The following is a 57,671-nucleotide window of genomic DNA, read 5'->3' on the forward strand; positions in this document are numbered from 1 at the left end:
CAACCATACGCCCCGAAAATGCCTCGGCTTCCAAACCCCCGCCGAAGCCTTCATCCCGTTGCACTTCGAATGTGAATCCACACCCGGGTCAAGCCCGGGGTGACGGGGAAGAGCGCCATCGCGTCTACCCCTCCCCCCGATCCTCGATCAGGTCGAGGACGTCGCCGATCAGCGCGCGCATCGCCGCGCGGGCCGCGACCGGATCATGTGCGGCGATCGCTTCGGCGACCGCCGCATGTTGTTCGACGCTGGCCGATCGACCGACGATGGTGTTGGTGAAGCGGATCGAGGTGTTGAGCGCGGTCGCCACCGTCTCGCGGAACTGCGCGTAGAAGGGGTTTTTCGTCGCGAGCAGGATCGCGACGTGGAAGTCGATGTCGGAGTCGAGCGGATCGTCCTCGCCCCGTTCCGCCGCCGCCATCCGGGCGAGACCCTCGGCGATCCGTGCCTGATCCTCCGCATCCGCCGCCACCGCCGCCAGCGCCGCCGCCTCCGGCTCGATCGCGACGCGCAGCTGGTTGAACTGGCGCAGCAGGTCGACCGAGAATTTGCGGTCGAGCAGCCAGTGCAGCACATCGGGATCGAACAGGTTCCACGCCGCCGCCGGGCGCACCACCGTCCCCTGACGCGGGCGGGCGCTGACCAGCCCCTTGGCGGTCAGCATCTTCACCGCCTCGCGCGTTACCGACCGACTGATGCCGTGCGTCTTGCCGATTTCCGCCTCGGTCGGGAACGGGCGTTCGTCATATTCGCCGGTGACGATGGCGCGGCCGAGCGTGTCGAGCGTCGCGCGGGTCAAATTGCCGCCGGGCATTCCCGTCATCCGCGCCGCCATCCCGTCTCCTTTCGGTTCGTCCATGCCGCTTGGCACTGGACACAGTGCATTCATCGTATAATTGTCCGGCATCAAAAGCTAGGCCGGGGAGGAAACCATGCGTCTGTCGACGATCGATCTGATCGTCGTGATCATCTATGCGATCGGCATCTTCGGCCTGGCGCAATGGGTGAGCCGCGACAAGGGGGGGCATCAAAAGGATAGCTCCGATTACTTCCTCGCGTCCAAGTCGCTGCCATGGTGGGCGATCGGCGCGTCGCTGATCGCGGCGAATATTTCCGCGGAGCAGATCGTCGGCATGGCCGGGTCGGGCTATGCGATCGGCCTCGCCATCGCGTCGTACGAATGGATGGCGGCGCTCACGCTGCTGATCGTCGGCAAATTCTTCCTGCCGATCTTTTTGCGCAACGAAATCTATACGATGCCGCAGTTCCTCGAACAGCGGTACGGCCCGTCGATCCGCACCTTGATGGCGGTGTTCTGGCTGGCGCTGTACGTGTTCGTGAATCTCACCAGCATCATCTGGCTGGGGTCGATCGCGGTGACGCAGGTCGCGGGCGTCGACCAGACGGTGGCGCTGATCGGGCTCGGGCTGTTCGCGCTGCTGTACCAGTTGCGCGGGGGTTTGAAGGCGGTGGCGCTGACCGATATCGTGCAGGTCACACTGCTGGTGTTCGGCGGCCTCACCATCTCCTACCTGACGCTGTCGCAGATCGGCGGCGATGCCGGGGTGATGGGCGGGTTCGCCGAACTGACGCGCCGCGTGCCCGAGAAATTCGACATGATCCTGACCGCGGACAATCCTTTCTACAAGGATTTGCCGGGCCTGTCGGTGCTGATCGGCGGCATGTGGATCGCGAACCTGAGCTATTGGGGGTTCAACCAGTATATCATCCAGCGCGCGCTGGCCGCCAAGTCGCTGCCCGAAGCGCAGAAGGGCATCGTCTTTGCCGCCTATCTCAAGCTGCTGATGCCGCTGGTGATCGTCGTGCCGGGCATCGCCGCGGTGGTGCTCGCGCCCGATCTCGCCAAGCCGGACGAAGCCTATCCCACGATGATGCGGCTGCTGCCCTCGGGGCTGCTCGGCCTCGTCTTCGCCGCGCTGATCGCCGCGATCATCGCGTCGACCGCGTCCAAGATCAATTCGATCGCGACGATCTTCACCCTCGATCTCTACGCCAAGCGCACCAGCCAGAGCGGGACGATGGACGCGGTGATGGAGCGCAAGCTGGTCCGCATCGGCCGCATCGCCGCCACGGTCGCCATCCTGATCGCGATCGTCGCCGCCAGGCCGCTGCTGGGTGGCGCGGATCAGGCGTTCCAGTTCATCCAGGAATTTTCGGGCTTCTTCACGCCGGGGATCACCGTGATCTTCCTGCTCGGCCTGTTCTGGAAGCGCGCGACCGAAGCCGGTGCGATCGGTGCGGCGGTGGCGTCGGTGGTGCTGTCCTATCTGTTCCGCACCTTCGCGCCGGGCATTCCGTTCATGGACCGGATGGGGCTGGTGTTCCTGCTCAGCCTTGCGCTGGCGGTCGTGCTGTCGCTGGCGATCAAGGGACGCGGCGACGCCAACCGCATTACGATGCAGGGCGTGTCGTTCGGCACCTCGACCGGCTTCAACATCGCCGGTCTGGGCGTCATCCTGATCCTGATCGCATTGTACGCGACATGGTGGTGAGCCCGTTCATCGCCCTCGACTGGGGCACGACCAACCGCCGCGCCTACGCCATTGAGGACGGTCGCATCGCTGCCGTGGTCAGGTCGCCCAAGGGCGTATCGGCCATGACGGCCGACGACTATCCGCAGGAACTGGCGGCGATCCGGGCCGAACTGGGCGACCTTCCCGTGCTGATGGCGGGCATGGTCGGGTCGACGATCGGCTGGCGGGTGGCACCCTATGTCACGGTCCCGGCCGACATCGCCGACATCGCCGCGCAGCTGACATGGATCGACGATCGGACCGCGATCGTGCCCGGCCTGTCCTTTACCGACGGCAGTCACGGCGACGTGATGCGCGGCGAGGAGGTGCAGCTGCTCGGCGCGGCGCTCGCCGGACAGGTGCCGCCCGACGCGCTGCTGTGTCAGCCGGGCACCCATTGCAAATGGGTCGAGCTGACCGGTGGCAAGGTCACCGCCTTCACCACCGCGATGACCGGCGAACTGTTCGCGCTGCTCAAGGGCGGCGGCGTACTGGCACCGCAGCTGACCGCGCCGGTGACCGCCAGCGATGCGTTTCGCGACGGCGTTCGGGAAGGCGCGAAGCGCGACCTCGCCGCCAGCCTGTTCGGCATCCGCGCATCGCACGTGCTGGGCCTGCGCGACCCATCGCACGCCGCTTCCTATGCCAGCGGCGTGCTGATCGGCAGCGACGTGGCGGCGCGTATCGGCGACGGCCGCGACGTCCATCTGGTCGCCGACGGCGATCTCGCCACCCTCTACGCCACCGCGATCGAGACGCTGGGCAGCCGCGCCATTGTCAGCGGCTGCGAGGATGCCTTTATCGCCGGTATCACCCACATCCGAAAGTTGTCCGCATGCGCCACCTGACCGCCTTCGACACCGCCTTTGCCCGCTGCCCGCTGGTTGCGATCCTGCGCGGCGTCCAGCCGCACGAGGTGGAGGCGATCGGCGACGCGCTGATCGATGCCGGCTTCGCCATCGTCGAAGTGCCGCTCAACTCGCCCGACCCGTATGAAAGCATCACCCGCCTGTCGAAGAAGCTGGACGGCTATGCCGCGGTCGGCGCGGGCACGGTGCTGAGCGTCGAGCAGGTCGACCGGGTCGAGGCGGCGGGCGGCACGCTGATCATCTCGCCCAACGCCAATCCCGCGGTGATTTCGGCGGCGGCAGAGCGCGGGCTGGTGGCTATGCCCGGCATCGCGACCCCGACCGAAGCCTTTGCGGCATTGGAAGCCGGTGCCGCCGCGCTGAAACTGTTCCCCGCCGAAGCCGCCAGCCCGGCGGCGATGAAGGCGATGCGCGCCGTCCTGCCGCGCGACGTGCGAATGCTGCCGGTCGGCGGCATCGTCCCGTCGGTGCTGGCCGATTGGCACAAGGCGGGTGCGGCCGGCTACGGCCTCGGTTCGGCGCTGTATGTGCCGGGCATGGATGCCGAAACCGTCGGCGAGCGCGCGCGGGCGTTCGTGGCGGCATGGAACGCGCTGGAGAAGTAAGCGACTATCCGGCGCGGACCGGTCGCCGTTCGATCAACTGCCCCATCGTTACCCCGGACTTGTCGAGACCTCTGCGAAAGTATCGATTCCTGCCCCCTAGCGTACCCCCGCGCAGGCGGGGGTCCAGGGTTCCAAGCACAAGCCGTTGTTCTGCCTGGCTCTGGACCCCCGCCTGCGCGGGGGTACGGTCCCGTGTAGTCGAGGGCGCGACGTTCGCAGAAGCCTCGACGGATGACGGGGTGGCGGGGAGGAGAACGCTACCGCACCGTTCCGCCCGGACGCGGAAACCCCTGCCCCGTCAACCGTTTGCCTCGCTCCCCCATGCCGGAGCACCGCCCATGTCGCATCCCCGTCCCGTCCTCGGCCTGTTCGCCGGGATCGCCGCCGGCCTGATCGCCGCCGCCGCGATGGCCGCGTTCCAGTCGGTCGCCGCCGGGCCGATGGGACAGGACCAGAGCGACGACGATCCCGCAACGGTGAAAGCCGCCGACAAGGTCGCGATCGCCACCACCGGCGACCGCGTCCCCGACGCCTACCGCCCGCAGGCGGGACAGGCGGTGCATTACCTGACCGGCGCGGCGCTGGGCGGGCTGTACGGCGTGCTCACCGAATATCGTCCGGGTGCGGCGCGCGGTTTCGGGAGCCTGTACGGTATCGCGACCTCGGCGCTGCTCGACGAAACGGCGGTGCCGGCGACAGGGCTGGGGTCGGCGCCATGGGAGACGCCGGCCGCGACCCACGCCTATGGCGCGCTGGCGCATCTGGTGTTCGGGGTATCGCTGGAAGGGGCGAGGTCGCTGCTGGGTGGGCGACAGGGGTAGGCTTCCCTCCCCTCCCTCAGCCATACCCGTTCGGTTCGAGCAGCTTCGAGCGAAGTCGAGAAGCGAACGGATGGGGCAGGGTGGAGGTAGGATAAGGCAGGAATAGCCTACCGCCTGACCAACTCCACCGCCCCGACCTCGATCACCGGCACTTCCCATGGATGCACCGCGACGATCGCCGCCAGCGCCGCCGCGATATCCGCGCCCTCCGCCGCATAGGTCTTCACCACCACGGTCGGCACCACCTCGGCCTCGCCGGCCCGTCCGGTCGTCGGCAGCGCGTCCTTGCCGGGCACGAAACTTTCCAGCCCGAAACCCAGTTCGAATACGCCGCGATATGGGCCGATCGCGCCCAGCACGTCGCTGGCCCGGATCACGCCGACCACCCCGGACAGCACCGGACCATCGGCCAGCGCCGCCGCCTCACCCGCCTGCAACCGCGCCAGCACATTGGCCGATACCGGGCAATGCACCCGCACCACCTGCATCGGCGTCAGCGTCACAGCAACAGCCAGTCGTTGCGGCTGCGCGGCTTGATCTCTCCCCCACCCTGACGCCGCGCCACTTCGGTCTCGGCAGTGTAGCGGACATCCTCGTCGCGATCGGTCAGGAAGCCGTCGAGCGAATCGTCGTCGATCTCGGTCCATGCCCGCCCGCGATCGGGACCATAGCGCACGCGCGGCAACAGGCCGGGCAGCCGCGACCATTCGAGCAGCTGCGCGATCGACGCCTCGTTCAGCATGTCGCGCAGGTGGAAGGCGGTGACATAGGCATCGGGAAACGCCCGGTGCGCGGGCAGTCCGCGCTCATGCGCGATGCCATAAGGCTTGCGCCAATAGCGCAGCATCTGGTTCGAAAAGCCGGGACTGTCGGGCCAGAGCCGCAGCGCGCACTTCCACGTGCAGATCCAGTCGGCACCGTGCGTCAGCTGCGCGGTACAGAATTTCTGTTCGAAATCCGCGCGATGCGCCGCCAGCGCCACGCGGCGCGGATACGGATCGAGCACGCGGCGCGCGATATCCTGCCACCACGGCGCATCGGCGACCTGTTCGTCAAGGATATGGTGCACCGCCTGCGTCACCGGCGGGATCGGGCGGCCGGGATTGACGAAATGCGCACCGCCCTCGCCATGAATTTCCCAGCGGCCGTCCTCACCCAGCGCCACGTCCTGCCAGCCGACCTCGCACACGCCATGCGCGGGGGGAGCTTGCCCGGTGGTTTCGAGGTCGACGACACGGATGATCTGCGGTTGCGCCATTGGCGACAGATGGCGCTTCGGGGGCGGAAAAGCCACCCCGGGGGCGGCGAGGGTCCAGTTTGGGACGAGCAAGGATGGTTCGCGCAAAGGCGCAAAGGACGCGAAGGGGTTGCGTTGGGGTCGGCCACGTTTCTCTCCTCCCTGACAAGGGAGGGGTCAGGGGTGGGTAGGCCCGTGGTATAGCGTAGCATTCCCTCGCAGGCCGACCCACCCCCGGCCCCTCCCTTGTCAGGGAGGGGAGAGGAAAGGCTGCCCCGAACGCAACCCCTTCGCGCCCTTCGCGCCTCCGCGCGAACCGACCAGCTACCCCCGCACCACGCCCGACGCCGCCAACTGCGCATCAACCTCCGCCAGCAACCGCGCCAACCCGTCCTCATTCCGCGCCTCCGCCCGCGCGGTCAGCACGTCCTGCGTGTTCGACGCGCGCAGCAGCCACCAGCCGTCCGCCGTGGTGACCCGCGCGCCGTCGGTGGTGTTCACGTCCGCGCCCGCCGCCGCCAGCCGTGCCAGCACCTCGTCGACCACCGCGAACTTGCGCGTCTCGTCGACCTTGAAGCGCAGTTCGGGCGTGGTCGCCATTTCCGGCATCGCATCACGCAGCTCGGTCAGCGACGACCCGCTCAGATGGATCGCGCGGATCAACCGTACCGCCGCATAGGGCGCATCGTCGAACCCGAAATCGTCGCCGCCGAAGAACACATGCCCCGACATTTCGGCGGCCAGCGGCGCGCCGGTTTCGAGCAGCTTGGTCTTCATCGGGCTGTGCCCGGTCTTCCACATCAGCGGCGTGCCGCCCAATTCGGCGATGCGATCGAACAACAGCTGGCTGGCCTTTACATCCGCAATGATCGTTGCCCCCGGCGTTTCGCGCAGTTGCGGTTCGGCCAGCAGGATCAGCAACTGGTCGCCCCACAGCGTCCGCCCCCGGCCGTCGACCGCGCCGATCCGGTCGCCATCACCATCGAACGCCAGCCCGAAATCGAGGCCCTTGTCGGCGACCAGCCGTTTCAGGTCGACCAGATTGGCTTCCTCGGTCGGGTCGGGGTGATGGTGCGGGAAGCGGCCATCGACTTCGGTGAACAACAGATGATGTTCGCCGGGTAACAGCGCGACCAGCCGCTCGATCACCGGCCCCGCCGCGCCGCTGCCCGTGTCCCAGCCGATGCGATAGCTGCCGCCGGCATAGCCCGCCATCAGCCGCCCGACATAGGCGTCGACATGGTCGTGGTCGGTGACGGTGCCCGTGCCATCGTCCCAATCGCCCGCCGCCGCCATCGCGCCCAGCCGCTGGATATCGTCGCCGAAGAACGGGCGATGCTGCAACACCATCTTGAAGCCGTTGTAATCGGCCGGATTATGGCTGCCGGTAATCTGGATACCGCCATCGACCTCCAGCATCGCTTCGGCATGATAGAGCATCGGCGTGGGGCCCAGGCCGATGCGGACCACGTCGACCCCGCTCGCGGTCAGCCCGGCGACCAGCTCCGCCTCCAGCGCCGGCGACGACAATCGCCCGTCGCGCCCGACCACGACGCGGGTGCCGCCGGCGCGGCGCACCAGCGTCGCGAACCCGCGCCCGATCGCATGCGCGTCGGCGGTGCCCAGCGTCCGCCCGACGACCCCGCGAATGTCGTATTCGCGCAGCGAACTGGGGTGGAAGTCATGCGCCATGCCGGAATCCTCGCCGTTACAAGGCGGACGAGTTTAGGTCGAAGCAGGGACGGAGAGCAGAGAAAAGAAGAGGTTCGCGCAGAGGCGCAGAGGCGCAGAGGAGTTGCGCCTGCCGCGAACCACCCGCGACCGGGAGACCGTACGCAACGGTTCAACCGGTCGGAAGGCCCGCTGGCGCGGGTGCCGTCGCGCTGCACGCAACCCCTCCGCGCCTCTGCGCCTCTGCGCGAAAACTACCTTCTTCTTGTCTTCCGACCGAATCTCAATGCCGCAGCCGCCCCAGCAGCACATCCCGCGCCGCATTGATCCGCCGCGCCAGATCGGCCGATCCGCCGCGATCGGGATGCACCGCCTGCATCAGCCGCCGGTGCGCGGCGCGAATTTCGCCCACCTTCGCATCCTTGCCGACGCCGAGGATCGCCCGCGCTTCCGCCTCGCCGCCGACCTTTTTCGGCTTGGCGCGCAGCCATAGCCAGAAGGCGAGGATCACCGCGACGATCAGGACGAGCTTGAGCATCGTTCCTGCCGTGTCAGATCGCGGTCGGCGCGCCGAGCGGTTCGGGCAGTTGCAGCCCGCCCATCATCTCGCGCAGTTCCTGCCGCGCGGCGACATGCGCCAGCCCCATCTCCCCGAATTCGTTGCGGTCGAGCATGGTCAGCCCTGACGGGAACAGCTCGCGATACACGACGCGTTCGGACAGGCCGGGCGTCACGCGAAAGCCGACACGCTTCGACAGCGAATTGATCGCCTCCGATACGCGACGCATGTTGCGCGCCTCGATATGCTGCAATCTGTTGCGCAGCACGACCCAGTCGATGGTCGACCCGTCGATCTTCGCGCGGTGCTTGCGCGTTTCCCAGATCAGTTCGGAATAGAAGCTCGGCCGCGTCACCTTGAACGTGTCGGGATCGACCTGTCCGATCAGGTCGAAGTCGACGAAGCTGTCGTTCATCGGCGTGACCAGCGTGTCGGCATTGGTCACCGCGATCCGCGCGAAGCGATCGTCGCGGCCCGGCGTATCGATCACGAGATATTCGGCATTTTCACCCAGCCGGCCGAGCGCGTCGTTGAACCGCGTCATGCTTTCGCCGTCATGCGTGTCATAGACCGGCATCGGCAGGTTGCGGCCGGTGCGCTTCATCGTCTCCGCCCGGTTGTCGAGATAGCGGCCCAGCGTCCGCTGGCGATGGTCGAGGTCGAAGCACGCGACCCGCGCACCTTTTGCCGCCAGGGCGATGGCGACATGCACTGCCGTCGTCGACTTGCCGGTGCCGCCCTTTTCATTGGCGAACACGATGACGTGCAACCGATCCGAACCTTCGTTCAAGCGCGCAACCCAACCTTGTTGATCCCGAGCGGCCTGATCCAGTAAAGCCGCCTCCCCCACCCATATCGAAGGGCCATCGGCCGTGCAAATTATACGTCGGTTGGAGGTGCTTCGCGAAGCGCTCGGCCAGTTTACCCAGGCCGGGGAGAGCGTCGCGCTGGTTCCAACCATGGGCGCGCTCCATGCCGGGCACATGGCGCTGGTCGATGCCGCCCGCCGCCGCGCGCCGCGGGTCGTCGTGTCGATCTTCGTCAATCCGAAACAGTTCGGTCCGAACGAGGATCTGGCGCGCTATCCAAGGCGGGAGGCGGCCGATGCGCAGATGCTGTCCGAGGCCGGCGTCGACATATTATGGGCGCCCGAGGTCGAGGAAATGTACCCGGCGGGCTTTGCGACCAATGTCAGCGTGGCGGGGGTCAGCGACGTGCTCGACGGGGCACACCGCCCCGGCCATTTCGACGGGGTCGCGACCGTCGTCGGCAAATTGTTCGGACAGGTCGGCCCGGCGGTCGCGCTGTTCGGCGAAAAGGATTTCCAGCAACTGGTGGTCATCCGGCGCATGACCGCCGACCTGAACCTGGCCGTAGAGATCGTCGGCGTGCCGACCCAGCGCGAGGATGACGGCCTCGCGCTGTCGTCACGCAACATCTATCTCGACGAAACCGAACGCGCCCGCGCCGTCGCCCTGCCCCGCGCACTGGGCGAGGCGAAGCGCGGCATCGAACGCGGCGACGATCCCGCGACCGCGCTGGCAGCGGCGGTGGCGATGCTGACCCGGGCGGGGTTCGACACCGATTATGTCACGCTGGTCGACGCCGAAACGCTGACCGCCCCCATCCGCGGCCGCCCCGCCCGGCTGCTGGCGGCGGCGCGGATCGGCACGACCCGGCTGATCGACAACATCGCGGTGACGTTCGACTGACGCGCAGCCGGGGGCTTGCGTCCGCCATCGCCCGCCTTCGCAAGGGTAAGGCAGATAATCGGGCCATCCGGATCTACGTCCGGCCTGACCCGCCCTTCACAACGGGACAGCGGTGTCGGTCGAAAGGCCGAGTGGATGGTGCGAGGCGATCGCGAAGCGGGCCTGCATCACGTCGCGGACCAGCACATCGTCGGCCTGCAGGAACCGGGTCGGGGTCACGCCGATGAAGCGTTTGAAGTTGCGGTTGAAATGCGCCTGATCGGCAAACTCCTCGGTCCAGACCGCGCGGCGGTTGTCCATGCCGATGGCGAGGGCGGCGGCCATGCGCATGATCTTCTGCTTGTTGGCGAGCACGCTTGGCGGCAGGCCGCAGGCCGCGGTCGTGATCCGGTCGAGATGACGCCGGGAAACCTGCAACGACGCCGCCAGCGCATCGATGTCGTGATCCTTGCCATTGGCCCATGCGGTGATCGTGGCGATGCGCGGATCGACCGGCAACGCGTCACGCAACCGGTTGCACAACAGAGCGTCGATCCGTCCGGCAAGCGTCGCATCGTCGTCCGCCGCGCTGCCGGCCAGCGGCAGGTCGGCGTCGTCGCCCCAGACATCGTGCAGCGCGGCGACGCGGTCGACCATCGTCCCGGCGGCCATCGGCAGCAGCGCCGCCCAGCCTTCCGGGAACAGCCCCAGCCCGATGACGACCATCGGCCCATGGGTTTCAAGCTGCATCGCCGCCGATGCGGGGCCGAGGATGGCGGCACGACCGATCGGCTGTGCTTCGCCGCCGCGCGCGCGCCAGGCGAACGCTCCCTGTATCTGCCAAGTCAGTTGCGGCAACAGCGCGCCGGCCCAGCGCTGCCGAAAAGGTTGATCACACCGATATACATATATTGCGTCGACCAGCCCCTGTAACGACGGGTGCTGCGGCAAGTAGGTCATGCGCGTCGTCATCGTTCGCCCCCACGATCGATTGATGTGCCCGTGTCGCGCCGATGTCCGATTCATTCAATACTTTGTCTGGGTCGATCGGCGATATCGGGTTTGCAAGCAGGGGGTTGGGGGCGCGACGGTCCGCGATGGACCGCAAGGGACAATCGGATCGATGCCGTCGCGACCACCATGGTCGCGGTGCACACCCCCGCTTGCCCGATCGCCATACTCCGCCCCGGACAGGGGAGTGATTGGCATGGCGTTGAAGGACGAAGTCAAAACCGCGATCGACGATTTCTTTGCGCAGATCGATGCGAATCTGGTGGCACAGATCGACAAGGTGTCGCTGCCGTTCGTCGGTGCGCTGAAGGATGCGCCGGGCGTTGCCGATGCCCTCGCCTTCTACACGTCGATCCACACCAAATTGCTGGCGGTCGTACAGGCCGTACCCGACGAACCCACCGAACAGGATGCCGCCGACGCGCTGGCCAAGGCGATCACCGATCAGCTGAAGGACGAGGGCGTAACCGCCGTCGCGACCGAGGATGCGGGCGTCACCCTGACCTTTGCCCGGACCGAAACATTCTCGCCGACCGGCAAGGATGCGGCGCAGGTCGGCGAAAGTCTCGGCAGCTTCCTGAAACTGGAAGCAGCGGTCGGGCTGAAGCTTGCCGCGGTGCTGGGTGCCGAGTTGACCGTCGCCAAGGACGGCAAGATGACGCTGGCCGACAATGTCGAGCCGGAGGTCAGGATCGGGCTGACCGGCGACCTGTCGATCACCAAGGGCGAGGCGGGGCTGGGGTTCATCGGCGTGACGTTCAAGGACGCGGTGCCGGTCGATCCGGCCAACCCCGACGATCCTGCCGCGCATGAATTGATCGCGACGGTGGCGGTCGATGTCACGCAGACCGACGGCACGCTGGGTGCCAAGACCGATTTCAGCGCGACGGGGCAGCTCGACCTCGACTTCGCCAGCACGACGGCGGGGGCGCTCGAATTTTTGCCGACGATCGGGGGCGAACTGGTCGCGTCGATCGACGTCGACAAGGACGGGGTGTCGACGAAGTCGTTCGGCATCCAGGACGTGACCATCGATCTCGGCACCTATTTCAAGCTGGTCGAGGATGCGGCGCAATCGGTCGCCGACGTGTTCAACGCCGCGCCGTTCGGCACGCTGGTCGATGTCGCGACGTCGCCGGTGCCGGTCATCAACGGCATCAATTCGGCGATCGGTCTCGGCCTCGACACGGTCGGCGGCACCGGTGGCAAGGGCGACGGCAAGGTGACGCTGGCCGACCTCGTCGTCTATGTGCGCGAGGATCTGCGCAGCATCGTCGAGCCGTGGTACAAGGTCGTCGCGATCATCGACGTGCTGCGCACGCTGGGCGCGATCGACACCAGCCAGACCGTCACGCTGGGCAGTATCGAAACGAAGAACGGCAGCCCGACGTTCAAGGCCAGCGACGACGACATCTTCGGCATCCTGACCAAGGCGCTGAAGGACAGCGGCAAGGTCGACGGCGCCACCCTCGCCTATCTGACCAATTTCGACACCGGCGCGATGAGCAAACAGGCGGCGCTGTCGGCGGCGAAGGTGGGCGAGAGCAAGGGTTTCAGCTTCGGCCTGCTCGAAAACCCGGCGCTGATCGCCGACCTGCTGCTGGGCACCGGCGAACCGGTCAGCTTCGTCGAATATGACGTGCCGCCGCTGACCTTCGAACAGCATTTTTCGAAATTCTTTCCGATCATCGGCCCGCTGGGCGCGGAGATCAGCGGCGCGATCCGCGCCTCGCTCGACTTCGATCTGGGCTATGACAGCTATGGATTCGACAAGGGCAATCCGTTTCTCGGCTTCTATCTGTCGACGCCCGAATATGACGCCAGCACGCGACCGCAGCAGGGCGAAGGAGCACCCCCGCCGTTCAACGACGAACAGTTCGAACCGATCGGCGCGCTCGACGTCGAGCTGCGCGGCGGGGCCGGGATCGGCTTTGGTGGCGGCAGTTTCACGGTCGGGGTGTCGTTCCTGTTCGGCCTGTATGCGTTCCTGAACGGCGATACCGCCGGCCGCTATCACCTGACCGCCAAGACGATCGACTGCATCTTCGATCCGATCGGCGGTGTGGCGACGGTCGAGGCCAATGCCCGGCTGGTCATCGATTTCGCCTTCTTCACCTATCGCAAGAACTTCCCGATCGCGAGCCAGACGCTGGGGTCGTTCACCGCGTTCGAATGCCCGCATCCCGATTTCGTCATCACCGAACCCAATGCGAAGGGCCTCGCGACATTGCTCGACAGCGGCGATGTCCGGCTGAACGTCGGTGCGGATGCGACGGAGCGCGCGGTTCCCGACGAGGAGAATGGCCAGACCGTCTACAAGCCGATCCAGATGGCCGGCGCGCCCGAACAGGAATCCTATCTGATCGCCCGCGCACGCGACGCCGGCGATGGCGGCATCGCCGGCGGCGGCGGCGGCAATCCGGTGGTGGTACCGGACAAGCTCGACATTCTCGCCTTCGGCTTCACGCAGCGGATCACGGCGGGAAGGATCGTCGCCAGTTTCGGCGCGGGTAACGATGCGCTGATCATCCAGAGCGACGTGACGCAGGATTCGCTGGTCGATGGCGGCGACGGCGACGACAATCTGGTCGGCGGCGGGGGCAGCGACACGCTGTCCGGCGGGAACGGCGAGGACGTGCTGTCGGGCGGCGACGGCAATGATTCGCTGACCGGCGGCAGCGGTCTCGACCAGCTTTCGGGCGGCCAGGGTGCCGACACGATCGATGGCGGCGCGGAGAGCGATACCGTCGATTATTCGACGGCCAACACCGCGCAGAAGATCGGGGTCCGGATCGCCATCTCGCAGGATGGATCGGCGACCTCCAGTGGCGGCGAGGCCGATGGCGACAAACTGATCAGCATCGAGAACGTCATCGGCACCGCCTTTGCCGACCGCATCGATGCGAAGGCGATGACCGAGAACGTCTATCTGGAAGGGGGCGAGGGCAATGATTCGCTGTTCGGCGGATCGGGCAACGACATATTGATGGGCGGAATGGGTGCCGACGTGCTCAACGGCGGCAGCGGTGCAAACGGCGGAGGGGTGAACGCCACCAGCTACATCACCAGCTGGGCGGGGGTCGACGTCAACCTGAACCGCATCGTCCAATATTATGGCGAGGCGGAGGGCGACTCGCTTATCAGGATCCAGGCGATCCAGGGGTCGACCTTCAACGACATGCTGGTCGGCAATGCCGAGGCGAACCAGTTCGATGCGGGCGACGGCGACGATACGATCGATGGCGGGCTGAACACGGATCTGGTGCTGGCCGGTGGTGGCGGCGATCTGGTCTTCGCGTGCGGCGATGGCGACACGCTCGATGGCGGGGCCGGCGTCGATACGCTCAGCTATGCCCGCGCGACCAAGGCGGTGTCGGTCGATCTGCTGCGGTCGTTCGGTGCCGACGGCAAGCCCGATCCCGCCGCCGCGCCGGATACGATCGTCATGGCGGCGGTCCTCGGCGCACAGGATGGCGGGTTCAGCACGTTCGAAAACCTTGTCGGCTCCCGCTTCGACGACACGCTGATCGGCGACAATGGCGACAACCGGATCGAGGGCGGTACCGGCAACGACCGGATGGCCGGGGCGGGCGGTGACGACACGCTGGTCGGCGGGGTGGGCGCGGACACGATGTACGGCGCAGCGGGCCGCGACCTTGCCGACTATGCCGGATCGGGCGGCGCGGTCGAGGTCGATCTGACCGCGATCGGCAAGGGGGCCGATGCCGAGAGTGACCGCTATTCGGGCATCGAGGATCTGCGCGGTTCGGCCTATGGCGACGTGCTGCGCGGCGATGACGGCGACAATGTCATCGATCCCCATATCGCCGGGCGCAGGGTGTCCGACGCGGTGATCGGCGGCGCGGGGACCGACACGCTGAAGGTCGATTATTCGACGGTCGACGCCGATGTCGGCGGCGGGGTGTCGGGCCGCTTCGTCTATTCCACCGAAGGGCGCCTGTCGCATGCCGACGGCGATGGCGGCACGCTCGACCGGGTCGATTTCACCGGGATCGAGCGGATCGACTTCACCGGCACCCGCTTCGCCGACAGGATGATCGCGGGCAATGGCGACGACCGGATGTACGGCGGCAGCGGCGACGATTCGCTGGCCGGCGGGATCGGCAGCGACGTGATCTACGGCGCGCAGGGCCGCGATACGGTCAGCTGGGGCTTTTCACGCTCGGGCGATTCGATCGGCGGCGGCATGATCGACGACGGGATCAGCGACGCGGGCAGCACCGCCTATAGCGGCAACAGCAACCCGGATGTCGTGTTCTTCCTGAACGGCGGCAGCGGTGTCGACACGCTGGCGATCAACCTGACCGGCATCACCGAAGACGTGACGATCCACGGCGGCGACACCCCGGCAAGCGACTACAAATACTACAATCTGCGGCTTGCGAGCGGCGCGGCGGCAACCCGGTTCGAACGCCTGTCGGTCGTGGTGACCGATCGCGGCAACGACCGCATCAGCCAGGTCGGCCGGGTCGACAATGATTTCCGCTCCGGCGACGGCAGCGACCGGATCGAAAGCGGTCTCGGCCGCGATACGATCGATGGCGGGCTGGCGGTGCGGGGCCTGTCCGACCGCTATGCCCTCGACCGCGTCGGCAGCCGCATCTACGAGATCGACAGCGTCGACGCGTTCCGCAAGGCACCGGGCGACACGCTGTTCCTCGATTATTCGATGCTGGAGGACGGACGCCGGGTCATTTCGACCGGCTTTACCCAAACCGCCTATTCGGTCGACTACACCGCTCGCGGCGGGCGGGTGCTGCGCAGCGAGGTGCAGGGCAATACCGGCCGCTATGTGACGCTGGAGGACAGCGTCTATGGCGACACCGGCATGCCGCGCCCGATCCCCGGCGATGCGCCGGACGATGTGCAGTTCACCAATATCGAACGGCTGAACGTCATCGGCAGCAGCGGCAACGACATCATCACCGGCACCGACACCGTCATCGACACGCTGTTCCTCGACCGGATCAGCGGTGACCGGTCACAGGCGTCGGGCAGCGACGAACTCCATGGTGCCGATGGCGACGACTATCTGTACGGCCGCACCGGCAACGACACGATCGACGGCGGCGACGGCAACGACGTGCTGGTCGGGACCACCCGCATCGTCGAGGATGCCAATTCCACCACCAGCAATTACGATCGGGGCGAAATCGACGCGCTGACCGGCGGTGCGGGAGCCGATCGCTTCGTACTCGGCGATTCCTTCGGTGCGTTCTACACCCGGCAGACGCCGGAGGGGGATGCCAATCACGGCGTCATCACCGACTATTCGGCGGCCGATGGCGACGTCATCCAGCTACATGGCACCGCGCGCAGCTATTTCCTGCGCGAAGTCGATGGCGATACCCAGATCTACATGCTCGGCGGTCCGGTGCCGGAGCTGATCGGTATCGTCAAAAACGTTACCGGCATGAACCTGCTCGGCAAGGCGTTCGACTATGTCGACCCGCTCACCGGCGATCCCTCCAATCCGCCGACCGCCAGGCAGGAACTGACGACCGCCCTGCCCGACACGGTCGATCCGGCAGCGACGCTGCGCACCGCGTCCCTGTCGGCCGAACAGAAAGGCGGTTTCACCGTCACGCAGAATTCGTCGCCGACCGCGCTCACCGGCACGTTCGACGCGGCGAGCGGCACGACCAAGACCAGCGTGACCCTGTCGGGCAGCGCCGAGGCGTTCGGCACCTTCAGCGGCGATCCGTTCGGGCTGGGCAAGGGGGTGATCCTGTCGACCGGGCGCGTCACCGACCTGCCCGGCGAAAATACCGTGCAGCATAGCGGGACGCTCATCACCTCGGTCCCGGTACAGTTCGAACGGATCGGGCGGGTCGGCAACACCGACATCTATCGCGCCGACCTGTCGCATCTGGGCATCGACATCAACTCGATCCGCCTGTCGGACAGCAACAGCATGCAGGGCGGCGGCACCGGCATCTACAGCGGTTTCGACGTCGGTGCGGTGGCGCTCAGCAACAAGGGCATCGACCAGCAGGCCTTTGCCGAACTGCTGGCGGCCAACAACGACTTCAGCCTCGACGATCCGTCGATCCTGCCGCGGTTGGACGTGTTCGACTTCTCGGCCGACGCCATGACGTACCAGGCGGGGAAGCTGCGCTCGACCGGCGATTTCGGCGGCACCGACGCCGATCTCAGCGGCGCGATCAATCTCAAGCTGGTCAACGAGGCGGGGGCACGGCTCGACCGGTTCGGCGAGGCCGGCGGGATCGGGACCGGGGCCGCGATCGGTGCGCTGACGCTGGGCGATGGCGGATCGATCGCGTTCGACCTGAACCAGACGGTCAGCACCGCGCAACCGCTGTATCTCTATGTCGCGGAATCGGGCGGTAGCGGCGAAACGGTGGTGCCGACCATTCGGGTTTCGGCGGATGGCGTCGAACCGTCGGGCGACCTGTCTAGCGATCTGGGCACCGAAGGATTGCCGGGCGATACGACACAGCTGACCTATCGCTTCACGCCCAAGGACGGGGACACCGGCTTCGCCTTCGACGCGGTGTTCTTTACCGAGGAATTGCCCGAATATGACGGGACCAAGCTGTCCGACCTGTTCTCGATCAAGCTGAACGGCGTCGAGATCGGGCGGCTGTCGAACGGCACCGAATTGTCGCTCAAGAGCCTCGTCTATTCGGGCAGCGGCGACCTCATCCTCAACGCGTCGGGCAGCGGCCCGCTTGCCGACCAGATCCGCGCGGACGCCTATACCAGGATGCTGACCATCGCCGGACAGGTGATCGGGGGGCAGGAAAACGTCCTGACGATCGAGGTGAAGGATGGCCGCGACGCGTATCTCGACAGCGGGCTGCTGATCAAGGACGGGTCGCTGCGCACCTTCGTCCGGCCCGACGTCATCGTGCGCGGCCCCGACAGCGACGCCCAGCCGGGCGACCGGCTGACCATCGACCTGTCGCTGCCCGAGGGTGCCCGTCCGACCAGGCCGGTACAGGTGACCGCGATGCCGGGTGACGATATTGACCTTGGCAACGGACCGGGCAAGCCGGTGACGATCACCTTCGACCCGGACGGACCGCTGACCACGACGATCGACGCGACGATCGTCGCCGGGGCCGAACCCGGCACCACCGGCCAGATCGATTACAGCGTGACGAGCGACGACCCGAATTATGACGGCAAGCCGGTCGGATCGTCGGTCGTCGATATCGTCGAACCAGCACCGCAGAACGATCCGTTCCTGCTGTTCGAACGGTTGAGCGGCGATGTCGTCCCCGGCTTCACCAGCGGCAACGACGCCGTCGACGTCACCGGCCGACCGGGACCGACCACGCTGCACATCGCCGGGACCAGCACCGGCAAGGACAGCGTAAAGGGCTTTGGCGGGAGCGACATCCTGATCGTCGACGAACCCATCGTCGACAGCAACAAGGACGGCATCATCACGTTCGGCAGGAACGGGGTGCTCGATTTCGACGGGCCGGACAAGGGCACCGACACCGTCCGCTTCGTCGGCGGCCCCAGGAGCCTGCGCTCTATCGGCACCGACGACGACGGGCATTTCGCCTATGCCGACGCATCGACCCGGCAAAAGGGGTGGAAGGAAGGGATGCTCGGCGACGATGCGCTGGCGGGCGACGCCAAGGACCGCCGGGGCGACGTGTTCCTGTTCGACACCGCGCTCGACGTGAACTGGGGCAGCGACAGCATCGCATCGTTCGGACGGAAGGATCGCGTGGTCACCATTACCGCGCTGTACGATGCCGATGGCGACGGCCGGATCGAATTGGGGTCCGGCGGGCGGCTGGTGCTGACCGGCAACGGGACGCTCGACCCCAGCCATCTGGGCGACGTATCCGCGACCGCGCCGTTCGGGACGGTACGCATCACCTCGACCGGCGGGGCCAGCGTCGCGGCGCTCGATCTGGTGGGCAGCTATACCCAGAACGGCCATGCCTATTACGTGTATGAACTGGCCGATGGCGACGCCGCCTTCGCCGATTGACGTGCGGCGGGGCGCGGTCCGGTCCTCCGGATTCGCGCCCTGCCGGGCGGTCGGGCGGCGATCGGACGAAGCCGATCGGCGTCGGCAACGCCGTCAGCGGGCCAGCGTGGCCGGTCGCACGACGACGTTGCCGCCCTTCATCACGAACGCGATGCGTTCGAGGGTCCGCACATCGGTCAGCGGATCGCCATCGACCGCGATCAGGTCGCCGTACCGGCCGACCGCGATCGCCCCGACGTCGCGCGTGCGGTCGAGCGCCTCGGCCGCGCTGCTCGTCGCGGACTGGATCGCCTGCATCGGGGTCATGCCCCATTCGACCATCTTGGCGAATTGCAGCGCGTTGTTGCCGTTGGGATAGACGCCGGCATCGGTGCCGAACAGCATCTTGACCCCGGCGGCATGGGCCGCGCGGAACGTCTCGCGCTGCTTGCGGCCGATCTGGCGTTCCTTTTCGAGGCTTTCGGCAAAGACGCCGTTCTTCGCCCCTTCGGCAAGGATGTAGTCGTCGTCATAAATGTCCATGTCGAACCACGCGCCGCGTTCCTTCGCGAGCTTGAACGACGTCGCATCGGCAAGGCTGGCGTGTTCGATCGTGTCGACGCCCGCGCGCAGGCCGGTGTTGATCCCGTCCGCCCCATGCGCATGGATCGCGACGCGCATCCCCAGCATATGCGCTTCGTCGACGATCGCCTTGATCTCCTCGAAACTCAACTGCTGCGCGCCGACCGAGTCGGTCTTCGACAGCACGCCGCCGGTCATGCAGACCTTGATGACCTCCGCACCATATTTGCGCACGGTGCGGACGGCGGCGCGGAAGCTGTCGGGCGAGTTCGCGATCTGCGGTTGCGGCACGGTAATCGACGGCGGAAATTCGGTGGCGTCGCAGTGCCCGCCGGTGACGCCCAGCGCATAGGTGGCCGGCACGATCCGCGGCCCCGGTATCTCGCCGCGATCGACCCCCTGTTTCAGACCGACATCGGCATAGTCGCTCGACCCGACATTGCGCACGGTGGTGAAGCCGGCGTTCAGCGTCCGGCGGGCATTGGCGACGCCGACGACGGTCCAGTAGCTGTCGGTGAATTCCAGCGCCTTGTATCCGCTCAGCGTCGGATCGCTGGTCAGGTGGACGTGCATGTCGATCAGGCCGGGCAACAAGGTACGGTCGCCAAGGTCGATCCGTTCCGCATCCGCCGGCACCGCGTCGCCGCGGCGGCCGACGGTCCGGATCCGGCCGTCGACGATCGTCACCTGCGGGTTGTCGACCCGCTTGCCCGACAGGACGTCGACCATATGCGCGGCGGTGACGACGACGGTCTTCGCCTGTGCCGGCGCGGCGGTCAGGGCCAGCGCGAGGAGGACGGAAGCAATGCTACGCATGAACGATCTTTCCGAAGGGGTCAGAAGCGGGCGCCGGCGCGGATGCCGATCGTCCGTGGCGTATTGGTCACGATATAGGGTCGCTGGAAACAGCTGCCGCATTGCTGGAAGCGCGACAGCTGCGCCCGTTCGTCGAACGCATTCTGGAGATAGAGTTCGAGCGAATAGGTGCCCAGATCGGTACCGACCGCGAAATTGGCGGTCGTGAACGCGGCCAGCCGCCCCTGCAGTGCCGCCGGGTTGACGATATCGCCGGTCCCCGTTTCCACGACCGCGGTGCGGATATCGGACGATGCCGAACTCTGGTGCGTCACCAGCGCCTGCACATAGCCCTTGGCCGTGCTGCCGATCGGTGTCGTATAGCGCGCATTGCCGCTGACCTTGAACCGCGGGGTGACGGGCAGACGGGTACCGACCGGTGCCGCGATGAAATTGTCGGTGCCGGCACAGCTATAGGTCGGATCGTCGATCGCGCACAGGTTCCGCTGGATCCTGGCATCGGTGTACGATCCCGCCGCGGTGAGCGAGAGCCCGCCGAGATTGAAGGCGACGTCGCTCTCGACACCGCGGATGCGCGCGTCCGGACCGTTATGGATTTCGGTAAAGCTGTTCGCGCCGAGGAACGAGAACTGGAAGGCGTTCCAATTCTGCTGATAGACCGCACCATTCCAGCGCAACCGGCCGTCGAGGAGCGTCGTCTTCCACCCCGCCTCGTAATTGATGAGGAAATCAGGCGCATAGGGCGCGACGGTCGCGCGGCGATTGATCCCGCCGGGGCGGAAACCCTTCGACCACGTGCCGTAGAACATCAGGCCGTCGGTCGGCTTCCACGTCAGGTTGAGCCGATAGGTCGCGCCCTGCCCGTCGACGCTGCGCGGCCTGAGCGTACCGCCGACATATTGGGCAAGGTTGGTACACGGACTGCCACCGACGGCGGCGGGCAGCAGGGTGCCGCCCGGATTGTCGCGGACCAGCGCACCCGTCGTCGTGTAACAGCCGGCGACGCCGGTGCGCGAACTGCCCGCCGCGTTATAGGGCGGACCGTCGAAATCGCGACCGAAGCCGAAGAAGCCGATCAGCGAATTGTCGAAGATATAGGCGCGGCCACCGGCCGTCAGCGTCAGTTTCGGCAGCAGGTCATAGCTGGCCTCGCCGAACACCGCATAATCCTTGTCGACGCGATATTGCTCGGTCAGCCACAGGGTACCGGGACGGCCGTTGACCGACAGATTGTCGGCAAGGTCGGCGACGCGATAATCCTGTCCGATGCGGTTGCTCTGATGCTGGTAGAAGGCACCGGCGACCAGCCGGAAGCGTTCGTCCTGCGGCGATGCGACGCGCAGTTCCTGGCTCATCTTCTTGAAATGATCGGTGCCGATGATGCGCTGGCGTGAATCGATCTGCTGCCCGGCATTGTTCTGGAAATAGAAATAGCCGGCGATGCCGCCGACCGACGCATAGAGCGAGTCATAGGCTTCCGCATAATCGGTATAGTCGGACGATTGCAGCGCGCGCCGGTCGAAATAGGCACCGGCATAGGTCAGGTCCCAATTGCCGACCTTCCCCTCGATCGTCAGCGCCGCCTGTATGAACCGGTCCCGGCGATATTCGGGGAAGAAGTGCTGGACTTCGAGGTCGCCGACCTTGGCATCGTAGCCGAAGGTGCCATGGGCGCGCTGTTCCTGGTACAATATGGTCGGCGTCACCGTCCAGTTGTCGTCGAGATCGATCTTCAGCGCGGCGCGACCGCCCCACAGATCGGCATCGTTATAGTCCTTTTCGACGAATTCGGGGTTGTCGACGGTGATGCCGCCGATGAAGCTGCGCGTGCCCGGGACATTGTCGATGAAGCCGGCATCATGCTGATAGAAGCCGACGACCCGCAGCGCCGCATTTTGCGACAGCGGGATGTTCAGCATTCCTTCCAGCCGGCCGCCCATGCCGCCCGATTTCACGGTGTTGAGCTCGCCATCGACCCGACCGTAAAACTCTTTCAGGTCGGGCTTGTTGGTGATGATCCGGATCGTGCCGGCCTCTGACGACGCACCGTACAGCGTCCCCTGCGGCCCGGCGAGGCTTTCGATGCGCGCCACGTCATAGATATGGATGTCGGGCGTGCCGCCGATCGTCGTCACCGGCTGTTCGTCCAGATAGACGCCGACCGATGGCAGCGAGCCGGAATGGTTGCCGTCACCACCACTGGCGACCCCGCGCATATAGACGGTGGTGACGCCCGGCTGCGAACTCTGAAACGCAACCGAGGGCAGCAGCTGCGAATAATCGGCGAAGCTGGTCACGTTCAGCTGGTCGAGCCGCCGGGTCCCGATCGCCTGAATGCTGATCGGCACGCTCTGGATATTCTCGTCCCGCTTTTGCGCGGTGACGATGATCTCGTCCTGGTTGTCGTCGGCCGGAGTCGGACCAGCGGGCTGTTCCGTCGCCGACTGCGCCAATGCCGGCAGGGTCGTGAGCGCGGACGAAACAAGCAAAGCGACGCTCAGCGTTCGGCGAACGATCGGCACCATAAAACCCCCCAGCGCAACATAATGTTACGCAAGGTTAACTACAGCGCCCTGACCGTCAACACGCCGCGGTCCGCAGAATCATTTCGCAGGTGCAGCGTGACAGTTTTACAACGCTGCTCTTAACGATCCATCGAATGCCGGCACGGCCGGATAGGCGGTCAGCACGTCGCCGAGGCTGTCGCGCAGCGGGCCTAGCCATGGATCGAACGGCTTCCATGCCTGCGTCCCGTCGCGATAGATTGGTTGGCGAACCTGCTCGGAACTGGCGGTCCGCACCGGCCGCCGCGTTTCGTGAAACGACAGGCAGGCCGGTTCCCAATCGAGGCTGCACGCCTTCAGCAAACGACGGACCTCCGCCTCGGTATCGTCGACCATTTGTTCGTAGAACACCCGGTGCACGCGGCCCGGCGCGACCCGGTCGATATGCGCCATCAGCCGGACATAGTCGCGGTAATAGCACCCCATATCGGTCAGGTCGTAGCTGAACGCCTGACCCCGTGCGAAATGCTGTTTGTAGTTCGAAAAACAGCAGCCGAGCGGATGGCGGCGGGCATCGATCACGCGGGCATTTGGCAGCATCAACAGGATCAGCGGCAAATGCGCCCAGTTGTTGGGCAGCTTGTCGATGAAGAACGGCCGGTCGGTCCGCCGTTGCACCGCAGCACGCCGCAGATAGTCGTCTCCCATCGCCCGCAACTGCGCACCGTCAAGGGCGGCGAGCCCGGCGGGATAGTCGGCGACGGCACGGGCGAGCGCTGGCACATCGGGCAATTCCGACGTCCCCTCGACCAGCGAATGGCTCGACAGGATCTGTTCGATCAGCGTCGATCCGGACCGCGGCATGCCTAGCACGAAGATCGGATCGGATGCCGTCGATCCCTGCCCGGCGCGTGCGGCGATGAGCGCCGTGTCGAAGGTCGCGACGCTGTCGTCGACGAAGCGCCGCGTCTCCTCCGCATCATAGACGATCTGCGTCCGCCGCAGCCGGTTGCCCGCATCGTAATGCGCGAACGCTTCCTGCGCCCGGCGGCGATCCTCGAACGCCTTGCCCAGCGCGAAGTCGAGGTGGAAGCGATCCTCGACGCTGACATCGTCGCGCGCCAGCGCCGCCGTCAGCGTAGCAATGTCGGCGTCGTCGAACGCGACCGTCTTCAGGTTGGCGAGGCTCCACCACACCTCACCCAGCGAAGGCGTGATCGCGACGGCCCGGCGATAGGCGGCAACGCCGTCCGCCTGTCGCCCGACGGTCTTGAGCATATGACCATAGCTCATCCACACCCGCGGCTGATCGGGCGCATCGCGCAGCACGGTTTCGTACAGCGCGATCGCTTCGTCGAATCCGCCGATCCGCCCGAGCGCCGCCGCCTTCAGATTGGCGTGGCCGACATGGTCGGGCTCTTCCTCCAGCAACAGGTCGAGTTCAGCGATCGCCTCCATGGGACGGTTCAGGCGATACAGCACGATCGCCAGATTGGCGCGCGCCGCGTGGAACACCGGCGACAGCTCCAGCGCGCGGCGCAACAGCGTCTCGGCATCCTTGTAGCGCCCGATCCGCCCGGCGAGTTCGGCCAGCATGCGAATCGCGCGCGCGTCGAACGGATCGGCCTTCAGATGCTGGCGCAGCAGCGGTTCCGCCTCACCGAGGCGATTGTCGTGCAACGCCAATGCTGCCTCGACCAGACGGGGATGCCACCGGGCAGAGGGGGGCGATGGCGGTAACGGGGTCATGCCCCTAACAACCACCAAGCCCCATCGGGATCAAGCGTGGCCGCGGGCGACCAGCAGAACGCTTCGGACGGTCGCGTCCGGATCATGCTCCGCGCGCGGCCAGTCGGTCGGGCGCGACCACCGGGTCTGGCCCCGGTCATTTCAGCCGCGTCAGCACCGCGCCATGTTGCGGCAGGGTCGCGACCGCCGCCGCCGTCGCGCTACGCATCTGGCGGATCGCCGGGAGCAAGCGTTCCTCATCGAGCGCGTCGGCCACCGGATCGTACCCGACCGGTTCGACCCCCTGCCCCAGCAGCACCGCGACCCAACTGGGCGTCGCGAACAATTCGTCCTCGTAGCGGAAGATGCGGCCCTTTTGCCGGAACAGCTCGATCTTGCGGGTCAGGCTGTCGGGGACGTCCATGGTGCGCACATGGTTCCAGAACGGGGAATCGTCGCGCGCGGTCGCATGATAATGGAGGATGATGAAGTCGCGGACCGACCGGTAGTTATCCGCCATCTGCCGGTTATATTCGTCGCGCTCGACGGGTGAGAAGCCGCGATCGGGGAACAGCGCGAACAGTTTCGATATCCCCTGCTGGATCAGGTGGATGCTGGTAGATTCGAGCGGTTCGAGGAACCCGCCCGACAGGCCGATCGCGACGACATTGCCCGCCCACATCGCATCGCGCCGCCCGGCGGTGAACGACAAGCGACGCGGGGTCGCGGTGGGCGCGGCGTCGAGGCGGCTTAGCAGCAGCGCCTCCGCCGTATCGTCGTCCATGTAGCGGCTGGCATAGACCACGCCGTTGCCGGTGCGATGCTGCAACGGGATGCGCCATTGCCAGCCGGCGGCATGAGCCGTCGCGCGGGTATAGGGCAGCACCGGTTCGGTGCGTTCGGTGGGCACGGCAATGGCACGGTCGCAGGGCAGCCAGTGCGACCAGTCCTCGAACCCCACCCCCATCGCCTCACCCAGCAACAGGCTGCGAAAGCCCGAGCAGTCGATGAACAGGTCGCCCTCGACCCGGCGGCCATCGTCCAGTTGGACGGCGGCGACATGGCCGTTATCGCGATGCTCGACGGCGACGATGCGCCCTTCGATGCGGGCGACGCCGTCCGCTTCGGCGCGGCGGCGCAGGAACCGGGCATAGAGGGTGGCGTCGATATGATAGGCATGGGCGATGCCCGACAGCGGCGATCGCAGGTCGGGATGCGGCGGGCCGAACGCATTGGCGCGCGCGGCGACGGTCGCCGGCGAATAATCGCCGATCGGGCCGATGCCGGCCTGCCCCTTCAGCTTTGCCCAGAGCTGGTGGAAATTGACCCCCTCGATATCGCGACCGAAGTTGCCGAAGGGGTGAAAATAGCGGCTATCGGCGGTGTGCCAGCCGGTGAACTCGATGCCCAGTTTGAAGCTGCCGCGCGTTTCGCGCAGGAACTCGACTTCGTCGATGCCGAGCAGCTTGTTGAAGTTCAGGATCGACGGAATGGTCGCCTCGCCCACGCCGACCGTGCCGATCGCGTCGGATTCGACCAGCGTGATACGCCGCTGGCCATCGTCGAGATAGCGGCCGGCGGCGGCGGCGGTCATCCAGCCGGCGGTACCGCCGCCGATGATGACGACAGTGCGAATCGGATCGGTCATGATGGAAACTCCAGCGCGGCAAGGCGCGTGGCAAGCGTGTCGATCGCGCGGGCGGCTTCGACGGGCGAAAGCGACAGCGCAACCGGATCGGGTCGTTCGGGGCGTATCCCCTGCCCCAACAGCACGGCAAGCCATGCGTCACGCGACACGGTTTCCTCGTCGTCGGTGACGATCTGGCCGCGACGGGCGAACTGCGTGAGCAGGCGATCGAGCGACGCCGGACGGGGATGCCGGTCGAGACGGTGCCAGAACGGCCCGGTGGTGCGGCCGCCGCCATGATAGTGCGCCGCAAGGAAATCGCGCAACCGGTCGGCCCGTTCGCCGGCGCGCCGGTTGATTTCGGCGACCAGCAGCGGTTCGGGGTCGCGGGCGGGCATAAGTTCGCGGATCAGCGCCAATTGGGTCAGCGCGAGGGTGAAACCCATCCGGCCGAGCGGCCCCGGCTGGACCGCGGCATCGCCGATGGCGAGCACCTTGCCATCGAACGGCGCGATCAGCCGACCCGGCGCGATCGCGATGCCGTCGCCGCCATGGCCGGCGGTCACCGTCGCGCCCGGCCAATCGGCGGTCCAGCCGGTCGGGGTAGCGCGATACCGGTCGATCGGACCGGGATCGGCGATCGGTGGCGACACCGTCAGACGCGTGGCCGGGAGCGTCGCTGCCCAATCCTCGAATGGTGCGCCACGGCTCAACAGGCGCGGCGGGCCGCTGGCGTCGATGAACAGATCAGCGGTGACAGATGTGCCGTCGTGTAGCGCCAACCGGTCGCCGTCGAACGCCCCGAACGCGGCGACCGGACGCACACCGGCCTGACCGGCGATGCTGCCCAGCACCTGCGCGAACCGGCCGGGGTCAAGCTGCAATGCCGGCTCGATACGCGGATCGACGATACCCGCGCTCCCGGCGACGCAGGCGGGGATCAGGTCGTGGAAGCGACGAGGCCCATGCGCGCGAAGCCAGACAGCGTGCAGCCGTCCTTCGGGAAGGGTCGCGGCACTGTCCTCCCCGACCATCCACGCGCCGCCATCGCGGCTCCACGCATCGAACCGGGTGGCGAGGCGCGGACGGGCGATGTCCTTTGCCAGCAACCGTTCGGGTGGCAGACCGAGCGTCGCCAACAGGTCATGGGTGGCGGGCAGCGCGATCGGGAAGCGGTCGGCCAGTGCGTCGGGGGCGACGGGCGCGGGAACGAGCGTGATCGTGGCACTGGGAAGCGCCTGGGCAAAGGCGACCGCGGCGATCAGCGCGACCGGGCCGCCGCCGACGACCGCGACCGACCGCAGCTGCTGGCGGACGTTGCCGGTCACAGGCCGAGTGCCGCGTCATGGCCGGGCATCGCCCTGACCCGGTCGGCGATCGCCTGTGCCAACGAGCCGAGTGCCCGGTCGAGGCCGGCCGCGTCGGGCTGGTCGGCGCGCGGGTCCCAACCGGTGGGCACGACCCGCTGACCGAGATAGACCGCGACCCAGCTGGGTTCGAGAAACAGACCATGGCCATAGCGGGCGACCTGCGCACTGCCGCGCCACAAGGCCAGCTTGTCGGCCAGCGTGTCGGGGATCGTCATCGTGCGCACATGATTCCAGAAGGGCGAATCGGCGCGCTCGGTCGCATGATAGTGCAGGATCAGGAAGTCGCGGATGCGGTCATATTCGGCATCGATCGCGGCGTTGAAGCCGTCGCGATCGGCTGGCGCGACGCGGGTGTCGGGGAAATGCTCGATCAGCGACGTGATCGCCGCCTGCACCAGATAGATGCTCGTCGATTCGAGCGGTTCCAGAAAGCCCGAGGCGAGACCCACCGCAACGACATTGCCGCTCCAACTGCGGCGACGGCGTCCGGCCCTGAACCGCAACGGGCGCGGGTCGGCAAGCGGTTCGCCATCAAGGCCCGCGAGCAGCGCGGCGACGGCTTCGTCGTCGCTGCAGTGGGCGCTGGCATAGACATAGCCATTGCCGACCCGGTGGCGCAGCGGAATGCGCCAGCGCCATCCGGCCGGCATGGCCGTTGCCCGCGTATAGGGTTCGATCGGGCCGGACGGGCTGGCGCAGGGGACGGCGACCGCACGGTCGCAGGGCAACCAGTGCGACCAGTCCTCCCACGGCTCCGCGAGCGTTTCGCCGAGCAGCAGCGAGCGAAAGCCCGAACAGTCGACGAACAAGTCCCCCTCGATCCGGCGACCGTCGTCCAGCTCGACCGCCGCGACGCTGTCGCCCTGGCGGTCGGCACCGACGATCCGGCCCTCGATCCGGGTCACCCCGCGCGCCTCGGCCCAGTCGCGCAGGAACGGGGCGAAGCGGGTCGCATCGAACTGATAGGCATAGCCGAACGACGTCGTCGGATCGCCCGGATCGTTGCCGGGGCGTTCGAAGCGGCGGCGTTCGGCGGCGACCACCCCGGCGGAAAAGGCACCGATCGGCGGTACCGCGCCGGCCCGGTCGCGCCGCAACCAGTAATGGTGAAAGGCGACCCCGGCGAGCGGACGGCCATAGTTGCCGAACGGATGGATATAACGGTCGCCGATCCGGCCGAAATCGCGAAACTCGATGCCGAGCTTATAGGTCGCGTCGGTCGCGGCCATGAACGCACGCTCGTCGATGCCGAGCCGTTCGAGGTAGAGGCGCAGATGCGGCAAAGTCGCCTCGCCGACCCCGACAATGCCGATCGCTTCCGATTCGACCAGCGTCACGTCGCACGCCGCCGGCAGCAGGCCGACGAGTCCGGCAGCGGTCATCCATCCGGCGGTGCCACCACCGACGACGACGACCCGGACCTTGCGCCCCTCTCCCTGTTTCATGCCGCTCCGTCTCACAAGTGTCGCCGTAGTGCCACAGTGGATTGGCGATCATCCTTAATTAAAGCAACTTGCAATATTTCTGTTGTGTTGCCGAATTGAGGTAACTAGCGAGAGAAATCGTTCGTCGTCATCGAGCGTACAAGGTTGAGTCCCGCCAATGGGACGTCCGGGGAGAGGAAGCGTGATGGGGAAGCAATTCGCCATGAATGGTTTGAATACGCGCAAGCGGCTGGGCACGACGGCGTCGTTGCTGGCGCTGACGGTCGCGGTGCAGCTGGCAGCGACGGGCGCGATGGCGCAGACGACGGTTGCGCCGGCATCGCGCGACGACCAGTCGACACCGCAGACGGATACGTCGCAAACCGACAATTCGGTTCCGGCCGGTGCCGGCGCGGGCAAGCGTCCGGTTTCGGGCAGCATGTCGATCGACAACCAGTCCGCTCCCGAGCAATCGAACGTCACGGTAGCGGACGTCCAGACCCCGGCAGCCGATCAGGCGAGCGGCGATGACATCGTTGTCACCGGCCTGCGCCAGTCGCTGGCGAACGCGCAGTCGATCAAGCGCAATGCTGACACCGTTGTCGACGCGATTACCGCCGAGGATATCGGCGCGCTTCCCGACCGGTCGGTCAACGAAGCGCTGCAGCGCGTACCGGGCGTCGCGATCACCCGCTTTGCCGCTGCGACCGACACCGCACACTTTTCGGTCGAAGGGTCGGGCGTTACCATCCGAGGCCTTTCCTATGTCCGTGGCGAATTCAACGGCCGCGACAGCTTCGGCGTCAGCGGCGGTCGCGAGATCGGCTTCAACGACGTGCCGACCGAACTGGTCGGATCGGTCGAGGTGTACAAGAACCTGACCGCCGACATGATCGAAGGCGGCATTTCGGGTTCGGTCAACATCAACACCCGCAAGCCGTTCGATACCAAGGAAACGCTGATCTACCTGTCGGGTAGCGTCAACTATGGCGACTATAACGGCCGCAGCGAGCCGGCGGTGGTCGGCCTGTTCTCGAAGCAGTGGGACATCCCGAGTGGCGGCCGATTCGGCATCATGGCCAGCGGCAGCTACAACCGGCAGCGCAGCCGGTCGGACTCGGTATTCTATTCGTCGTTCCTGCCGCGCTTCAACGACGACACCAACCAGAACGGCCAGCAGGATGGCAGCGAAGGCCGCATCCTGAACCCGGGTACGCCGTACCAGTCGACGCTGTGGGACCGCTATCCGGTGCCGGCGGGTCGCGACTCCGTGTACGTGCCGCTGGGCGCGGGCATGCGCATGCAGGAATTCGACCGCAAGCGCGTCGGCTATTCGGGCGCAGCGCAGTATGAGAACGCGTCGCGCAGCCTGTTGGTCACCGCACAGTTCCTGCGCGCCGAATCGTCGCAGAGCTGGCTCGACCGTACCGTCGAACCCAACGTCTATTACGGCGATGCGAACCAGATCTTCCCGCAAGGCTATAACTCGTTCGCGCCGGTTGCCGGACAGACCTTCAGCCAGCCGACCTATAACGACGACGGCCTGTTCACCAGCGGGACGCTGATCAAGCAGTTCGGCGGTCAGTACACGACGCTCGGCAACCGCTATTTCCAAACCGACGGGTTCACGCAGGACCAGTCGCTGAACGTCAAGTGGGACCCGACCGACCGCCTGCACCTGAACTTCGATGGGCAGTATGTCTATTCGAAGGCACGCGATTCGGACGACGTGGTCGAACTGGCGACCTTCAGCGGCGTCAACATCGACGGGCGCGGCGACGTGCCGCAGATCACGCTGGTCCCGCCGGGCAACCAGGCTATCGGTCCGTATTTCGCGAGCCAGACCAACACCTTCATTCGCGATGCGATGAATAACCGCACGCATAGCGACGGCGACGAATGGGCGTTCCGCGCCGATGCGCAATATGACGTGTCGGAAGACTCGTTCCTGCGCAAGGTTCGCGTCGGTGGCCGCTACACCACCCGCGACCAGACGGTGAAGGCGAACGACTACAACAACTGGGGCGCGGTGTCGGACACCTGGACCTCGGGCCTTGCAACCGTCGATCGGTATCGTGACAGCATGACGCCGGTCAACTTCGCCGACTTCTATCGCGGCGAAGCGGTCCAGCCGCCGGTAGTCTGGGGCATTCAGGACGGCGTCCTTACCAACCATGACGCGCTCACCGCGCTGTTGCGTACCGCCACCCGCCAGGGCGGCGGCGGCTATACTCCGCTGGAGGATCGCGGTGCCAACCTGATCGACGGCTTCTTCCGGCCGAGCGAGGTCTATCGCATCACTGAGAAGACCTATTCCGGCTATGCCCGTCTCGACTTCGGCGTCGACAACATTGGCGGCGGCGAGGGCAATGTGTCGGGTAACATCGGCGTGCGCTTCGTCCACACCGAGGACCAGTCGTTCGGTGGCACCACCTTCCCGAACATCGCCAATACGCTGGGCGGGTTCCCGACCGTCGCCGCGTTCTGCGCCAGCCCGAACACCAACAACCAGGTCCGCCCGATCTGTACGGTGTCCGCGGCCCAGCAGGCGGCGATCGTCGCCTTCTCGAACAGCGGCAACGCCTCCGACGTCGCAAGCCAGTCTTTCGACAAGTGGCTGCCGAGCCTGAACATCAAGTTCCAGCCCAACTCGCAGCTGCTGTTCCGCCTTGCGGCATCGAAGGCGATCTCGCGGCCGGGCTTCACCGACCTGCGCAACTTCGTCGGGCTCAACCCGTCGTCGGCGAACACGACCGGCATCTACGGCTTCAGTGCCAATTCGCGGAACCCGTTCCTGAAGCCGATCGACGCCAAGCAAGTCGACGTGACCGCCGAATGGTATTTCGCCAAGGTGGGCTCGCTGACCGCGGCGGTGTTCTACAAGCAGCTGTCGAACATCGTCCTCGACAATTTCGGGTATAGCCGCAGCTTCACGAACAACGGCCAGACCTTTGCCGCGACGATCAACGGCCCGGTCAACGTGCCCGGCAATGCCGACATCAAGGGTGCGGAGCTGTCGTACCAGCAGACCTACGACTTCCTGCCCGGCGCACTGCGCGGACTGGGGTCGCAGGCCACCTTCACCTATATCGATGCAGGCAAGATCCCGAATGCAGTGCCGGACAACCGGCCCGAGGACGGCAACCGTCCGCCGCTCGACGTTGCGGGGCTGTACGACAACCTGCCGCTGTCGCAGCTGTCGAAGTACAACTTCAACGTCTCGGCCTTCTACGATCTGGCCGGTGTCTATGCGCGTGTCGCGTATAGCTGGCGGTCGAAGTATCTGCTGACCAATCGCGACTGCTGCTTCCCGTTCCTGCCGGTCTATGCGCTGGCAACCGGGCAGATGGACGCATCGCTGTTCTACACGGTCAATCCGCAGTTCAAGATCGGCGTCCAGGTCCAGAACCTGCTCGATGCGACCACGCGGACTACGTTCGTACTGAACGACGAAGGCCAGGAAGCACCACGTTCGTACTTCAAGAGCGATCGCCAGTTCCAAGTGAGCGCCCGCCTGACGCTCTGACCTACCCTCCTCTCCTGAGAATGGGGTCGCGACTTCTGTCGCGGCCCTTTTTTTGTATGCGATGATCCGCGTTGCTACGGTGGTCGGGAGGCGTCGTGCGCCGGACATCTTGCGGTAGCGGTGGTAGCCAGGATGCTGGTCGCCTTTGACAAAGGCGCGGTCGGGGCAGTCCGTTTCGGACTCTGCGACCCGCCATACGGACGCTCCTATCACCGGTCGGATAGAGGTGCTCGGCCAGGTATCAGGTCGATGGGGCGCTGTCCGTGTAACGCGAACCGTGTCCTGCCCGGCAGCTGACATCCTGTTCGCCCGCGTTGCCGAGCTCCTTCATCGCCACACGGCAGGACCACAGCCCATCGGTTGCGATCGCTTCCGGCGTGCCATGACGCTTGCGCGTAGAGGCCGCGCTCGAACAACAGGTCGTCGACGTTCCGCAGCGACAGCGGGAAGCGCGCCTGCATCCGTACGAATAGCCAGGTCGCCTGCGACGACTGGTCAAGGAGCGAACCGGACCGGATGGCTTGCAAGTACACGGCACACCCTCGGCCTACCCTACTCGGCCGCCAGCCGGCGCATCCCATTGGGCATGGTTTTGCCAACGACCGCGCGATCGAAGCGACCGTCGATGCGCCGCCGGGGCGGTGAAGTCGGCAATGCAGGCGGCCGATGGGTACGCCTTCGACATGGGAGCAGCGCTGTCCCGCGCCGTCGCGGTCGACCGCATCAGCCAGCGTTTACAGCATGGCGTCGAACATGCCGGTCGCCGGGCAGCGTGGGTAGCGGCGGATCGCATTGTTCGACGTTCGACAGGCAAATACTGCCACGGCGTGATCCGCACACGCGTTAAAAACTGTTCCCGGCACTGCTTGGCCGCGCCGGAACGTCCGGCGCGGCCCGTTCGATCAGCCGTGTAGTCCGGCCGTCGCGTCATTCAGGACATAGACGTAATACCCGTCGTTCATCCCGACGAACTTCAACCCGGACGCCGGATCGACGCCGTCGAGCTGCACCCGGTCGCCGCGACTGGATGCGTCGAGGTTGAGCACACCGTCCTTGCCGAAGGTGATGATGCCGTCGCCATTCCCGTCGCGCAGCGCACGGTTGACCAACAGACGGTCACCCTTCGAGAAATCAGTGATGCGGTCGAAGCCCGACGTTCCCTTGTTATCGAAGAAGAAGACGTCGTTGCCGGCACCACCGGTCAGCACGTCATTGCCCTTGCCGCCATCGAGCCAATCGTTGGCCGCGCCGCCGTCGAGCAGGTCGTCGCCGCCCTGGCCGAACAGCTTGTCGCTACCCCGCATGCCGTACAGCTTGTTGGCGGTGCCGTTGCCGGTCAACGTGTCGTTGCCGTCACCGGTAACGGCGTTTTCGATGACCGTACCGCGACCGATGGCGAACGCCTTCTGGTCGCCGAAGCTGGCACCTCCGCCATTGCCGGCCAGGTTCAGGACGACGTCGCTCGTCACCGCAGCGGCGTTGATCCAGTCGATGCCACCGTCGCGATCGACCAGCATGGTGCGGCCGCTCTCGCCGGCAACCGCTGCCATCGTGAAGAATTCATCGGTGTAACTGTACAGGTCGTCGTTCGTGACGGCTGCTCCGAAGAAGTTCAGTTTGATGCTGTTCATGATCGACTGAAAGTCGAGGACCGGATCGGTGAACGTGACCGTCCACTCCCCGACCGACGTTTCGCCCCGGAATCCTGCAAGCCCGATCACTTCGGTGCCGGGACCGTTTTTGCCCGGACCGAAATTGCTTGGCTCGGAGGCCATGCTCACATTGTAGCTGACGCCCGTCGGCGAGGTCACGATGATATCGAATGCCCGGGTGTAGTTCAAAAATGCTTCGGGCGTCGAATAGCTGAAGAAAACATCGAGATGCTCGATATTAACATCTTCCGTCACGTTGATCTTGAATACCGTGGGCGTCGTTTTCACGCTGCTGTTGCCGGTTTCCGGGTTGAACACGAACTCGGGCAGGACGACGGGCGTATTGAATGCGACCGACGTCGAGGAAACGACTTCATTTGCCGACGTCTTGGCGGTTCCGAACAGGCTCCACACTTCGGCCATCCGGACCGCGTTGAAGGCGTTCAGCGCGCCATAGCCATAATCGGTGCTGTAATGATGCCCGCCGCCATTGACGGAGCCGGCTTCTGCACCGGTCACCTTGAACCGGTCCTCGTTGAAGGACACGGTGAGGGGGCGTCCATTGGTTTCGATCGTCGTGGAAACCGGCCCGGTATCGAACGCCACCGGAAGCGTGGCCGATGCGGCGAGAATATCCTTCACATCGCGCCAGCCCAACTGGTCGTTCGCGTCGAGCATCAGGGCGATCACACCGCTGGTGATCGGCGTGGCCGCCGACGTTCCTCCGAAATCATCGGTATAGTCCAGGTCGCCGCCCGGATCGCTGGTAAGGTTATACCCCTCATATCCCTTGGCATCGCTCGACCATATTCCGGTGCCGCCGACGTTGCGATAGTCGCTGGACGGCGCGCTGATCAGCAGTTGCGCGCCCCGCGCGCTATAGGCCGATGCGAAACCATCCGCTTCGCGATAGGCGGCCACCGAAATCCAGTGCCGGTCCGTCGACACGGATTCCCCTTCGCCGTCCACGCCATAGGGCGTCGGATCGTTGTTCAGGATGGTGCCGTAATTGCCCGCCGCCTTGACGGCGATGGTACCCAGACCACCGCGTCCGGTAGCAGCGGTGCTTTCGAGTGCATCGATCAACAACGCCGCGCGGCTGCCTTCCAACGCGCGGTTCGCGGTGGGGAAGTGCGACGGTTCGCCGCCCCAGCTATGATTCGTGATGTCGAACTTGTTGCCCTGCGCGAACGCACTGAGGAAACGGGTCTGATCCTCGACGTTGATGAAGATGCCGGGGTCGAGCTTGCCCCCCGAATAGGGATCGAAGATATTGATCCCGGTGATCTTCGCATCATACGCGATTCCGACCGTGCCTTCGCCGTCACGGGCCGCCGCGATCAACCCGGCAACGGCGGTGCCGTGGGGCCCGGCGATCGGCCGGTAGGTCCCGTTGTAGCGCACGCCATCGACGACGACTTCGTTGCTGGCATCATAGTTCGCGGCAATCTCCGCTACCCGCGTATCGATGCCGGAATCATAGACGCCGACCTTTACGCCCTTGCCGGTATATTCTTCCCACAGCTTGGCGATGCCGCCGAGCTTGCCCAGGTGCCACTGATTGGCAGCGATTGGATCGGTCAGGCCCGGTGCCGTGAAGGTGGCATCGGTCGTCGCAGCGGCCGCCTTCAGCAGGCTATCGGCACCGCTGAACGATTCTGCGTCATTTTCCTTGGACCATCCAGCGATCTTCAAGCTTGGACCGCCGCTCCATCCAACGCTGTACGTGCTCATGATATTAACCCCCCGTTCGGTTGATGATCCGCCGCCCCCCTGGCTCGGCCCCTTGGAAAAAAGGACCAACGAACGGGCGGCTACAGTATACTTTCGTTCACCGAGTATGATTAGCGATTACTACTAACCGATTGTCAACTGCAATATGGCGGGCACCGTCGCTTCATCGGGCGGGACCAAAGGCCGGGTGGACAAGCGTCATCGCCAGATCGCGCGCGGCGATCGTCGCGATACAGGCGCAGCACCTGCCCGACGCAAGCGATCTTCGCCGCAATCGATGTCATAGTCGATCAGCGTAATGGATGAGCCTGCTCGTGCTTCAGCACCGCCGGGCATCTGGCGCGGGCGAGAACCGGTTCGTGACGTTGCTCGTCACCGCCCCCTCCCCGCCGGGAAACGGGGCGTCCTATGCGCTTCTTAGAGTCTGTTTGAACACTCGTGGTAGAGCGAGGTTCGCAGGCGGTGCTGGCCCGCAGAAGTGCGCTACGGCGCATTTTCAAACGGACTCTTAGCGCTCCTGCTCGTTCAGCAAGGACTTCAGGCCGGGCGGTGTCGACCCTTGTAACGACAGATGCCGCAACGGATCGGATACGTCGGCGCGCAATGCGACCAGCCGGATATCGGCGGCGACGGCGCTATGAAAGATGCAGCTGAGAAACACGCTATCGGTCCAGACACCGTTCAGCACCGTCGTCATGTCACGCGACAATTGCGCGACCAGATACTGGCAGCCATCGACGATGATGATCAGTCCCAGTCCCGGCCAGCGCGAGGAGACCAGATCGGCCGCATCCCTGTTCAGCGGCATGTCCGGTCCGGCATCGCCCGGCCGGTACGCGATCCCGGCGATGGTGACCCCCCGCGCGCGAACCGCCTCGACCTCGTCGCGCAGCAGGTCGTAGATTTCCGGGAAGAAATCGATCAGCACGATCTCCCTGGCCGATTCCAGCATAGCGCGGGCACGCTCGAAGATTTGCTGCACGCCCTGCACCGAATAGACGCGTTCGTCGCTCTGGGGTTTGTATACCGCCTCCAGCTTCGCCAGCGCGGAGGCATGCCGTTCCTCGAACGACTCCTGCAGCATCTTCAGCAGGTGCTGCGGGGAAATCGGGCTGTAGGTCCGCTTGTCCTCGAGATCGTCGCTTACCAGTACCGCCCCCTTCTGGGTCAGGCTGTTCAGCGCCTGATAGACATTCGCCGCCGCCTTGCCGATACGCTGGGCGAGCCGGTATCCCGACGCCGAACCCGTGCGGAGCAATTCGCAATACAGCCGCGATTCCAGTTCGGTAAAGCCGAAGGAGGTCAAGGCGAAGTCGGCCGAGCTGTCCTGATTCATCGCCTGCAGAATGCTCATCCGTTGCCGTTGCCCCGCTGACTATTCCGGACGGGGAAGACGGGTCAAGCACGACGGGCCGCCCATACCCGACGAAACTCGCCGTTCCGATAGGTACGGAGCGATGTGGATGGCCGGAACCGTACGCCCGGATGACCGCCGCGGAGGCACCCCCCTGCTTTCATCCACCCGAGCGTGGCAATCGTTCCTTCGAAGGCAGGAAAGCAAGCGAAAGCACCGAGAACCGATCGTCAGCCTTCTGACGGAGGCCGAGGTGGACCAACTGCCCGACGAACACCGCCCCCGAACCGGACCGCCCGCTCCTCCCGGACGCTTTGGCAGCCCATTGGAACAATTGCACCACCTGAGGCGGTTGCGACGCTCGTAAAACGACAGGTGAGTTAGTTATGGGCATTATGTCGGCACTCGGTCTGGGCGGACGCAAGGTGCGCTATGCGATCGTCGGGTTGGGCGATATCGCGCAGGAAGCGCTGATGCCCGGCGTCGACCATACCGGCAATTCGGAGATGACCGCGCTGGTATCGGGCGATCCCGAAAAGCTGGGGGCACTCGGCGAGCGGTACGGCGTGGCCGCCCGCTATTCGTACGAACAGTTTCCCGAGTTGCTTCAGTCGGGCACGATCGACGCGCTCTATCTGGCGACCCCGAACTGGCGGCATGCCGAATTCGCGGTGCCCGCGCTGGAGGCGGGCATCCATGTCTTGTGCGAGAAGCCGATCGAGGTTTCGGCGGACCAGGCGCGCGCGATGATCGCGGCGGCGGAGCGTGGCGGTGCCAAGTTGATGACCGCCTATCGCCTGCATTTCGAACCGGCGACGCTGGATGCTATCCGCCGCATCCGCGCGGGCGAACTGGGCGATCTGGTCGCCTTCACCGCCTGTTTCATCCAGATGGTCGATCCCGCCAATCACCGCGCGACCAACGGAATCGAGGCGGGGCCGCTGTTCGACATGGGGGCCTATCCGATCAACGCGATTCGCTATCTGTTCGGCGACGAACCGGTCGAGGTCGTGTCGGCCGTGGGGGTGCGCCATGCGGAAGCGGGACTGGGCGATCTCGACGATACGATCGCGGTAACGCTGCGCCTGCCCGGCGACCGGCTCGCGCAATTCACCGTCGGCTATTATGGCAACAGCGTCGACAGCTTCACCATCGCCGGGACCAAGGGGTCGATCGAGATGAACCCCGCCTTCGGTTTCGGGCAGGGGCTGGAGCAGTATCGCCAGATCGGCGAGGAGCAGTCGCACAAGACCTATAAGGAAACCGACCAGTTCGGCGGCGAATTGCGCTATTTCTCCGACTGCATCCTGAACGATCGTGCCCCCGAGCCCGATGGCGAGGAAGGGCTGGCCGACCTGCTGGTGATCGAGGCGATCGTGGAGGCGCTGCGGTCCGGCGGCCCGGTACCGATCGAGCCTCTGGCGCGCACGCGGCGCATCGACCCCGATGCGCAGGAACAGACGCTGCGCCCGGTATCGGCACCCGAACCGGTCAACGCTGCCTCGCCGACCGGCGCCTGACGCGCCGCCCGGCATTACAGGAGAGCCGCATGTCTCATTCCGCCGCGCTGCACGCCGATCCAGTCGCGATCGGCGCGGCGGAAGCCATGCGCCCTCGCAACGGGCGCGATCATGGTTGAGCCGCTGCGCGCGATCGGCGACCATGGCATCGTCGGCGATCTGGAAACGGCGGCACTGGTCGCGCGAGATGCGACGATCGACTATCTGTGCTGGCCGTCGCTCGACAGCCCGACGATCTTCGCCGAACTGCTCGACGCCGAAGACGGCGGGTCGTTCACGCTGGTGCCGATGCTCGATCGGCCACAGCACCTGCAACTCTATGTGCCCGATACCAATGTGCTGCTGACGCGGTGGATGGCGGAGGATGGCAGCGCCGAGGTCAGCGACCTCATGCCGCTGTCCGACGCGCGCGTGCATCCCGATTGCAACGCCCGGTGCCTGATCCGCCGGGTGACGGTGACGCGCGGGTCGATCCGGTTCCGGGTCCGGTGTGCGCCGCGGTTCGACTATGCCCGCGAGATCCCCGGCGTGGCGGCGGTCGATGGCGGCATTCGCTTCGCCGGTCGCGACCTTGCGTTGCGGCTGTTCGCGTCGGTGCCGCTGACCGTCGAAGCCGATGCGGCCAGCGCCGACTTCACGCTGGAGCGCGGGCAGAGCGCGTGGTTCCTGCTCGGCGAGGATCGACTGTCGCGGCCGAGCGACGATCTGGTCGATGCCGATATCACGGCGACCACCGATGCGTGGCGGCGCTGGGCGTCGCAATCCACCTATGACGGGCGCTGGCGTGAGGCGATGACGCGGTCGGCGCTGGCGCTCAAGCTGCTGACGTCGGCGCGGCATGGCTCGATCGCGGCGGCCGCGACCTTTGGTTTGCCCGAGGCGACCGGGGCGGGCCGGAACTGGGATTATCGCGCGACGTGGATCCGCGATGCATCGTTCACCGTCTATGCGTTTCTGCGCCTCGGCTATGTCGCCGAGGCCGAACGGTTCAACCGCTGGGCCGCCGACCGGGTCATGGCAGCGGGGCCCGACGACCCGATCCGCATCATGTACGCGATCGACGGATCGGAGGCGGCGGACGAGCAGGAATTGCCGCATCTGGCGGGCTATGCCGGCAGCCGTCCGGTCCGCATCGGCAACGCGGCGCACGCACAAAGCCAGCTCGACATCTTCGGCGAGCTGCTCGACAGCGTCTATCTATCGAACAAATACGGGACCGCGATCAGCCATGACGGCTGGCAGCATCTGCGCGGCATCGTCGACCATGTCATCGCGCATTGGCAGGAACCGGACGCCGGTATCTGGGAGATGCGCGGGGAGCCGAGGCACTTCCTGCATTCGCGGTTGATGTGCTGGGTCGCGCTGGACCGGGCGATCCGGCTGGCCAAGAAACGCTCGTTGCCGGCACCGCTGGTCGTCTGGGCCGAATGCCGCGACGCGATCGTCGAGGATGTCTGGACGAATTTCCGGCATCCCGATCACGGCTATTTCGTGCAGGAGCGTGGCGGGCGCGAACTGGATGCGGCGTTGCTGATGATGCCACTGGTTCGCTTCGTCTCGTCGACCGATCCGGTGTGGTTGCGTACGCTGGACGCGATCGGCGACCAGCTTCGCGACGACGGCCTCGTCTACCGCTATCGCAACGCCGATGGGCTGGAGGGTGGCGAGGGCGCGTTCACGACCTGCACCTTCTGGTATGCCGAGTGCCTGGCGCGCGCCGGTCGGATGGAGGCGGCGCAGACGACGCTTGCCAAGGGCATGGCCTATGGCAACGGGCTGGGCCTGTTTTCCGAAGAGGTCGATCGGGCTGGCCGGCCGCTCGGCAATTTTCCGCAGGCGCTGACCCATCTGGCATTCATCAGCGCGGCCTATTTCATCGATCGGCGTCTCGACCCCGCGTACCGGCCGCATTGGCAACCGTAAGATCGGCTTGCCGTGCTGATCGTCGTAACCGGATGGCGGCACCGACGGCGACGGCCTATCGCGGGCGCGCCCGTTCAGGACTTCAGGACGGGATAACAGCCGAGCCCATGCACGTCGGCAGGCATGGATGGCAGCAAACCGGCTGCGGGTGAATCGAACCGGGTCGACAACGTTACCTTCACCATTCCCGGCGTGGCGTTGCAGACCGTGTTCGATGTCACGTCGATATCGGCCGCGGTCAGCGCCTGCCCATAGCTTTGCGCGCGAGCGATGGCGAAGGCGACGCGGTGCGTCGGCGTGTCGCAATCGGTGCCGACCGAAGTGCAGCGCGCCGTGCTGAACGCGACTTCGGTCAGCGACTGGCGGATCCACAGGAAGCGCGACCCTTCGATGATGCCGAACAGCATGGTGAGGAAAACCGGGGCGAGCAGGGCAAACTCGATGGCGGTCGCGGCCCGCCCGTCGGTTGCGAACGCGATGGTTCGGGTACGAACGGTCATTGCAGCCGCACCACGGCCGATTGCTGCAGCGTCGTGTCGCCGAAAACATCGGGGGGGACGACGGTCGGCCGGTATTGATAGGTGGCCTTCACCTTCAGATAATAGCCGGATGTGGAAACCGCACCCGTGCCGCTGCCGGTGCATGCTTCGCCACACGTCGCCGTCGCGCGAAACCCACCGGCATCGGTCAGGCAGGCACATTGCCGCGACTGGTTCACGCATGGTGTACTGCCGTCATTGCATTCGATGGTGACCGTCACGTCCGACGCCACCGGGGCACCCGCGACCGCCGACACCATCGCCGGCAGGCTGGCGTAGGGAACGGTCGACGCGTTCGAGAAGCCGTACACCGCGGCCGATGCGACGCCCGCGCCCAGATTGCTGCGCTGAATGAAGAACATACCGAAATCGAGCGCAGCGAGCAGGATCGCAAAAACGAAACACGTCAGCAGCGCGAATTCGATCGTCGCCACGCCGCGCCGATCGCGTCGAATGGAGATTCGGCGCAGGATCCTCACCGGATCAGCTCGACTTTGTTGCGGCCGGAGCTGCCACCCCCGCCCCCGCCCCCGCCCGGCAGGCCGACACAGGTCGATCCCGACGTGCTGCCGCCCGACGCGGTGATCCGGTTGGCGATCAGCATGAAACATTGCCCGGCGGACTGGGTCGAATTGCCGCCGCTGATCGTCACATCGGAACCCGGAACGTGGACCACGCCGCTGAAAACGCTGTCCGACCCGCCGCCCCATGTGGTCGCGGTCGATGTCGCGCTGTCGATGAGCACGCTGGTGATCGTCCCCGCCGTCGTGCCATTCGGTGAGGACAGGAGCTTGCTGCGCGCGCCGCCGCTCAGGTTGAGCGTACCCGACAGGACGAAGGTCACGTTCACCCCTGCCATGTCGACATCGCTCGTCGAAACGCCGTCGAGCTGCGTGCCATACGTCTGGTTCGTCACGGCCGACGTAAAGGGCCAAGTGGTGCCGCCGGTGCCGTTCACCAGATCACCGGCAATCGTGTACCGGCCCGCGCCGAACAGCACGGCACCCTTGACGTTCAGGTCGCCGTTGATGCGGTGGTTGGCAGCCCTGCCGAACACCAGCCGGCTGCCACCCTCGCTGGCGACGCTGCCGCCCGCGCTGAACGCGCCATCGCCCATGATCATGATCGCGCTTCCGGCAAGTGCGATCGATCGGCCATTGGCGGCGCGCCCGATACGATAGGTGCCATCGCCCAACGCCAGCGTCGAACCACCGCCGATATCGATGCCGGCAACGACATCGGTGTTGCCGGCACCAGCCCACATCCAGCTGCCGCCGCCGATCGAAATCGACCGGAACGCGTGCGCGCCCTTGCCGATGGTCAGCGTCGTGCCGCCCTTCAACGCCAGGTCGCCAGCAATCGAAACGCGGCCATCGCCGATGCGGTTCGTGCCCGAAAAACCCAGCGCACCGCTGCCGATCGAAAGGTTGCCGTTGCCGAAGGTAACGCCGGCACCATCGAACCCGCCATTGACGCTGACGTCGCTGTTGCCGAAGTCGACCTTCGTACCGCCGCCGATCGTGACGCCCCGCGCTATGGTGATGGTCGACTGGTTCTCGAACGTAACGGTCGTATCGCCGGTGATCCGCAATGCGCCGATCGTATATTTCCCGGCCGGCACGATGTAATTCCCGGTACCGCGGCGATAGCGCGCGATATTGGGACTGAAGTCGCTGCCGAATACCCAGTCCTCCCCTGCGGGTGTCGCTGGATCGGCGATGCTGGCGGGCGGATCATAGGTTCCGATCAGGGCACGCGCGGCGGTAATCTCCGGATTGTCCTGCAACGGATCGGCGATCGTCGTGGCCACCTTGGTACGTTTGTCTGCGGCGGGGACGTTGCCGTTCCACGACGGACTGACGAAATCGACCGCGTACCGAACCGCATCGGCAACGATCGAGCCATAATTGTTCCGGACCGATCCCGCGCCCGAGACGATGTTCTTCGCGGCGATGCGCGAACCGCCGTTGTTGACGTCGCCCATCCCGGCGATCGCGCAGTCCGGGGCGTCGATCGTCGCCCCGCCCGACGTCGACACTGCATCCCCGCTCGACGTCAGGCCGAGGATGCACGGCGCGATGCTCTCCGGCGCTTGCAGTCGCGCCGTCGCCGATGCCGCCACCGTATAGCTGCCGCCAAGGCCGATTCCCCTCGCCAGCATGATCGGCACCTGGGTCGTGACGGTCACCAGTACCGCCTTCTCGCCGCGCGTGGGGACGTCGGTCAGCAGTTCCGCCGTGATCGTCGCATCGGGCAGGCCATTGATCCGGGCGAGGTCGCGCGCGGTGGGTGCCAGAATCACGTCTTGTTTCTGAACGTTATAGGCGAGCGCGGCGGCAAGTGCCGCCAAATCCGCCACGCGTTGGTTGACGACCCGCTGCTGCAGGCCACGGTTGATATCGACAGCAAAGGCGGCAATGCCGATAACACAAGGCAGGGACAGTGCGCCGATGACCGCGACGGTGCCGCGGCGATCCGCTATAAGACATCTTGGACGACCCCGGGAATCCATTCATTATTTTTAGGAGGAAGAGACTTTATTTGGCGTTAATTATACGCTGCAAAGCGCGGCCCCGCGGATCAACGCCATGTCCAGCTTCAACATGTCCGGCTCAGGCTCCGCGAGAAGGCGCAGCCCCGCGTAACCGGTGCCGAAGTCGTTGATTGCAGTGGCGAAGCCGCGTGCGCGACAGGATCCGGTGATGCGCAGGACCTGCGGCACGCCGCACATCCGCTCGCCCTCGGTAAACTCGAACATCAGTTTGGCGGGATCGAACTTGCAGATCATGTCCGGCCCGGCGGCAGACAGCACGTCGCGCGCCGACTGCCCGTCCCGCCCCCGGACAGTGATTCACCGGCGAAGATGGAGCCGGTACGGATGTCGACGATCGGCTGAAACGCCATCATGATGTTCATGCGCAGAGACGCAGCAGTCGGACAGCCGCGGCGGGCGTCCATGGAGACCGACCGACCCGGACCCGGCGACGTCCCTGTCGTAAGGTTCGACCATCTCACCGGATCTGCAATCTCACCTGAGGATTTCCCTCAGCATCTCGGCCAGTTCACTGCTTCGAAACGGTTTGGTGATGCGGGGGACCGCCGGGTCGATGCCCTCCGTTTCCGCATAGCCCGACACGATCAGCACCGGCAGCGACGGCCGGATCGCCTGTACCGCCTCGACCAGATGCGCGCCGGTCATCCCCGGCATGAGATGATCGGTAACGAGCAGATCGGGGTTCAGCCCGTCCCGCATCATCTGGAGCGCCGCCTCCCCGGAAGCCGCCTCGGCCACGTCATAGCCGAATTCGGACAGCATGTGCGCCGTACTCATGCGCACGAGTTCCTCGTCGTCGACCAGTAACGCCGTGCCCAACGCCGTATGATTCTCGACCGCCGGCATCGATCGCTGCTCGACCTCGGGCAGGTTGTTGCCGACGCGCAGCCACAGCGCGATGGCCGTACCCTTGCCGACTTCGCTGTCGATCGTCAGCGTGCCGCCGAGTTGCGCCGCCAACCCGTGGACCATCGACAGGCCCAGTCCGGTCCCCTTGCCGATCCCCTTGGTCGAGAAAAAGGGTTCGACCGCGCGGGCGCGGGTCTGTTCGTCCATGCCGATCCCGGTGTCCCGCACGCTGATCCGGATGTAGTGGCCGCGCGACAGGCCGGGACGCGGGTCGCGGACCGATTCGTGCGTCACCCCGATCGTCAGCGTGCCGCCATCGGGCATGGCATCACGGGCATTCACCGCGAGATTGAGCAGTGCCATTTCGAGCTGGTTGGCGTCTGCCTTCGCCAGCGGCAGGCCCGGGGCCGCTTCGAGTACCAGAGTGATCGTCGGCCCCAGCGTCGACCCGATCAGGTCGAGCATCCCTTCGACCAGATTTCGGATATCGACCGCGGTCGCCTGCAGCGGCTGACGGCGGGCGAAGGCCAGCAGCCGCTGGACCAGCGTCCGGGCGCGCTCGGCCGACTGCAACGCGCCGTCGACCAGCCGCTGTTCGCGCGGCGACCCCAATCCCTTGCGGTGCAGCAGGTCGAGCGACCCGACGATCGGGGTCAGGAGGTTGTTGAAGTCGTGGGCGACACCGCCGGTCAGGCTGCCCATCGCCTCCATCTTCTGGCTCTGCCGCAATGCTTCCTGCGCCGTCTCGAGTTCGGCTTCGCGCGCCTTGGCGTGGCTCAGGTCGCGACCCACCGCGATGAAATTGACGCCATCGGGTTCCGGCGCGACGGTCCATCCGATCCATTTCCAGTCGCCATCGCGGGTGGCGATCCGGTTCTCGAACCGCGTCGGTTGCCCGGTATGCGCCATCGCCTCGATCGCGGCGAGGGTCGATGGTTCGTCCTCGGGGTGCATGAAGGTGGCATAGCCACGCGACAACAGGTCCTCGGTCGTCCAGCCGAGCACCCAGGTCCATGCCGGACTGACCGCCGACATCATGCCGCTATAGTCCGCGCGGGCGAACATATCCTGGGACAGGTTCCACAGCCGGTCGCGCTCGGCGGAACGGGCGGCGACCTGCGCCTCCAGCGTCTCGTTCAGCTCCTGCAGGCGCAGTTCCACGTTCCGACGTGCGGTAATGTCGTTGAACAGGACCGCGACGCGCCGGCTGGCGGGGTCGCCGATACGGAAGGCATGGACATCCCACCACCGCGCCAGCGCAGCGGACCCTTGTTCCAGCCGGCCGGGAACGCCGGTCGTGGCGATATTTCCGTAGAAATCGAACCAGTGCTGCTCATGGGCGGGCACGATCTCGCGAATTCGGCGGCCGTCGGGCCGGAACCCTGCCTGTTGTTCGAAGGCGGGGTTCGCCTCGACGAAGCGATAGTCGACCGGATGGCCTGCCTCGTCGAAGATCAGGTCGATGATGCAGAAGCCGACCTCGATATTCTCGAACAGGGTCCGGTAGCGCGCCTCGCTGTCCTGCAACGCGATCAGCCGTGCGCGCGCGTCATATTGGCGGCGTCGCGCCCGCACTGCCGAGCGCACGATGCTGATCAGGGTCGTCGGATGAAAAGGCCGTTCGAGAAAGGTGACGTTGCCCAATATCTCGAGATGCCGGGCCGCGGCGGGGTTGCGTTCCAGCCCGCCGCCACGATTGGTCAACAGGATGAAGGGGAGATCGGACCATTCCTCCTGCGCGCCGAGCCATGCCGACAGGGTAGACAGGTCGGCGGTCGCGATCGCTTCCTCGGTTACGACCACCAGGGCCGCGCCCTGATCGAGTTCCGTTACCAGATGCGGCAGCGAAGGGCAGATCGCGGTATCGAGATGCGCCTCTGCCAGCATTGCGCTCGCCAACGCCGCGTCGCGACCGCGCGGGGCGAGAACCAGCGCGCGTTCCGAAACGGTCGTCCGCTTCACGCCGCGTCGCCCTCCAACAAATCATTGGCCCCATGCAGCGTCGGCACGCCGCGCAGCACGCCCTGAAACTTCGTCAGCGGTTCCCCGAGCACGATGCCGTCGCCACCGATCTTATACTCGCGGATCGTGTTCTCGTGCGGACCGGTGCGCTTCTTCACGACCGAAATGGCACGACGAACCCGGCCAAGCGCCTCGAAATAGCGCAGCAGGATGACGGTATCGGCCAGATAGGTCACGTCGACCGGAGTCTTCATGTCGCCGACCAGCCCGTGCTGCGCGACCGTCAGGAAGGTCGTTGCCCCCTGCCGGTTCAGATATTGCAGCAATTCGTGAATGTGCAGGATCAGCGCCTGTTCCTCCGGCATCGCCGCCTGATAGCCGTTGAGACTGTCGACCACGACGGTCTTGGCCCCATATTCCTCGACGCAATGGCGCACGCGCGCGGAAAACTCGCCGGGCGACAATTCAGCGGCATCGACCTGTTGCAGCAGCAGCTTGCCGTCGTCGATCATCGCCTGAAGATCGATGCCCAGCCCCAGCGAGCGTTGCAGGAGCAGTCCGATTTCCTCGTCGAACACGAACATCGCAGCCGTTTCGCCGCGCTCGACCGCCGTCTGGATGAAGGTCAGCGCGATCGAACTCTTGCCGGTGCCTGCCGGACCCAGCACCAGCACGCTCGACCCGCGTTCCAAACCGCCGCCGAGCAGCTTGTTCAATTCTGTGGAATGCGTCGTCAGCATGTCGCGCGGAAAGCTGGTGCGGTGTTCGGCCGCGACCAGCCGCGGATAGACGTGCAGACCGCCGGTCTTGATCGCGAGGTCGTGAAAGCCGCCACGAAACTGGCGGCCGCGATATTTGATGACGCGAAGCCGCCGACGCTCGGGGCCATATTCGGGGGCAAGCTCCTCCAGCCGGATGACGCCGTGTGCCACCGAATGCACCGTCTTGTCATTGGTATCGGTGGTCAGGTCGTCGAGCATCAGCACCGTCGCCCGGCTCTTGGCGAAATAATGTTTGAGCGCGAGAATCTGCCGGCGATAGCGCAGCGAACTCTGCGCCAGCAGGCGGATTTCCGACAGGCTGTCGATGACGACCCGGTCGGGCTTCACCCGCATGAATGCCTCGAAGATGCGCTTCGTGGTTTCGCCGAGTTCGAGGTCGGACGAATAGAGCAGGCTCTGCTGCTGTTCGTCATCGAGCAGATTTTCCGGCGGGATCAGTTCATAGAGCTCGACCCCGGTCAGGTCCCAGCCATGCGCCAGCGCCGTCGCGCGCAATTCATCCTCGGTTTCCGACAGGGTCACGTACAGGCATCGCTCGCCGGCCGCCGCACCGGTCATCAGGAATTGCAGCGCGATCGTCGTCTTGCCGGTGCCGGGATTCCCTTCGAGGAGGAAGGTCCGCGCCCGCTCCAGCCCGCCCTTGAGCACATCGTCCAGACCGCGCGTCCCGGTAAGCGCATTGTTCGTCGCAGGTGAAGGCAACCCAATTCTCCCAGATGCCGTCGCCTGTCCAGCGCACGGGGTCTCGCATCCTATAGCCGCAATCCGCGGGTGTCCTTAACAGCGATCTAGCCTCGGGACTCATTGATTTATCCAGAAGATGAGCGGCGACAGCGATGGCGGCACCCTTGTAGTCGCTCCTCTGCCCCCCGCCAGCGCAAGCCGTTGCGGATCATGACGATGATGCCGCTGACGATCCGTCGGCCATCCCCGCGCTGCACGCCATGCGACAGCGGAAAATACGGCTCGACACGCTGCCTCTGCTTGTCCGTCAGCCACAGGTCGCTCATCGGCGGCTCCTTCACCGCCAATGAGTCAACCACGGCCTAACCGCGCAAGCTATTTAACAGATCCTGCACCAAGGTCGTTTGCATGTAGTGACGTGACCGATATCCAGACGTTCGCAGTGCGGTAGGTCCGTCCCAATTTCGGCTGTTCGTTCATGTTTCCTCCGAAATAGCGTCAGCTATCGGCGAGTTCCCGTTTGTATCAATTTGGCAGCTTCGGCCGCCGCGTCGGTGGTTGTTGCTTCGCCTGAAACAACGTCCTCCGCCAGCAGCATCAGTTCATGCGCCGACGACGAACCGACATCGGCGACTTCACCGAGTTCGAGGCCCGACCGACGGCGGATTACCTTGTCCCATTCCGCCCGGACCGACGTCCAATAGTCCTTCGTCTTGTTCCAATAATCGTCCGCCGCCTTGATCGGGAAGTCGTTGGCCGGGACGTAGGTATTGACGACATATTCGTGAACGAACGTCGCCGACTGGCCGTCCTTCGCGCCAATCTTGGCGTTGTCCTGCTCGTGCGCCCAGCCTGCCGGAGTCAGGACGTGACGGTTGGTCCCGACATAATGATCGTAGGGTGGATTACGCGTTGCGTCCCGCCGCGCGAGGGGGCGGCGGGTCTCGTCACTGGTCCAGCGGATCGCACCGTCATCGTAGCGCCAGCGACCAATCCCGCCGTACCGCGGTGAATCGTCGGTCTGCCATACGGTCTGCGACCAGGCACCGTGCCGCGCCGCCGCCGGCACCGGCCGCAGAGTCCAACGACCCGGACCGACATAGACCAGTACCGTCGCCGGCTGCCACTGCCAGTCCTGCCGCCAATGCTTGACGACCATCGTCTTGCCGTTGCCATCGTCCACCACCAGCAGATGCTGGAGGACGACATGGTCCGGCGTGTCGACGATCGCGCGGACCACCTCGTGCCCACCGCTGATCTTGGCCGGATATGGGGTGTAGCCGGCAACCAGCGGGGTCGTTTCGCGCATGTCGAACGTTACCTTGAACGTCCCGGCCATTTTCAGGATCGCAGCATGGTCGCGCGCCTGATCGCCATATTGCGCGGTGCCGATCTGGGCCGGAGCGGCGGTCTGCGAAAGCGCCGGCGACATGGTCAGCGCGGCAAACCCCGTGGCAGCGAACAGGAAAAGCGAATGGTTCATCGGATGGGACCTCACAGGACGAGGGACAGGGAGATGCCGGCATTGCGACCCGGCTGCGAAAAGGCGTCACGGATGGTCGACGTGGACGTCAGCCCGCGCACGTCGCTCCACCAGAAATAGCGTTTGTCGGTGATATTGAAGACGCCCGCGCGGATCGTCGCGCCCTCCCGGATACGCAGCGAGGCAGTGGCGTCGAACACCCAGAAGCCGCTCGGCGTGAAACAGGACGTGCCGGGAACCGCCGGCCGCGTGGCCGTCGCCGGCTGTGCGGCAACGTTGCAGCCGTTGTTGGTGTCGGACAGGCTCTTGCCGGCGGAATGCGTCGCGACGAATTCGGCACGGAACGGGCCGTCGTCAGGTTGGTAGAACAGGCCAGCCACCACCTTGACCGGCTCGACGCTGTCGAGCGGCAGGGTGCCGGCGACGCCGTCGGTACGCATCCTGCCCTTGGCATAGGAAGCAGCTGCCCGCAGACCCACACCGATCGGCAGCCGCGCCTCGCCCCGCGCTTCCAGCCCCTCGATCGTCACCCGTCCACGATTGATGAACTGGTAGACAGCAGGATTGGCCGCAGTGAACGCGCCGGACACCTGTACTTGATCGATGAAGTTGCGGAAGCGGCTGCTGAACGCCGTGCCGCTCAACGACCAGCGCGTGCCGTTCAGACGGATGCCGCCCTCGATGCTCCCGCTCGTCTCCGGTTCCAGATCGGGATTGGGGATCGAACGATAATTGGCGACGATGTTGGCGAAACCGTTGTTGATCTGGTTCGGTTCGGGCGGCTTGAAGCCCCGCCCGTAATTGGCGAACAACCGGATGCCATCGGTCACCCGCGCCACCGCGCCCAGACGGGGTGTGACCCGCGATCCGCTCTGCCCACGGGGCACGAAGGTCGTGAACAACGGATCCTTCTGCGGATCGAGCCGGTACTGGTCGAACCGGATTGCCGGGAACAAGGTCAGCAACCCGTCGGCGATCGCGACCTCGTCTTGCGCGAACACCCCGACCAGTTCGTAATCGGTGGTTGGAAAGGCCCGCGTCGGATAGGTTTCGCCGGCCGGCGGCACGGTACCGCCGCGCACGCCGGTCTGGCGCGTCTTCGCATAATCGGCACCATAGGCGAACAGGTGCGTGGCCGGGCCGGTAGTCGCGCGGCTTTCCAGTTGCAGCGTGCCGCCATAGACATCGTTGTCGAAGCGGTTGACGCGGACCCGGTCGGTGCCGACCCGGTCCTCCCATCCGGTCTGCACGGTGCCGCTCTTCTGATAATAGGCGGCGGCACGCACGCCGCTGACGAAGCCATCACCGAAATAGCGATAGTCGATCGTGCCGCGGTCGCGCGCGGTGGTGTCGCGTGCCTGGAGCCCCCGCACTGCCGTCGCCGCCGGCGGCGAGCCAGTAACCCGGGTGATCGCGCTCAGCACGTTCGTACCCACCACGGCGTCGAAGCTTTCGTAGGTCAATCGCACCCGGTGCGCGGCGCTCGGGCTCCAGACGAGGCGACCGAGCAGCGCGTTGGAAGCGACGTCCTGCGGATTCGGGGTCGTGCGGTCGGTATTCGCGCTGTCGTTGCTGCCCTTGTTGTCCAGTTCGTGGCCATCGCGCCGCGTATAGGCGAGCATCGCCTGAAGCTTGCCCTGCCGGCCGGCCACGACCAGCCCTCTGGTCCAGCTGTCGTCCGATGAATCATACCCGATCCGTGCGCCGCCGCCGACCTGCCGACCGTCATGCAGAAAATCCTGTGGGTCCCTGGTGATGAAGCTGACCGCACCGGCCACGCCGTCGCTGCCGTACAATGCCGACGCCGGGCCGCGGAGGATTTCGACCGACTTCAACAGGTCGAGATCGACATAATCGCCGCGGCCGACCGATTGCGCACCGAAGCTGAAGGCATCGGGAACCCGCACCCCGTCGACGGTGATCAGGACCCGGTTCCCCTCCAGCCCGCGGATGTTGAAGCCGCTATCGCGGTCACGACCGGTCGAGGCACCGGCTGCTGTGAACCGGGCCGGCGCACGGCGTACGGCCACGCCGGGCTCATAGCGGACCAGATCCTTGATGTCGGTAATCATCCGGTCATCGATCGTGGCGGCATTGATGACCGAAACGCTCTGCGGCACGTCCTCCACCCGCTTCTCGGCGCGTGTCGCGGTCACGGTGATGTCGCCTTCGTCCGGCGCGCGCTCCCCGCCTTCGCCGCCGGTAGCTGCCGGTTGCACGACGGTTTGTGCGGAAGCCATCATGGGCAGCGCGCAGAGGTTCAAGGCCGCGACGGCAACGCCGCGCAGCAGATATGTCGATGTCATTAATGCTTCCCCTTCTCGCATTAGTCCGTTAATGCGAATCACTAGCGTTAGCAAGCATTCTATGCGAGGTGGGGAATGCAACATCCAATCGGGTTCATTCGGGCAGGGTCGGCGGCCGTGGTGCTTGCCCTCGTATCTACGGCAAGCGCGAGCTTGGCGCACATGCCCTACGTCCTGCCCGCTCAGTTCGACGTCGGCAGTCGCACGCAGATCACGCTCGAAGCATCTTTCGCCGAGGATGCGTTCCGCCCGGAAGTCGCGATGCGCGACGCGCCGTTCGAGATCACCGGTCCCGACGGCCGGATCACTCCGCTTGTCCCGGTGACGCTGGCCGGCGACCGCACGATCGCGGAGGCTGCGCTGCCGATCGACGGCATCTACCGGCTGTCATCGGGACAGCGCGCCGGGCGATCGGGCAAGATGTACCGGAAAGGGCGCGACTGGATCATGGTCGGCGAAGGCACCGCGCCGCCGCCAGGTGCCGAACTCGTCGACGTGCGCAGCATGACGCTCGCCGACGCCTATGTCCTGCGCGGACGCCCCGGTTCGTCGGCAGCGCTCGCACCGCGGGGCAAGGCGCTGGAAATTCAGCCTCTGGGCGATCCCACGGCGCTCGTACCGGATAGTCCTGCCCGGTTCGCCATCCTGTATGACGGTAAGCCTCTGCCGGGCCAGATGGTGACGCTGTTCCGCGAGACGGGCCTGTATGACGGCCGCAAGCAGGCTGATACGGCGACCAGCGATCGTGCGGGGGTCGTCACGCTGACGATGCCCGATCCAGGTCGATACCTGATGCTCGCGCGCTATCGAACCGCCACGCCACACGCGCCAGACAGCTACGCCAGTTTCACGACGACGCTCGCTTTCGAGGCGGGCTGAGGAACCGATATGTCTAACATGGAACATATTGCGCAGCCCGACACCGACGGTGAATTCGTCGTCATCCGGTTGCTGCGGCATTACCGCGGCGTCCATCACCGTGATGAAGACGATGGCGCACTGGCCAGTCTCGTCGCGCTCGGTCAGAACCTGCGCCTGCCCCCGGCCGGCAGCGTGGCATTGGCAAGCTACTTCCAACTCACCGAGGCCGTGCTCGGAAGAAGCCTCGTCACCGAATGCTGCTGTTCGTGCAACTATAGCACCGACGAGCGTGCCGTGATCCGTCTTCTCGGCGTCCCCCTGCCGCGCATGATCGGCACCGGCACCATCGAAATGCCCCATGGCCTGCCCGGTGCATTGGCATGGGCCATTCTGAGCGTCCGGTCGCTATGCGGCGCGATCCTGTCGCTACCCACCCGCCCGTTCCCGGTCGGCGATCCGGCCTGCCCGTTCGTCCACCCGCTCGGGGCCTGACGGCGATGGCGTCGCTCTATGCCTATTTCGATCGGCGGATCGGCAACATGGCGGATGACGATATCTTCGTCCTGTCCGCCGTCCGGACGTGGGTCTTCGCCGTCCGCAACACACGCTGTCCCCAGGCAATGCTGCGCAGCGGCTTCACCGCCCGGCGCGTTGGCGATGCCTTGTTGCCGTTCCTGTGTTCGATGACGCTGATCGACCAATATGGCTATGGCACGATGCGCTTTGCCGAAGTCCGATATCCGAACGTCAGCGACGACGAGGCGCGTGTCCTGACGCTGTTCGGCGCGGCAAGGGTGAGCGATCCGGGGCTGATCCGGATCGCCACCAGTCTTGTCAGCGACGATATGGCTCTGCAACTCGCGGGTGCCGCCGGAAAGGTCGGTGCCGCGATGCTACCGGCAGGATCGTGAGCGAACTGCCGCATTCATGCCCGATGCCGGTCAGAACCGATCATTGGCGCTCACGGTGAAGGTGCGCGGGCGGCCGTAGCGATACTGGCTAAACGATCCGACCTGGTTGAAATAGGTCCTGTCGAGAATGTTATCGACGTTGGCTCGCACACTTACCCGATCGTTCCCTGCCAAGCGCGCCATCCGCTTGACCGAAAGGAAGCCGCCCTGTTCAAAACGGAACGGCAGGCGTCGCACCGGGCACGATGCCGTTGGAATATGCCGAACTGCGATAATTCGCGCCACCACCGTAGGTCAGGCCGTCCAGAACGGTCGGGGCGGTGTAGATAGTGTAGGCCTTGAGCAAACGACGCGGCTGATCCGTATGGGGATCGTTGCCGCCCGCATCGCGTGCCTTGAACTGGCTGTAGCCAACCCTTCACGTTCCGGTTGGGCAGCGGACTGCCGGTCGCTTCGACCTCGAAGCCTACGCGAACGACGCCACCGGCGACCCGGCAAGGCTGAAGCGGAGGGCCCGTGCCCGGCCGGGCGATCGGGGCACCGTCAATCTATCCCAGATTGTCCTGTTCGATCCAGAACAGGGCAACGGAGGTTCGCAACGCAGGACCGCATGGACTATCTGCAAGCTTCCTGCTGCTGCGCGACCGGAATCCTGGCATCGAGAGCACCGGACATCTGCGCAAAGAACTGAACTGCGGGAGCGCCTGTCAAAGGCTATTGGAAGCCGTTTGCCGGGGAGATTCGGTCTGGCGCGTAGGACAGCGCAACGGGAAGATCGCGTTCGCTACCGCTGGATAGCCGTGGAATGCAATCCGGGACGCTTCCCGTGCGGCAGAGAAAACCTCCCGCAAACCCCGTATCAATGGGTAACGGACGGCTCTTCGCACTACCGAACTGAACGGGAACGGCGCGCGCTCCTCCCGAATTAGCCCAACTATCAGTTACTTACGAGGTCTTGGCGGAGCGGGAGGGATTCGAACCCTCGATACGCTTTTGGCGTATACTCACTTTCCAGGCGAGCGCCTTCGACCACTCGGCCACCGCTCCGCATTGCCGGAAGGTGGGTTCCCTAGGGCGCGGCGGGGTTTCGTGCAAGCGGGAGTTGCGGGGACGGCGCACGGCGGGCAGGATGGCGCGATGCATTTCGTCTCGCTTATTGCCGCGCTGCTTCAGACCGCCGCCCCCGCCGCCCCGCCGACATCGGCCGATCCGGTCGACAGCGACTGGCGGACGATCCCCGACGACGAACTGCTCGTGATGACGCTGGCCGGGGACAAGCGGGTCGTGATCCGGCTGGCGCCGCGCTATGCGCCGGTCCATGTCGACAATCTGCGCAAGCTGGCACGGGCGCATTGGTGGGACGGCAGCTCGGTGTACCGAGTCCATGACAATTATGTCGCGCAGTGGGGCGACGTCACCGAGAAGAAGCCTTTGCCGGCCGGCGTCGTCGCCAATCCGCCGGCCGAATATGTGACCGGCCGCTATGATGCGGTCACGCGGATGACGCGGCGCGATCCTTATGCGGCGAAGAGTGGGCATAGCGCCGATGGCTGGCCGGTGGCGAGCGATGGCAAGGGGGCGTGGCTGACGCACTGTTATACGATGGTTGGCGTCGGACGCGATATGGCCCCGAGCACCGGAAGCGGTGCCGAACTCTATGCGGTAATCGGCCATGGCCCGCGCCATCTCGACCGCAATATCGCATTGGTCGGGCGCGTGGTCGAGGGGATGGAGGTTCTGTCGTCGCTGCCGCGCGGCGCCGGCACGATGGGATTTTACGCGCCCGATCAAACGGCGACGCCGATCCGGTCGGTGCGGCTGGCCAGCGAGATTCCGGCAGGGGAGCGGCCCCATTTCCAGTATCGCGCTGCCGACAATATCCGCTATGCCGCATGGGTGAAAGGGCGGGAAAATCGCGAGCCGCCCTTTTTCGAAGTACCGGCGGGCGGGGCGGACATCTGTAACGCCATGCCGCCAGTCCGGCCGACGCCCGCAAGATAGCGATCAGACGCGCGAAACGAGCAGCGCCGCGCCAAAGCCGATGAAGATGCCGCCGGTCGCGCGGTCGAACCAGCGGCGGACGCGCGGACGGGTCAGATGGCGCGCGAGCGACCGTCCGCCCACCGCATAGGCGGCGTACCACAGGCATTCGACCACAGCGAACGTCGCGACCAGAGCCGCGAACTGCACCGGTTGCGAGCCTTGCGGATCGACGAACTGCGGCAGGAAGGCGGTGGCAAACAGCAACAGCTTGGGGTTGCTGATCCCGACCAGAAAACCACCGCGGAACAAATGGCCGGACGGTATGGTGTCGGGTGCGACGTCCAGCGGTGCCGACCGCGCCGTGATCGCGCGGAAACCGAGCCATGCCAGATAGGCGGCACCGGCATAGCGCAGCATGTCGAATAGTCCCGGTACCGCCGTCAGCAGCGCCGCCAGTCCCGCCGCCGACGCCATCAACACGCCGACCAGCGCGGTCAGGCAGCCTGCCATCGCCGGCAGGCTACCGCGCCAGCCGAGCGTCACGCTGCGCGTCAGAACATGGAGCATGTTCGGTCCGGGCGTGCCGCACAGCACGACCACCGCCGCGACGAAGAGCAGCCAGCTATGCAGTGCCATGCCGGGCCGCGATCAGCCCCGGACCCAGTCGGCGACGGCGGTCGCGACGGTGTTCGCGGCCTGATTGATCGCCGGGCCGACGCTGTTCGCGTCGATCGTCGCGACCGGCGCGCGCGCCTCGAAGCGGCGCTTTTCGAACGTGGTCGACCCGGCGCGCTGCAGGGTCGCATCATAGACGACCACCGCTTCGCTGCGCCCGGCATCGATGCCGAATTCGCGCAGTTCGCCGTTCAATTGCGCACCTGGATCGGCAAAGCCCTGCCGCGTGCTCAGCACCACCATGTTCGCGCGCGACGTCAGCGTATCGGACAGCAGCCGTGCGAACAGGCGCGCGGGCGGTTCGACCCATTGCGCTTCCTTGACATAGGCGATGCTGGTCGCGCTCGACTGCACCGGCACGCGCGTCACCGCAAGCTCCTGCGGCACCACCGGTACCTGCACGGTGATCGAACGCGCCTGTGCCGAGCTCTGCGTCGTACCTGCCGCGATCGAGGCGGCCGGGGCCAGCGTCAGCAGCGCGGGCGGCGGTTCGGCACCGAAGCGGATGCACCCGGCAAGCGGCAGGAGCAGCAGAACCGACAGCTTCTTCATGGGGCGCATCCTTGTCTTCCGCGTCACTTCTTGGGGTCGTAGTCGGGCAGCTTCGAGCGGCCGACCAGCGCGGTCGCGCCACCCTGATCGACCTTTTCCGCGACCGAGGCGAGCGCGCCGGTCATCGCGCGCAGATCGCCGACCAGCTGGTTGACCTGCGGGATGGTCTGCTTGCTGAACGCCTGCAGCCCCGGCTTCGCATCGCCGATCGCGTCGTTCAGCGTCTCGGCGCTCTTCTGCGCGCTGGCGATGGTGCGGTTCAGTTGCTGGATCGTCGGCTGGATGTCGTTCGACAGCACGCCGTTGGTCGTCGCCGCCAGCTCACCGATCTGTTGCGAGGCGACACCGGCGCGCTGGATCGCGATCCGCGTTTCGGCCAGCGTCGCCGCGATTTCGGGCCCACGATCTGCCAGCGCGTCAGTCAGCCGGTTGGTGCTGTCGAGGATCGCGGCGATCGAATTCTGGTTGCGGTCGGACAGCACGTCGGCCAGCCGCTCGGTCAGGGTGGTGACGCGTTCGAGCAACTGCGGCGCGGAGCTGAGCAACGCAGCGACGCCGCCCGCCTTTGGAGGGATGACCGGTACGCCCATCGGGCACGACTGTTCGGCATTCGTTTCGGGACAGGCGATCGGCGGCGCGCCCTTGACCGCGCCGTCGAGCGTGATGGTCGAGACGCCGGTAAAGCTGCCGACGATCGTCGCCGTCGTGCCGAGCAGGACCGGGGTCTCGTCCTTCACCTTGATGCGGACGCGGACGAATTGCGGGTCCTTCGGCCACAGGGCGATATCCTCGACCTG

Annotated in this window: 42 protein-coding genes and 1 tRNA gene (1 of these 43 running past the window's edge); 14 read left to right on the plus strand and 29 right to left on the minus strand. The window is 65.7% G+C overall.

The window, feature by feature from the left end; translation table 11 throughout:
* Positions 1–124: 124 nt before the first annotated feature.
* Positions 125–859: a FadR/GntR family transcriptional regulator gene (locus ASE50_RS04305; RefSeq protein WP_156347295.1), complete on the minus strand. Its 735-nt coding sequence runs from the start codon at positions 857–859 to the stop codon at positions 125–127.
* Positions 860–932: 73 nt separating this feature from the next.
* Here ASE50_RS04305 and ASE50_RS04310 point away from each other — a divergent pair, with 73 nt between their 5' ends.
* The 4 genes from ASE50_RS04310 to ASE50_RS04325 all read left to right on the plus strand — a co-directional run bounded on the left by ASE50_RS04310 (position 933) and on the right by ASE50_RS04325 (position 4,829).
* On the plus strand, positions 933–2,513 hold the full coding sequence (locus tag ASE50_RS04310; RefSeq protein WP_056396105.1) for a sodium/sugar symporter: 1,581 nt from the start codon (positions 933–935) through the stop codon (positions 2,511–2,513).
* Positions 2,504–3,382 carry a 2-dehydro-3-deoxygalactonokinase gene (locus ASE50_RS04315; protein ID WP_056396108.1) on the plus strand — a complete coding sequence of 293 codons (879 nt, stop codon included), beginning with the start codon at positions 2,504–2,506 and terminating at the stop codon, positions 3,380–3,382. The genes ASE50_RS04310 and ASE50_RS04315 overlap by 10 nt, the downstream gene beginning before the upstream one ends.
* Entirely contained in the window at positions 3,370–4,008 is a 639-nt protein-coding gene (locus ASE50_RS04320) for a 2-dehydro-3-deoxy-6-phosphogalactonate aldolase (protein ID WP_056396110.1), read from the plus strand. Before ASE50_RS04315 ends, ASE50_RS04320 begins: the two co-directional genes overlap by 13 nt.
* A 338-nt stretch (positions 4,009–4,346) precedes the next feature.
* Positions 4,347–4,829 carry a DUF1440 domain-containing protein gene (locus tag ASE50_RS04325; protein WP_056396113.1) on the plus strand — a complete coding sequence of 161 codons (483 nt, stop codon included), beginning with the start codon at positions 4,347–4,349 and terminating at the stop codon, positions 4,827–4,829.
* Positions 4,830–4,936: 107 nt separating this feature from the next.
* On the opposite strand, the gene ASE50_RS04330 is transcribed toward ASE50_RS04325, so the two are convergent.
* From ASE50_RS04330 to ASE50_RS04350, 5 genes are all read right to left on the minus strand, one after another.
* Entirely contained in the window at positions 4,937–5,332 is a 396-nt protein-coding gene (locus tag ASE50_RS04330) for a hypothetical protein (protein WP_235512151.1), read from the minus strand.
* Positions 5,329–6,087 (minus strand): exonuclease domain-containing protein, encoded by a 759-nt coding sequence (locus ASE50_RS04335; protein WP_056396116.1) that lies wholly within the window; start codon positions 6,085–6,087, stop codon positions 5,329–5,331. The genes ASE50_RS04330 and ASE50_RS04335 overlap by 4 nt, the downstream gene beginning before the upstream one ends.
* Before the next feature lie 303 nt (positions 6,088–6,390).
* Complete coding sequence (pgmG, locus tag ASE50_RS04340; RefSeq protein ID WP_056396119.1) at positions 6,391–7,758, minus strand: phosphoglucomutase/phosphomannomutase PgmG; 1,368 nt, start codon at positions 7,756–7,758, stop codon at positions 6,391–6,393.
* 262 nt (positions 7,759–8,020) lie between these two features.
* Positions 8,021–8,275 (minus strand): J domain-containing protein, encoded by a 255-nt coding sequence (locus ASE50_RS04345; protein WP_056396123.1) that lies wholly within the window; start codon positions 8,273–8,275, stop codon positions 8,021–8,023.
* Positions 8,276–8,288: 13 nt separating this feature from the next.
* Positions 8,289–9,086, minus strand: coding sequence for a division plane positioning ATPase MipZ (locus ASE50_RS04350; protein ID WP_056000313.1), 798 nt, complete (start codon positions 9,084–9,086; stop codon positions 8,289–8,291).
* 82 nt (positions 9,087–9,168) lie between these two features.
* Between ASE50_RS04350 and panC the strand changes: the two genes are divergently transcribed.
* Positions 9,169–10,008 (plus strand): pantoate--beta-alanine ligase, encoded by an 840-nt coding sequence (panC, locus tag ASE50_RS04355; RefSeq protein WP_056396129.1) that lies wholly within the window; start codon positions 9,169–9,171, stop codon positions 10,006–10,008.
* Positions 10,009–10,104: 96 nt separating this feature from the next.
* On the opposite strand, the gene ASE50_RS04360 is transcribed toward panC, so the two are convergent.
* Entirely contained in the window at positions 10,105–10,845 is a 741-nt protein-coding gene (locus ASE50_RS04360; protein ID WP_162236157.1) for a helix-turn-helix domain-containing protein, read from the minus strand.
* Positions 10,846–11,194: 349 nt separating this feature from the next.
* Between ASE50_RS04360 and ASE50_RS19650 the strand changes: the two genes are divergently transcribed.
* Positions 11,195–18,994 carry a choice-of-anchor L domain-containing protein gene (locus ASE50_RS19650; RefSeq protein WP_056396135.1) on the plus strand — a complete coding sequence of 2,600 codons (7,800 nt, stop codon included), beginning with the start codon at positions 11,195–11,197 and terminating at the stop codon, positions 18,992–18,994.
* A 93-nt stretch (positions 18,995–19,087) separates the two neighbouring features.
* Here the strand turns inward: ASE50_RS19650 and ASE50_RS04370 are convergent, their stop codons facing one another.
* The 6 genes from ASE50_RS04370 to ASE50_RS04395 all read right to left on the minus strand — a co-directional run bounded on the left by ASE50_RS04370 (position 19,088) and on the right by ASE50_RS04395 (position 29,045).
* Positions 19,088–20,371 (minus strand): metal-dependent hydrolase family protein, encoded by a 1,284-nt coding sequence (locus ASE50_RS04370; RefSeq protein ID WP_056396140.1) that lies wholly within the window; start codon positions 20,369–20,371, stop codon positions 19,088–19,090.
* Positions 20,372–20,391: 20 nt separating this feature from the next.
* Entirely contained in the window at positions 20,392–22,896 is a 2,505-nt protein-coding gene (locus tag ASE50_RS04375; protein WP_056396144.1) for a TonB-dependent receptor, read from the minus strand.
* A gap of 105 nt (positions 22,897–23,001) precedes the next feature.
* Positions 23,002–24,624: a tetratricopeptide repeat-containing sulfotransferase family protein gene (locus tag ASE50_RS04380; protein WP_056396148.1), complete on the minus strand. Its 1,623-nt coding sequence runs from the start codon at positions 24,622–24,624 to the stop codon at positions 23,002–23,004.
* Positions 24,625–24,760: 136 nt separating this feature from the next.
* Positions 24,761–26,251 (minus strand): tryptophan halogenase family protein, encoded by a 1,491-nt coding sequence (locus tag ASE50_RS04385; protein WP_056396151.1) that lies wholly within the window; start codon positions 26,249–26,251, stop codon positions 24,761–24,763.
* Entirely contained in the window at positions 26,248–27,558 is a 1,311-nt protein-coding gene (locus ASE50_RS04390; RefSeq protein ID WP_056396154.1) for a tryptophan 7-halogenase, read from the minus strand. Before ASE50_RS04390 ends, ASE50_RS04385 begins: the two co-directional genes overlap by 4 nt.
* Positions 27,555–29,045 (minus strand): tryptophan halogenase family protein, encoded by a 1,491-nt coding sequence (locus tag ASE50_RS04395; RefSeq protein WP_056396157.1) that lies wholly within the window; start codon positions 29,043–29,045, stop codon positions 27,555–27,557. The genes ASE50_RS04390 and ASE50_RS04395 overlap by 4 nt, the downstream gene beginning before the upstream one ends.
* A gap of 202 nt (positions 29,046–29,247) precedes the next feature.
* Here ASE50_RS04395 and ASE50_RS04400 point away from each other — a divergent pair, with 202 nt between their 5' ends.
* A complete protein-coding gene (locus tag ASE50_RS04400) occupies positions 29,248–32,550 on the plus strand; it encodes a TonB-dependent receptor (protein WP_156347296.1) in 3,303 nt (1,100 codons plus the stop codon).
* Positions 32,551–33,452: 902 nt separating this feature from the next.
* Here the strand turns inward: ASE50_RS04400 and ASE50_RS19375 are convergent.
* A complete protein-coding gene (locus ASE50_RS19375) occupies positions 33,453–35,897 on the minus strand; it encodes a S8 family serine peptidase (protein WP_056396164.1) in 2,445 nt (814 codons plus the stop codon).
* Positions 35,898–36,444: 547 nt separating this feature from the next.
* Positions 36,445–37,290: a TrmB family transcriptional regulator gene (locus tag ASE50_RS04410; RefSeq protein WP_056396167.1), complete on the minus strand. Its 846-nt coding sequence runs from the start codon at positions 37,288–37,290 to the stop codon at positions 36,445–36,447.
* A 395-nt stretch (positions 37,291–37,685) separates the two neighbouring features.
* On the opposite strand from ASE50_RS04410, the gene ASE50_RS04415 reads away from it, so the two are divergent.
* Together ASE50_RS04415 and ASE50_RS04420 are read left to right on the plus strand one after the other, a co-directional pair.
* Positions 37,686–38,810 (plus strand): Gfo/Idh/MocA family protein, encoded by a 1,125-nt coding sequence (locus tag ASE50_RS04415; RefSeq protein ID WP_235512152.1) that lies wholly within the window; start codon positions 37,686–37,688, stop codon positions 38,808–38,810.
* A gap of 111 nt (positions 38,811–38,921) precedes the next feature.
* Positions 38,922–40,733 carry a glycoside hydrolase family 15 protein gene (locus tag ASE50_RS04420; protein ID WP_056396178.1) on the plus strand — a complete coding sequence of 604 codons (1,812 nt, stop codon included), beginning with the start codon at positions 38,922–38,924 and terminating at the stop codon, positions 40,731–40,733.
* 74 nt (positions 40,734–40,807) lie between these two features.
* Here ASE50_RS04420 and ASE50_RS04425 read toward each other — a convergent pair whose 3' ends face one another.
* Genes ASE50_RS04425 through ASE50_RS04435 form a run of 3 tightly spaced genes read right to left on the minus strand, consistent with a single transcriptional unit; the run spans position 40,808 to position 43,574 of the window.
* Complete coding sequence (locus tag ASE50_RS04425; protein ID WP_056396180.1) at positions 40,808–41,233, minus strand: TadE/TadG family type IV pilus assembly protein; 426 nt, start codon at positions 41,231–41,233, stop codon at positions 40,808–40,810.
* Entirely contained in the window at positions 41,230–41,706 is a 477-nt protein-coding gene (locus tag ASE50_RS18940) for a TadE family protein (protein ID WP_056396183.1), read from the minus strand. The genes ASE50_RS04425 and ASE50_RS18940 overlap by 4 nt, the downstream gene beginning before the upstream one ends.
* A 41-nt stretch (positions 41,707–41,747) precedes the next feature.
* Positions 41,748–43,574, minus strand: coding sequence for a hypothetical protein (locus ASE50_RS04435; RefSeq protein ID WP_414881749.1), 1,827 nt, complete (start codon positions 43,572–43,574; stop codon positions 41,748–41,750).
* 3 nt (positions 43,575–43,577) lie between these two features.
* Here ASE50_RS04435 and ASE50_RS19380 point away from each other — a divergent pair, with 3 nt between their 5' ends.
* A complete protein-coding gene (locus ASE50_RS19380) occupies positions 43,578–43,823 on the plus strand; it encodes a hypothetical protein (protein WP_235512169.1) in 246 nt (81 codons plus the stop codon).
* On the opposite strand, the gene ASE50_RS04440 is transcribed toward ASE50_RS19380, so the two are convergent.
* The 6 genes from ASE50_RS04440 to ASE50_RS04460 all read right to left on the minus strand — a co-directional run bounded on the left by ASE50_RS04440 (position 43,824) and on the right by ASE50_RS04460 (position 51,892).
* Positions 43,824–44,084: an EAL domain-containing protein gene (locus ASE50_RS04440; protein WP_200910112.1), complete on the minus strand. Its 261-nt coding sequence runs from the start codon at positions 44,082–44,084 to the stop codon at positions 43,824–43,826.
* Between the two features lie 216 nt (positions 44,085–44,300).
* Positions 44,301–46,562: a PAS domain-containing sensor histidine kinase gene (locus ASE50_RS04445; protein WP_082438802.1), complete on the minus strand. Its 2,262-nt coding sequence runs from the start codon at positions 46,560–46,562 to the stop codon at positions 44,301–44,303.
* A gap of 71 nt (positions 46,563–46,633) precedes the next feature.
* Positions 46,634–48,121, minus strand: a complete 1,488-nt coding sequence (locus ASE50_RS04450; RefSeq protein ID WP_056396195.1) for an ATPase domain-containing protein — start codon at positions 48,119–48,121, stop codon at positions 46,634–46,636.
* A 107-nt stretch (positions 48,122–48,228) separates the two neighbouring features.
* Positions 48,229–48,429: a transposase gene (locus tag ASE50_RS18125; protein WP_156347298.1), complete on the minus strand. Its 201-nt coding sequence runs from the start codon at positions 48,427–48,429 to the stop codon at positions 48,229–48,231.
* A gap of 176 nt (positions 48,430–48,605) precedes the next feature.
* Entirely contained in the window at positions 48,606–49,586 is a 981-nt protein-coding gene (locus tag ASE50_RS04455) for a DUF6607 family protein (RefSeq protein WP_056396198.1), read from the minus strand.
* Positions 49,587–49,597: 11 nt separating this feature from the next.
* A complete protein-coding gene (locus tag ASE50_RS04460) occupies positions 49,598–51,892 on the minus strand; it encodes a TonB-dependent hemoglobin/transferrin/lactoferrin family receptor (RefSeq protein ID WP_082438793.1) in 2,295 nt (764 codons plus the stop codon).
* Between the two features lie 162 nt (positions 51,893–52,054).
* On the opposite strand from ASE50_RS04460, the gene ASE50_RS04465 reads away from it, so the two are divergent.
* Genes ASE50_RS04465 through ASE50_RS04475 form a run of 3 tightly spaced genes read left to right on the plus strand, consistent with a single transcriptional unit; the run spans position 52,055 to position 53,664 of the window.
* On the plus strand, positions 52,055–52,771 hold the full coding sequence (locus ASE50_RS04465; protein WP_235512154.1) for a DUF4198 domain-containing protein: 717 nt from the start codon (positions 52,055–52,057) through the stop codon (positions 52,769–52,771).
* Between the two features lie 18 nt (positions 52,772–52,789).
* Positions 52,790–53,245: a hypothetical protein gene (locus ASE50_RS04470; RefSeq protein ID WP_056396204.1), complete on the plus strand. Its 456-nt coding sequence runs from the start codon at positions 52,790–52,792 to the stop codon at positions 53,243–53,245.
* 5 nt (positions 53,246–53,250) lie between these two features.
* Entirely contained in the window at positions 53,251–53,664 is a 414-nt protein-coding gene (locus ASE50_RS04475; protein WP_056396209.1) for a hypothetical protein, read from the plus strand.
* A gap of 30 nt (positions 53,665–53,694) precedes the next feature.
* Here the strand turns inward: ASE50_RS04475 and ASE50_RS04480 are convergent, their stop codons facing one another.
* Both ASE50_RS04480 and ASE50_RS04485 read right to left on the minus strand, forming a co-directional pair.
* Positions 53,695–53,949, minus strand: coding sequence for a TonB-dependent receptor (locus ASE50_RS04480; protein WP_156347299.1), 255 nt, complete (start codon positions 53,947–53,949; stop codon positions 53,695–53,697).
* A gap of 671 nt (positions 53,950–54,620) precedes the next feature.
* Positions 54,621–54,711: transfer RNA gene (locus ASE50_RS04485), tRNA-Ser, on the minus strand.
* Between the two features lie 90 nt (positions 54,712–54,801).
* Here ASE50_RS04485 and ASE50_RS04490 point away from each other — a divergent pair.
* A complete protein-coding gene (locus tag ASE50_RS04490; RefSeq protein WP_056396214.1) occupies positions 54,802–55,665 on the plus strand; it encodes a peptidylprolyl isomerase in 864 nt (287 codons plus the stop codon).
* Between the two features lie 3 nt (positions 55,666–55,668).
* On the opposite strand, the gene ASE50_RS04495 is transcribed toward ASE50_RS04490, so the two are convergent.
* The 3 genes in view from ASE50_RS04495 to ASE50_RS04505 are tightly spaced (at most 23 nt apart) and all read right to left on the minus strand, a layout consistent with a single transcriptional unit that may run on beyond the window.
* Positions 55,669–56,283, minus strand: coding sequence for a LysE family translocator (locus ASE50_RS04495; protein ID WP_056396217.1), 615 nt, complete (start codon positions 56,281–56,283; stop codon positions 55,669–55,671).
* Between the two features lie 12 nt (positions 56,284–56,295).
* Entirely contained in the window at positions 56,296–56,874 is a 579-nt protein-coding gene (locus ASE50_RS04500) for an ABC-type transport auxiliary lipoprotein family protein (protein WP_056396220.1), read from the minus strand.
* A gap of 23 nt (positions 56,875–56,897) precedes the next feature.
* Positions 56,898–57,671, minus strand: the 3' portion of a protein-coding gene (locus ASE50_RS04505) for an MlaD family protein (RefSeq protein WP_056396233.1). 192 nt of this gene lie beyond the right edge of the window; only the last 774 of its 966 coding nucleotides appear in the window; its start codon lies beyond the right edge, outside the window; the stop codon is at positions 56,898–56,900.

The sequence above is a fragment of the Sphingomonas sp. Leaf5 genome, assembly GCF_001421155.1.
Classification (GTDB): domain Bacteria; phylum Pseudomonadota; class Alphaproteobacteria; order Sphingomonadales; family Sphingomonadaceae; genus Sphingomonas.

Excerpts from the sequence above, each read along its gene's own strand:
- ASE50_RS04305 (WP_156347295.1), bottom strand. The coding sequence starts at position 859 with ATGGACGAACCGAAAGGAGACGGGATGGCGGCGCGGATGACGGGAATG.
- ASE50_RS04310 (WP_056396105.1), top strand. The coding sequence starts at position 933 with ATGCGTCTGTCGACGATCGATCTGATCGTCGTGATCATCTATGCGATC.
- ASE50_RS04315 (WP_056396108.1), top strand. The coding sequence starts at position 2,504 with ATGGTGGTGAGCCCGTTCATCGCCCTCGACTGGGGCACGACCAACCGC.
- ASE50_RS04320 (WP_056396110.1), top strand. The coding sequence starts at position 3,370 with ATGCGCCACCTGACCGCCTTCGACACCGCCTTTGCCCGCTGCCCGCTG.
- ASE50_RS04325 (WP_056396113.1), top strand. The coding sequence starts at position 4,347 with ATGTCGCATCCCCGTCCCGTCCTCGGCCTGTTCGCCGGGATCGCCGCC.
- ASE50_RS04335 (WP_056396116.1), bottom strand. The coding sequence starts at position 6,087 with ATGGCGCAACCGCAGATCATCCGTGTCGTCGACCTCGAAACCACCGGG.
- pgmG (WP_056396119.1), bottom strand. The coding sequence starts at position 7,758 with ATGGCGCATGACTTCCACCCCAGTTCGCTGCGCGAATACGACATTCGC.
- ASE50_RS04345 (WP_056396123.1), bottom strand. The coding sequence starts at position 8,275 with ATGCTCAAGCTCGTCCTGATCGTCGCGGTGATCCTCGCCTTCTGGCTA.
- ASE50_RS19650 (WP_056396135.1), top strand. The coding sequence starts at position 11,195 with ATGGCGTTGAAGGACGAAGTCAAAACCGCGATCGACGATTTCTTTGCG.
- ASE50_RS04370 (WP_056396140.1), bottom strand. The coding sequence starts at position 20,371 with ATGCGTAGCATTGCTTCCGTCCTCCTCGCGCTGGCCCTGACCGCCGCG.
- ASE50_RS04375 (WP_056396144.1), bottom strand. The coding sequence starts at position 22,896 with ATGGTGCCGATCGTTCGCCGAACGCTGAGCGTCGCTTTGCTTGTTTCG.
- ASE50_RS04380 (WP_056396148.1), bottom strand. The coding sequence starts at position 24,624 with ATGACCCCGTTACCGCCATCGCCCCCCTCTGCCCGGTGGCATCCCCGT.
- ASE50_RS04385 (WP_056396151.1), bottom strand. The coding sequence starts at position 26,251 with ATGACCGATCCGATTCGCACTGTCGTCATCATCGGCGGCGGTACCGCC.
- ASE50_RS04395 (WP_056396157.1), bottom strand. The coding sequence starts at position 29,045 with ATGAAACAGGGAGAGGGGCGCAAGGTCCGGGTCGTCGTCGTCGGTGGT.
- ASE50_RS04400 (WP_156347296.1), top strand. The coding sequence starts at position 29,248 with ATGAATGGTTTGAATACGCGCAAGCGGCTGGGCACGACGGCGTCGTTG.
- ASE50_RS04410 (WP_056396167.1), bottom strand. The coding sequence starts at position 37,290 with ATGAGCATTCTGCAGGCGATGAATCAGGACAGCTCGGCCGACTTCGCC.
- ASE50_RS04415 (WP_235512152.1), top strand. The coding sequence starts at position 37,686 with ATGTCGGCACTCGGTCTGGGCGGACGCAAGGTGCGCTATGCGATCGTC.
- ASE50_RS04420 (WP_056396178.1), top strand. The coding sequence starts at position 38,922 with ATGGTTGAGCCGCTGCGCGCGATCGGCGACCATGGCATCGTCGGCGAT.
- ASE50_RS04425 (WP_056396180.1), bottom strand. The coding sequence starts at position 41,233 with ATGACCGTTCGTACCCGAACCATCGCGTTCGCAACCGACGGGCGGGCC.
- ASE50_RS04445 (WP_082438802.1), bottom strand. The coding sequence starts at position 46,562 with ATGCTGGCAGAGGCGCATCTCGATACCGCGATCTGCCCTTCGCTGCCG.
- ASE50_RS18125 (WP_156347298.1), bottom strand. The coding sequence starts at position 48,429 with ATGAGCGACCTGTGGCTGACGGACAAGCAGAGGCAGCGTGTCGAGCCG.
- ASE50_RS04455 (WP_056396198.1), bottom strand. The coding sequence starts at position 49,586 with ATGAACCATTCGCTTTTCCTGTTCGCTGCCACGGGGTTTGCCGCGCTG.
- ASE50_RS04460 (WP_082438793.1), bottom strand. The coding sequence starts at position 51,892 with ATGACATCGACATATCTGCTGCGCGGCGTTGCCGTCGCGGCCTTGAAC.
- ASE50_RS04465 (WP_235512154.1), top strand. The coding sequence starts at position 52,055 with ATGCCCTACGTCCTGCCCGCTCAGTTCGACGTCGGCAGTCGCACGCAG.
- ASE50_RS04470 (WP_056396204.1), top strand. The coding sequence starts at position 52,790 with ATGGAACATATTGCGCAGCCCGACACCGACGGTGAATTCGTCGTCATC.
- ASE50_RS04475 (WP_056396209.1), top strand. The coding sequence starts at position 53,251 with ATGGCGTCGCTCTATGCCTATTTCGATCGGCGGATCGGCAACATGGCG.
- ASE50_RS04490 (WP_056396214.1), top strand. The coding sequence starts at position 54,802 with ATGCATTTCGTCTCGCTTATTGCCGCGCTGCTTCAGACCGCCGCCCCC.
- ASE50_RS04495 (WP_056396217.1), bottom strand. The coding sequence starts at position 56,283 with ATGGCACTGCATAGCTGGCTGCTCTTCGTCGCGGCGGTGGTCGTGCTG.
- ASE50_RS04500 (WP_056396220.1), bottom strand. The coding sequence starts at position 56,874 with ATGAAGAAGCTGTCGGTTCTGCTGCTCCTGCCGCTTGCCGGGTGCATC.